The 57,671-nt window shown below is 69.9% G+C and carries 42 protein-coding genes and 2 pseudogenes (2 of these 44 running past the window's edge); 17 read left to right on the top strand and 27 right to left on the bottom strand.

All coding sequences use genetic code 11. The features are described from left to right. Both IDM45_RS14590 and tkt read right to left on the bottom strand, forming a co-directional pair. Nucleotides 1–803 carry the 5' portion of a TdeIII family type II restriction endonuclease gene (locus tag IDM45_RS14590; RefSeq protein WP_209423495.1) on the bottom strand. 37 nt of this gene lie to the left of the window's left edge, so the window shows 803 of its 840 coding nt (coding positions 1–803); the start codon lies at nucleotides 801–803; its stop codon lies off the left edge, out of view. A gap of 23 nt (nucleotides 804–826) precedes the next feature. Continuing rightward, nucleotides 827–2,890, bottom strand: a complete 2,064-nt coding sequence (tkt, locus tag IDM45_RS14585; protein ID WP_209423494.1) for a transketolase — start codon at nucleotides 2,888–2,890, stop codon at nucleotides 827–829. A gap of 133 nt (nucleotides 2,891–3,023) precedes the next feature. On the opposite strand from tkt, the gene IDM45_RS14580 reads away from it, so the two are divergent. Continuing rightward, on the top strand, nucleotides 3,024–3,824 hold the full coding sequence (locus tag IDM45_RS14580; RefSeq protein WP_209423493.1) for a nucleotidyltransferase family protein: 801 nt from the start codon (nucleotides 3,024–3,026) through the stop codon (nucleotides 3,822–3,824). Nucleotides 3,825–3,875: 51 nt separating this feature from the next. Beyond that, the gene (locus IDM45_RS14575; RefSeq protein WP_209423492.1) at nucleotides 3,876–5,255 is read left to right on the top strand and encodes an aminopeptidase P N-terminal domain-containing protein; all 1,380 of its coding nucleotides are present in this window, start codon (nucleotides 3,876–3,878) and stop codon (nucleotides 5,253–5,255) included. Between the two features lie 123 nt (nucleotides 5,256–5,378). On the opposite strand, the gene IDM45_RS14570 is transcribed toward IDM45_RS14575, so the two are convergent. Both IDM45_RS14570 and IDM45_RS14565 read right to left on the bottom strand, forming a co-directional pair. Beyond that, the gene (locus IDM45_RS14570; protein ID WP_209423491.1) at nucleotides 5,379–7,262 is read right to left on the bottom strand and encodes a hybrid sensor histidine kinase/response regulator; all 1,884 of its coding nucleotides are present in this window, start codon (nucleotides 7,260–7,262) and stop codon (nucleotides 5,379–5,381) included. Beyond that, entirely contained in the window at nucleotides 7,246–7,929 is a 684-nt protein-coding gene (locus tag IDM45_RS14565; RefSeq protein ID WP_209423490.1) for a response regulator, read from the bottom strand. The genes IDM45_RS14570 and IDM45_RS14565 overlap by 17 nt, the downstream gene beginning before the upstream one ends. A 172-nt stretch (nucleotides 7,930–8,101) precedes the next feature. Between IDM45_RS14565 and IDM45_RS14560 the strand changes: the two genes are divergently transcribed. From IDM45_RS14560 to IDM45_RS14540, 5 genes are all read left to right on the top strand, one after another. Further along, nucleotides 8,102–8,665, top strand: coding sequence for a hypothetical protein (locus tag IDM45_RS14560; protein ID WP_209423489.1), 564 nt, complete (start codon nucleotides 8,102–8,104; stop codon nucleotides 8,663–8,665). 79 nt (nucleotides 8,666–8,744) lie between these two features. After that, a complete protein-coding gene (locus IDM45_RS14555; RefSeq protein WP_209423488.1) occupies nucleotides 8,745–9,857 on the top strand; it encodes an Lcl C-terminal domain-containing protein in 1,113 nt (370 codons plus the stop codon). Between the two features lie 85 nt (nucleotides 9,858–9,942). After that, complete coding sequence (locus IDM45_RS14550; RefSeq protein WP_209423487.1) at nucleotides 9,943–12,816, top strand: Lcl C-terminal domain-containing protein; 2,874 nt, start codon at nucleotides 9,943–9,945, stop codon at nucleotides 12,814–12,816. Nucleotides 12,817–13,191: 375 nt separating this feature from the next. After that, nucleotides 13,192–13,740, top strand: coding sequence for an iron transporter (locus IDM45_RS14545; RefSeq protein WP_209423486.1), 549 nt, complete (start codon nucleotides 13,192–13,194; stop codon nucleotides 13,738–13,740). Next, nucleotides 13,697–15,205, top strand: coding sequence for a 4Fe-4S binding protein (locus tag IDM45_RS14540; RefSeq protein WP_209423485.1), 1,509 nt, complete (start codon nucleotides 13,697–13,699; stop codon nucleotides 15,203–15,205). Before IDM45_RS14545 ends, IDM45_RS14540 begins: the two co-directional genes overlap by 44 nt. Nucleotides 15,206–15,272: 67 nt before the next feature. Here the strand turns inward: IDM45_RS14540 and IDM45_RS14535 are convergent, their stop codons facing one another. After that, entirely contained in the window at nucleotides 15,273–15,476 is a 204-nt protein-coding gene (locus IDM45_RS14535) for a hypothetical protein (RefSeq protein WP_209423484.1), read from the bottom strand. Nucleotides 15,477–15,814: 338 nt separating this feature from the next. Here IDM45_RS14535 and pyk point away from each other — a divergent pair, with 338 nt between their 5' ends. The 6 genes from pyk (at nucleotide 15,815) to IDM45_RS14505 (ending at nucleotide 24,477) form a co-directional block, all read left to right on the top strand. Beyond that, the gene (pyk, locus tag IDM45_RS14530; protein WP_209424147.1) at nucleotides 15,815–17,251 is read left to right on the top strand and encodes a pyruvate kinase; all 1,437 of its coding nucleotides are present in this window, start codon (nucleotides 15,815–15,817) and stop codon (nucleotides 17,249–17,251) included. A 115-nt stretch (nucleotides 17,252–17,366) separates the two neighbouring features. Then, the gene (fba, locus tag IDM45_RS14525; RefSeq protein ID WP_209423483.1) at nucleotides 17,367–18,431 is read left to right on the top strand and encodes a class II fructose-bisphosphate aldolase; all 1,065 of its coding nucleotides are present in this window, start codon (nucleotides 17,367–17,369) and stop codon (nucleotides 18,429–18,431) included. Between the two features lie 276 nt (nucleotides 18,432–18,707). After that, nucleotides 18,708–20,267, top strand: a complete 1,560-nt coding sequence (locus tag IDM45_RS14520) for a Re/Si-specific NAD(P)(+) transhydrogenase subunit alpha (protein ID WP_209424146.1) — start codon at nucleotides 18,708–18,710, stop codon at nucleotides 20,265–20,267. Between the two features lie 42 nt (nucleotides 20,268–20,309). Next, a complete protein-coding gene (pntB, locus tag IDM45_RS14515) occupies nucleotides 20,310–21,722 on the top strand; it encodes a Re/Si-specific NAD(P)(+) transhydrogenase subunit beta (RefSeq protein WP_209423482.1) in 1,413 nt (470 codons plus the stop codon). Between the two features lie 156 nt (nucleotides 21,723–21,878). After that, on the top strand, nucleotides 21,879–23,564 hold the full coding sequence (locus IDM45_RS14510) for a long-chain-fatty-acid--CoA ligase (protein ID WP_209423481.1): 1,686 nt from the start codon (nucleotides 21,879–21,881) through the stop codon (nucleotides 23,562–23,564). Between the two features lie 157 nt (nucleotides 23,565–23,721). After that, on the top strand, nucleotides 23,722–24,477 hold the full coding sequence (locus IDM45_RS14505; protein ID WP_209423480.1) for a 5'-methylthioadenosine/adenosylhomocysteine nucleosidase: 756 nt from the start codon (nucleotides 23,722–23,724) through the stop codon (nucleotides 24,475–24,477). A 306-nt stretch (nucleotides 24,478–24,783) separates the two neighbouring features. Here IDM45_RS14505 and IDM45_RS17780 read toward each other — a convergent pair whose 3' ends face one another. From IDM45_RS17780 to IDM45_RS14445, 13 genes are all read right to left on the bottom strand, one after another. Next, nucleotides 24,784–26,292: a cellulose synthase subunit BcsC-related outer membrane protein gene (locus IDM45_RS17780; protein ID WP_325168986.1), complete on the bottom strand. Its 1,509-nt coding sequence runs from the start codon at nucleotides 26,290–26,292 to the stop codon at nucleotides 24,784–24,786. Next, complete coding sequence (locus IDM45_RS14500; protein WP_233457509.1) at nucleotides 26,244–29,255, bottom strand: tetratricopeptide repeat protein; 3,012 nt, start codon at nucleotides 29,253–29,255, stop codon at nucleotides 26,244–26,246. Before IDM45_RS14500 ends, IDM45_RS17780 begins: the two co-directional genes overlap by 49 nt. Next, nucleotides 29,216–30,457, bottom strand: coding sequence for a cellulose synthase complex periplasmic endoglucanase BcsZ (gene bcsZ, locus IDM45_RS14495; RefSeq protein ID WP_209423479.1), 1,242 nt, complete (start codon nucleotides 30,455–30,457; stop codon nucleotides 29,216–29,218). The genes IDM45_RS14500 and bcsZ overlap by 40 nt, the downstream gene beginning before the upstream one ends. Before the next feature lie 125 nt (nucleotides 30,458–30,582). Continuing rightward, entirely contained in the window at nucleotides 30,583–32,946 is a 2,364-nt protein-coding gene (gene bcsB / locus IDM45_RS14490; protein WP_209423478.1) for a cellulose biosynthesis cyclic di-GMP-binding regulatory protein BcsB, read from the bottom strand. A 56-nt stretch (nucleotides 32,947–33,002) separates the two neighbouring features. Then, a complete protein-coding gene (gene bcsA, locus IDM45_RS14485) occupies nucleotides 33,003–35,225 on the bottom strand; it encodes a UDP-forming cellulose synthase catalytic subunit (RefSeq protein ID WP_209423477.1) in 2,223 nt (740 codons plus the stop codon). Between the two features lie 5 nt (nucleotides 35,226–35,230). Further along, the gene (gene bcsQ / locus IDM45_RS14480) at nucleotides 35,231–36,016 is read right to left on the bottom strand and encodes a cellulose biosynthesis protein BcsQ (protein ID WP_209423476.1); all 786 of its coding nucleotides are present in this window, start codon (nucleotides 36,014–36,016) and stop codon (nucleotides 35,231–35,233) included. After that, a complete protein-coding gene (gene bcsP, locus IDM45_RS17975; protein WP_209423475.1) occupies nucleotides 36,013–36,942 on the bottom strand; it encodes a cellulose biosynthesis protein BcsP in 930 nt (309 codons plus the stop codon). Before bcsP ends, bcsQ begins: the two co-directional genes overlap by 4 nt. A gap of 46 nt (nucleotides 36,943–36,988) precedes the next feature. Further along, the gene (gene bcsD / locus IDM45_RS14470) at nucleotides 36,989–37,471 is read right to left on the bottom strand and encodes a cellulose biosynthesis protein BcsD (protein ID WP_232653836.1); all 483 of its coding nucleotides are present in this window, start codon (nucleotides 37,469–37,471) and stop codon (nucleotides 36,989–36,991) included. Between the two features lie 109 nt (nucleotides 37,472–37,580). Then, on the bottom strand, nucleotides 37,581–38,738 hold the full coding sequence (gene mnmA, locus IDM45_RS14465) for a tRNA 2-thiouridine(34) synthase MnmA (RefSeq protein ID WP_209423473.1): 1,158 nt from the start codon (nucleotides 38,736–38,738) through the stop codon (nucleotides 37,581–37,583). Further along, a complete protein-coding gene (locus IDM45_RS14460; protein WP_325168985.1) occupies nucleotides 38,663–39,793 on the bottom strand; it encodes a PDDEXK nuclease domain-containing protein in 1,131 nt (376 codons plus the stop codon). Before IDM45_RS14460 ends, mnmA begins: the two co-directional genes overlap by 76 nt. 11 nt (nucleotides 39,794–39,804) lie before the next feature. Then, nucleotides 39,805–40,308: an NUDIX hydrolase gene (locus tag IDM45_RS14455; protein ID WP_209423472.1), complete on the bottom strand. Its 504-nt coding sequence runs from the start codon at nucleotides 40,306–40,308 to the stop codon at nucleotides 39,805–39,807. A gap of 89 nt (nucleotides 40,309–40,397) precedes the next feature. After that, complete coding sequence (locus IDM45_RS14450; RefSeq protein ID WP_209423471.1) at nucleotides 40,398–40,946, bottom strand: GNAT family N-acetyltransferase; 549 nt, start codon at nucleotides 40,944–40,946, stop codon at nucleotides 40,398–40,400. Next, nucleotides 40,943–41,656 (bottom strand): riboflavin synthase subunit alpha, encoded by a 714-nt coding sequence (locus IDM45_RS14445; protein ID WP_209423470.1) that lies wholly within the window; start codon nucleotides 41,654–41,656, stop codon nucleotides 40,943–40,945. The genes IDM45_RS14450 and IDM45_RS14445 overlap by 4 nt, the downstream gene beginning before the upstream one ends. A 143-nt stretch (nucleotides 41,657–41,799) precedes the next feature. Between IDM45_RS14445 and IDM45_RS14440 the strand changes: the two genes are divergently transcribed. Further along, complete coding sequence (locus IDM45_RS14440) at nucleotides 41,800–42,999, top strand: hypothetical protein (RefSeq protein ID WP_209423469.1); 1,200 nt, start codon at nucleotides 41,800–41,802, stop codon at nucleotides 42,997–42,999. Nucleotides 43,000–43,412: 413 nt separating this feature from the next. On the opposite strand, the gene IDM45_RS14435 is transcribed toward IDM45_RS14440, so the two are convergent. Genes IDM45_RS14435 through IDM45_RS14425 form a run of 3 tightly spaced genes read right to left on the bottom strand, consistent with a single transcriptional unit; the run spans nucleotide 43,413 to nucleotide 45,864 of the window. Then, nucleotides 43,413–44,795 carry a sensor histidine kinase gene (locus tag IDM45_RS14435; protein ID WP_209423468.1) on the bottom strand — a complete coding sequence of 461 codons (1,383 nt, stop codon included), beginning with the start codon at nucleotides 44,793–44,795 and terminating at the stop codon, nucleotides 43,413–43,415. Further along, on the bottom strand, nucleotides 44,792–45,475 hold the full coding sequence (locus tag IDM45_RS14430; RefSeq protein ID WP_209423467.1) for a response regulator transcription factor: 684 nt from the start codon (nucleotides 45,473–45,475) through the stop codon (nucleotides 44,792–44,794). The genes IDM45_RS14435 and IDM45_RS14430 overlap by 4 nt, the downstream gene beginning before the upstream one ends. A gap of 26 nt (nucleotides 45,476–45,501) precedes the next feature. Then, nucleotides 45,502–45,864: a PepSY domain-containing protein gene (locus IDM45_RS14425; protein WP_209423466.1), complete on the bottom strand. Its 363-nt coding sequence runs from the start codon at nucleotides 45,862–45,864 to the stop codon at nucleotides 45,502–45,504. A gap of 151 nt (nucleotides 45,865–46,015) precedes the next feature. Here IDM45_RS14425 and IDM45_RS14420 point away from each other — a divergent pair, with 151 nt between their 5' ends. The 3 genes from IDM45_RS14420 to IDM45_RS14410 all read left to right on the top strand — a co-directional run bounded on the left by IDM45_RS14420 (nucleotide 46,016) and on the right by IDM45_RS14410 (nucleotide 48,835). After that, nucleotides 46,016–46,390 (top strand): PepSY domain-containing protein, encoded by a 375-nt coding sequence (locus IDM45_RS14420; protein ID WP_209423465.1) that lies wholly within the window; start codon nucleotides 46,016–46,018, stop codon nucleotides 46,388–46,390. A 134-nt stretch (nucleotides 46,391–46,524) separates the two neighbouring features. After that, the gene (locus IDM45_RS14415) at nucleotides 46,525–47,886 is read left to right on the top strand and encodes a ferredoxin reductase family protein (RefSeq protein ID WP_209423464.1); all 1,362 of its coding nucleotides are present in this window, start codon (nucleotides 46,525–46,527) and stop codon (nucleotides 47,884–47,886) included. Between the two features lie 154 nt (nucleotides 47,887–48,040). Beyond that, nucleotides 48,041–48,835, top strand: coding sequence for an alpha/beta fold hydrolase (locus tag IDM45_RS14410; RefSeq protein ID WP_209423463.1), 795 nt, complete (start codon nucleotides 48,041–48,043; stop codon nucleotides 48,833–48,835). 1 nt (nucleotide 48,836) lies between these two features. Here the strand turns inward: IDM45_RS14410 and IDM45_RS14405 are convergent. The 6 genes and pseudogenes from IDM45_RS14405 to IDM45_RS14385 all read right to left on the bottom strand — a co-directional run. Then, a pseudogene (locus tag IDM45_RS14405) lies at nucleotides 48,837–50,521 on the bottom strand (FAD-dependent oxidoreductase). A 14-nt stretch (nucleotides 50,522–50,535) separates the two neighbouring features. Further along, nucleotides 50,536–51,528, bottom strand: a complete 993-nt coding sequence (locus tag IDM45_RS14400; protein ID WP_209423461.1) for an HD domain-containing phosphohydrolase — start codon at nucleotides 51,526–51,528, stop codon at nucleotides 50,536–50,538. Next, nucleotides 51,525–52,040 (bottom strand): Hpt domain-containing protein, encoded by a 516-nt coding sequence (locus IDM45_RS17775; protein ID WP_325169010.1) that lies wholly within the window; start codon nucleotides 52,038–52,040, stop codon nucleotides 51,525–51,527. The genes IDM45_RS14400 and IDM45_RS17775 overlap by 4 nt, the downstream gene beginning before the upstream one ends. Nucleotides 52,041–52,342: 302 nt before the next feature. Continuing rightward, nucleotides 52,343–55,102 (bottom strand): annotated as a pseudogene (locus IDM45_RS14395) (PAS domain S-box protein); the annotation flags it as partial. A 323-nt stretch (nucleotides 55,103–55,425) separates the two neighbouring features. Continuing rightward, nucleotides 55,426–56,976 carry a polyamine aminopropyltransferase gene (locus tag IDM45_RS14390; protein WP_209423460.1) on the bottom strand — a complete coding sequence of 517 codons (1,551 nt, stop codon included), beginning with the start codon at nucleotides 56,974–56,976 and terminating at the stop codon, nucleotides 55,426–55,428. Between the two features lie 241 nt (nucleotides 56,977–57,217). After that, on the bottom strand, nucleotides 57,218–57,671 hold the end of the coding sequence (locus IDM45_RS14385; protein ID WP_209423459.1) for a Wadjet anti-phage system protein JetD domain-containing protein. 731 nt of this gene lie beyond the right edge of the window; the window shows 454 of its 1,185 coding nt (coding positions 732–1,185); its start codon lies beyond the right edge, outside the window — the gene reads right to left on this strand; it ends in the stop codon at nucleotides 57,218–57,220.

Raw genomic sequence — 57,671 nt, 5'->3', positions numbered from 1 at the left:
TCAATACCGAGGTACTCCTGATAGATACGATGCCGATATGCCTTGCCTATCTTGTTAATTTCCCGAATGAAACTGGCGTATGTTCCGGAGCCACCTATGAGATCCCAAAACTCATTGCCGATCAGCACGCAGGGATCTGCCGCCATGTCAAACCAGCGTTTGGGAAAAATCCACAAATAATCTGCCCGATGCGCTCCATAGGGGTTGTACGGCAAGGCATAAAAGGCAGCATCCACCACGGCTGGTTCCATGGCCAGGAGCTTGAACATTTTTTCCTTGCTGACTTTGGTCTGATCGCTGTTGGGCAAGGGGGCTTTCAATTCAAATGCCAGCTTTTTTCCAGTGATGCGACTATCGATGAAGATGTCGCACACCACGCTGACGGGTATGGGGCGGCCACGCCCTTGCAGGATGTAATCCAGTTCTGCCTGCCAATTGGGCTGCTGGCGCACAGAGCCCGAGGCGCTGTGCTCCAGCTTGTTGAGCACCTCCTGAATGCGCCTGAGCCGTTCCTCGGCAACACTACCGTGGATGGCGAAGCCTTTTTGGCAATGTCCATGGGCCTGTTCGGCAGCCACAACCGCCAATTTTTCCCAGACGCCACCAAAAGGCGTGACGAATCGGCGCTCGAAGTGCGAGCCCTTGAAAATCTCATCCGGCACCAAGGCAGCATACAAAGGCTTGTTGGCCCGGTGTGACTCCTCAATGAACGGGTCTTCCACCAAAACGCGCTGCAATACGCGATCCATCATGGCAGTGACAACTTCCTGGATGGCTTGGGCGGCGGTTTTGCTGGAAGACATTGAAGCTGCGGCCTTCGCTGGCGTTATTTGCCGCGCTTCTTCAGTGCTGCCCGCACGGTGGCGGCGACGTTCTCGGGCGTGAAGCCGAAGTGCTCGAACAGCACCGGCGCCGGGGCCGATTCGCCGAAGGTGTCGATGCCGACCACGGCCGCGCAGCCGTACTTCCACCAGAAATCCGTCACCCCCGCCTCGACGGCGATGCGCGGCAGACCCTCGGGCAGCACCAGGCGCTTGTACTTCACGCCCTCGCGGTCGAACGTGGTGGTGCTGGGCATGGAGACCACGCGCACGGCGATCTTCTTTTCGGCCAGCAGCTTTTGCGCGGCCATGGCCAACTGCACCTCGGAGCCGGTGGCGATGATGACCGCCTGCGCCGCCTTCTTCAGGCCCACGTCCTGCGGCTCGGACAGGATGTAGGCGCCGCGCGAGATGTCGCCCAGGTCGCGCTTTTGCAGGTGCTGCAGGTTCTGGCGCGACAGCAAGAGCGCCGTGGGCCGGTCGCGATTCGACAGCGCCACGCTCCAGGCCACCGCCGTTTCCACCGCGTCCGCCGGGCGCCACACGTCCAGGCGCGGGATCAGGCGCAGGCTGGCGGCGTGCTCGATGCTCTGGTGCGTGGGGCCGTCCTCGCCCAGGCCGATGGAGTCGTGCGTGAAGACGTGGATCACGCGCTGCTTCATCAGCGCGGCCATGCGAATGGCGTTGCGGCTGTAGTCGCTGAATGTGAGGAAGGTGCCGCCATAGGGGATGAAGCCGCCGTGCAGCGCCAGACCGTTCATCACGGCGGCCATGCCGAACTCACGCACGCCGTAGTTGATGTGGCGCCCGCCGACGTGTACGGTCTGCTCGCCCACCGCCACTTCCACCTGCAGCACGTCGCCGGTCTGCGGATCCATGCGCAGCGCCGGCGTGCTCTTGGTGTTGGTGAGGTTGGAGCCGGTGAGGTCGGCGCTGCCGCCCAGCAGCTCGGGCAGTTGCGCAGTCAGCACTTCCAGCGCCATCTGGCTGGCCTTGCGGCTGGCCACGGTCTGCGCGGCAGCCTGCGAGCCGACGACCAGATCGACGGCGGCCTGGGCAAAGTGCCTGGGCAGGTCGCCGGCCATGCGGCGGGCGAACTCGGCGGCGAGCTGCGGATGGGCGGCGGCGTAGGCGTCGAAGCGCTTTTGCCAGTCGGCCTCGTCCTTGCCACCCTGCTGCTTGCCGTCCCAGGCGGCATAGACCTTGGCCGGGATATCGAAGGGCTGGTGGCTCCAGCCGATGGCATTGCGCGTCAGCGTGATCTCGTCGGCTCCCAGGGGTTCGCCGTGCGCCTTGGCGGTATTGGCCCGGTTGGGCGAGCCCTGGCCGATGGCCGTCTTGCAGACGATGAAGGTGGGCTTGTCAGTGCTGCTCCTGGCCAGCGCAATGGCGTCGGCCACGGCATCCACGTCATGGCCATCGACCGGGCCGATGACGTTCCAGCCGCAGGCGCGCAAGCGCGCCGGCGTGTCGTCGATGAACCAGGGGGCGACCTGGCCGTCGATGCTGATGCCGTTGTCGTCGTACAGGGCGATCAGCTTGTTCAGCTTCCAGGCGCCGGCCAGCGACAGCGCCTCCTGGCTGATGCCCTCCATCAGGCAGCCATCGCCCAGGAAGGCGTAGGTGTGGTGATCGACGATCCGGTGGCCATCGCGGTTGAACTCGCGCGCCAGCAGCTTCTCGGCCAGCGCAAAGCCCACGGCGTTGGTGATGCCCTGGCCCAGCGGGCCGGTAGTCGTCTCCACGCCGGGGGTGATGCCGTGCTCGGGGTGGCCGGCGGTCTTGCTGTGCAGCTTGCGGAAGTTCTTCAGCTCCTGCAGCGGCAGGTCGTAGCCCGTCAGGTGCAGCAGTGCATACAGCAGCATGGAGGCGTGGCCGTTGGACAGCACGAAGCGGTCGCGATCCGGCCACTGGGGGTTGGCGGGGTTGTGCTTCAGATGCCGGCCCCACAGCGCGACGGCCATGTCGGCCATGCCCATCGGGGCGCCAGGGTGGCCGGAGTTGGCCTGTTGAACGGCATCCATTGCGAGTGCGCGGATCGCATTCGCCATCTGTTGAGAATTGGCCATGTCGGCAGCCCCAGGCGGGCGGTTTGTTGGTGCAAACCCGTGATTTTACTGGGCCGGGGCCGGCACACGCCTGCCAGCCAGCCGCGCACGCCATGCGGTTTTGGCCTGCAGCGATGCCCTACAGTGTGCAGCTATGCCTACGCCCCACTCTCCTGCCCCGGTCGCTAGCGCCTGCGCAGCCGTCTTCACCCAGCCCCCGGCTTTGCTGCTGGCTGCCGGTCGTGGCGAGCGTATGCGCCCCCTGTCCGACACCACTCCCAAGCCGCTGCTGGCCGTGCGCGGCCAGCCGCTGCTGCAGTGGCACCTGCGCGCACTGGCAGCGGCAGGCGTGCGGCGGGCGGTTATCAACACGGCTTGGCTCGGCTGGCAGATCCGTCAACGGTTTTCCAGTCAATTCAGCCTCCAAGCCTTGTCCAGCAAGCGCGAGGAGCTATCAATTTCATACTCCGACGAAGAGCAGGACTTTGGCCACGCGCTGGAGACTGCCGGCGGCATCGCCCGCGCTTTGCCGCTGCTGCGCGCCCACATTTTCTGGCTGGCGGCAGGCGACGTATTCGCGCCCGGCTTTGCCTTCTCGGCAGCCGCCGCGCAGCGCTTTGCCGCCAGCGATGCCCTGGCGCACCTGTGGCTGGTGCCCAACCCGGCGCACCATCCTGGGGGCGATTTCAGCCTCGATGCCGAGGGGCGCGTGCTGAACCTGCCTGCGGCCAGCACCGCCCCACGCTGGACTTACAGCACCATCGCCCTGCTGCGTGCCGAGCTGTTTGCAGCGCCCTGGTGCGACCTGGCTCCGGGCAATCCGCAGGGTGCGGCGGCACCACTCGCCCCGCTGCTGCGCCGCGCCATGGATGCCGGTCGCGTGAGCGGCGAGCTGTATTCGGGCCAATGGGCGGACGTGGGCACACCCCAGCGGCTGGCTGCACTCAATTGCTGATGCGTGCCCGCCCGCCTGGCGCCGGGCCGGCGGCGCAGTAGCATTGCGCGCATGACCTCCATCCACGCCCAGCGCCGCGCGCGCCTGGCTGCCCAACTGGGCGCCGGCGGCATCGCCATCATCCCCACCGCCCCCGAGCGCCCGCGCAACCGCGACAGCGACTTCCCCTACCGGCACGACAGCTATTTCTATTACCTGACCGGCTTTGCCGAGCCGGGCGCCTGCCTGGTGCTGACCGCCGAGGGCGACAGCCTGCTGTTTTGCCGGCCCAAGGATGTGGAGCGCGAGATCTGGGACGGCTACCGCCTCGGCCCCGAGGCGGCAGTGGCCACGCTGGACGTCGATGCCGCCCTGCCCAGCGACCGGCTGGACACCGAGCTGCCGCGCCTGCTGGAAAACCGCCAGCGCGTGTGGTTTCCGTTCGCTACGCACGAGGGCCTGGCCGCGCGCGTCGAAGGCTGGCTGAACGCCGTGCGCGCGCGCGTGCGCTACGGCGCGCTGTGCCCGGCCGAGCAGGCCGATGTGTGCGCCCTGCTCGACGAGATGCGCCTCGTCAAGGACGCGCACGAGCTGGATACCATGCGCCGCGCCGCCGACATCAGCGCCCGCGCCCACATCCGCGCCATGCAGCGCAGCGCCCGGATGCTGCGCGCCGGCCAGGACGTGCGCGAGTACCACCTGGAGGCCGAGCTGCTGGCGGCCTTTCGCGAAGAAGGCTCGCAATTCCCGGCCTATGGCTCCATCGTCGCCGCCGGGGCCAATGCCTGCGTGCTGCACTACCGCGCCGACACCGCCCCGGTGCGCGCCGGCGAGCTGGTGCTGATCGACGCCGGCTGTGAGCTCGACGGCTACGCCAGCGACATCACGCGCACCTTCCCGGCGGATGGGCGCTTCACCGGCCCGCAGCGCGCCCTGTACGAGCTGGTACTGGCCAGCCAGCAGGCGGCGATTGCCGCCACGCGCGCCGGCGCCCGCTTCAACGATCCGCACGAGGCCACCGTGGCCGTGCTGGCGCAGGGCCTGCTGGATCTGGGGCTGCTCGACGCCGGCAAGGTCGGCAGCGCCCAGGACGTGATCGAGCAGCGCGCCTATTTCCAGTTCTACATGCACCGCACCGGCCACTGGCTGGGCATGGACGTACACGACTGCGGCAGCTATGTCGAGCCTGCCGAGGTCGGCCAGACCAGCGAGCGGCGCGACCCGCTGTCGGGCGAGACCATCCTCAACCGTCCCAGCCGCATCCTGCGCCCCGGCATGGTGCTGACCATCGAGCCGGGCCTGTACGTGCGCCCCGCGCCGGGCGTGCCCGAGCAGTTCCACGGCATCGGCATCCGCATCGAGGACGACGCCATCGTGACCGAGGGCGGCTGCGAGCTGATCACGCGTGGCGTGCCAGTCGAAGCGGACGAGATCGAGGCGTTGATGCACTGATGCGCTGAGCCTCGCTCCGGTACCGCTGGCAAATCCAGCACCGCCCTTGCCCGCTCCCTCTCCCGCGTGCGGCAGAGGGCTGGGGTGAGGGGGCTGAAAAAGGCGTCAGGCAAGCGCTGGCAGCTATGCTTTTTGTATCTCTGAAACCGGCACCGGCGCCAGCACCTGCACCAGCGCCGCGCGCAGCTGTAGCGCCGACACCGGCTTGTGCAGCAGCAGCGCATCGGTGGACTGGGCGTCGCGCAGGCGCTGCGGCGAGGTGTCGCCGGTCATGATGATGGCCGGCACACGCCGGCCCAGATAGGCGCGCACGGCGTCCAGCGCCTGGCGGCCCGTGGCGCCGTGGCGCAGCCGAAAATCCGCCACCACGACATCGGGCGGCGCCATGCCCACCAGGGCCTCCAGCGCCTGGGCCGCCGATTCGGCGCACACGCAGACGCAGCCCCAGCTGTGCAGCAGCGCCTGCATCCCGGCGCGCACCGCCTCGTCGTCGTCGATGACCAGCAGCGACAGCCCGGCCAGCGCACCATCGTCGGCCACGCCATCGCCTGCCGGGCCATCCAGCAGCGCGCCGTGCCAGGCCGGCAGGTACAGGCGAAACACCGAGCCGCGCCCCGGGCGCGAGCGCACCTCGACCTCGCTGCCCATGGCGCGCGCCAGGCGCTGGGCAATCGCCAGGCCCAGGCCCAGGCCACGGCGGCGGTCGCGCTCGGGATTGCCCAGCTGGTGGAATTCGCGAAACACCTCGCCCAGGTGCTCCGGCGCGATGCCGCAGCCGGTATCCCAGACCTCCAGCGCCAGCCGCCCGGCGCGCCGGCGGCAGGCGATCAGCAGGCCGCCGGCGTCGGTGTAGCGCAGCGCGTTGGAGATGAAGTTGTGCATGACCAGATCGGCCAGCGCCCGGTCGGCGTGCGCCGCCGCCGTGGTCTCGCGCGTGCGATAGACCAGCGCGGCGGCGTCGGCCTGCGGGCCGAACTCCTGCTCCAGCGCCGACAACAGGCCCTGCACGGCAAACGGCGCCGGGCGGGCGCGCACCACGCCAGCCTCCAGGCGCGAGTAGTCCAGCAGCGTGGTCAGCATCTCGGCGCCGGCGGCCTGCGCGGCGCGCGCATGGCCCAGCACGCCAGCCTGGGCATCGCTGAGCGGGCTGCGCGCCAGCGTGTCCAGGAACAGGCCCAGCGCGTGCAGCGGCTGGCGCAGGTCGTGGCTGGCGGCGGCCAGAAAGCGCGACTTGTCCTGGTTGGCCTGCTGCGCCACCTGCAACGCGCGCAGGGCGCGCTCGGTCTGCTCGTACAGGCGCTCCAGCAGGCGCTGGTTGTCGAATTTCAGCTCGATGCTGGCCAGCGCCGCCTGCGCCAGATTGCGCGCGTGCAGCGCCGTCAGCACGTAATAGACGCCCAGCAGCGCGCAGCCGGGCAGGGCCATGTCGCCGCCGGCCAGCGTCAGCGCCAGCGCCACGCTGCCCACGGTGCAGCTCAGGTAGAACAGGTAGGCCGGCAGCAGCGGCGCACCCAGGCCCAGCGCACCGGCAGACACCGTGCTGAGCACGCCGATGGCATAGATCACCGCATCCCGGCTGCTGCCCTGCCACAGCGCAACGATGCCCAGCGAGCCCCAGGTCAGGCCCATGGCCACCATGCACAGCAGCAGCCGGTGGGCGTCGGCGCGCGGCCTGGCCGGCGTGCGCGGCAGGGGGCGCAGCGCCAGGTGGACGGCCAGCACCACCGCCAGATGCGAGGCCAGCCAGCCCAGCATGACGCCCAGCGGCACCACCAGCGCCATCAGCCAGACCACGCCGCCAGCCGTCACCGCCGAGGACGCCAGCGTGCGCGGAAAGGCCTGGAGCAGCAGTTGCACCTGCTCGGCCAGCACGGCGTCGCGCTGCCAGTGCAGCGCCTCGCACAGGCCGGCGCGCGGCGGCTGGCGGCGCGCGGCAGCGGCAGTGGCCAGCACCTCGGCGGCCTGCGCCGGGACGCTGTCCGGTTCGGCGTCAGCAGGGGAGGCCATCGGCCAGCGGCCCCTCGGCCAGGCCCAGGCGCTGCGCGGCCAGCAGCGCCGTGCTGCGGCTGTTGACGCCCAGCAGCGCGAAGATGGCCGAGACATGGACGCGCACGGTGTTCTCGCTCAGGCCCAGGTCGCGCGCGATGACCTTGTTGGGCCGGCCCGTACACAGCAGGCGCAGCACCTCGCTCTGGCGCGCGGTGAATACCGGCACCGCCTGGCCGGGCAGGGCTGCAGGCGGGGCAGCGGCAATGCTGGGAAAGCACGGCTGGCCGGTGCGCGCCAAGTCGATGGCAGCCAGGATGTCAGCGCCGCTGGCGCTCTTGGGCAAAAAGCCGTCGGCGCCCCGCGCACGCGCCTCGCGCACGGCGTCCGGCGCGACGCTGGCCGACACCAGCAGCACGCGCGCGCGCGGGTGCGCCTGGCGCAGCGGGCGCAGGCCGTCCAGGCCGTTCATGCCGGGCATCTGGATGTCCAGCAGCACCAGGTCGATGGGCGGGTCACCGGCCAGCGCGCAGGCTTCGGCCACGCTGCCGGCCTCGGCGATGCGGCCCACGGCAGGGTGATCCTGCACGATCAGGCGCAGGCCGGTGCGAAACAGGTTGTGGTCATCCACCAGCAGCAGGTGCAGCGGGCGCAGCAGTTGCGAAGGCAGGGGCTCGGGCGCAGGCATGGGGCGCAAGTATTGCCGAGGACGGCGGCGCCGGCCTTAGTCCATTTGTGTGATGGACGTGCTGGACGCAGCGCTGCATCCTGCCGTGGTCTTGGCCTGTCCCTGCGGCCTGTCTCCTGGCCGGTTGCCTGGCCTACCCCGGCACTCGCCGTTTCCTGCGCGCCCCGCTGCCATGTCCTTTGCCCAACCTGCCCTTGCCTCTGCCCCTGCCCTCGTCCCTGCCGCTGACCGCCCTGCCCAGCCGGCGGCCTCCCGGCCTGCCGCCGCCGGGCTGGCCGGACAGGCGGTGGACGAGCTGCTGGCTGCCTGCGCGTCGCAGCTCGACGTGCGCCTGGGCGTGATCATCGAGCAGCTCGATCTGCAGGCCGGCGTCTGGCAGTACTCGCTGGACGCAGGCGCGCACTGGCGCACCATCCGCACCGACATACTGAACCGACCCGCGCCCATGGGCCTGGCGCTGGCTCCCGAGGCGCGCCTGCGCGTGCAGCCCTTTGCCGGCAGCGCGCACCGGCGGGCGCGCATCGTGCTGCACGCCGCGCAGAGCACCATCCACGCCGCCAGCGGCTGCTACTGCCCCTATGCGCCCGAAGGCCGCAGCGCGGCGGCGCGCAGCATCGTGCTGGAGCTGGCGCTGTCGGCCATCAACGCCACGCCAGCGGCCAGCGCCCCCCGGCCTCGCAACAAGGGCGTGCGCGCCGGGCGCACCCAGGATGCAGCCCGGGCGCCGGGCGATTGAACGAAAACTTTCATATTTTTGGATGATTTTGCCCTCAAACGCTTGCCTGGCAAGCGCTTACAGCTATGAAAACAAGAGCGTGAAGCATTGCCTTGCCGCACTCGTTGCCTTCACCCTATGTGCCGCGCCGCTGCTGGCGCGGGCGCACGACAGCGCCAGCAGCAGTCCAGCCGCTGCGGCAGCAAGCGCCACGCTTACCTTCGCCATCAGCGTGGGCGCCAGCCCGGCGGATGCGGGCCGCGTGGTCTGCGCGCCCAACCCGGTGCCGCACGGCGGCGCTGCCACCTGCCGGGCGCTGTCCAGCGCCCATGCGCTGACCGCCTGGGGCGGCGACTGCGCCGGCCAGAGCGGCCCGCTGTGCAGCCTGGCCAACGTCACCGAGGCCAAGACCGCCACGGCGCAGTTCGACGCCAGCCGGATCACCCCGCGCGCCCTAAACGACACCGGCGTGCTGGCCAGCGGCGCTGCCGGCAGCGGCAATGCCAGCGCCTGCGACCCGGCCCACCCCAGCGGGCAGGACTGCCACTACGGGCGCGACGCCGGCGCGGCCCTGGGCCAGCTGGCCAAGCAGGGCGCCAGTGCCAGCGCAGCCAACGGCTTCGACTACACGAAGATTGCCAACGACGGCAGCGAGCTGCCCGCTGCTGCTGCCCTGGGCAGCGGCAGCGGCGACTGGGCCTGCACGCGCGACAACGTGACCGGCCTGGTCTGGGAGGTCAAGACGGCCAATCCCACCAACCCCGGCGCCGACCTGCGCGATGCGGGCTACCTCTACACCTGGTACGACCCGCACAGCCCGGACGGCGACAGCGGCGCGCAAAACCCTGGCGATGACTGCCAGACCCCGGGCCGCTGCACCACCAGCCAGTTCGTGCAGGACGTGAACGCCGCCGGCCTGTGCGGCGCGCGCGACTGGCGCCTGCCCAGCGTGCAGGAGCTGGAGAGCCTGCTGGATCTGGGCCGCGCCAGCGCCGTGCAACCTCCGGGTTCGGCACCGGCCATCGACCCGGACTACTTCCCGAACACACCGCTGCTGCCGCTGTGGAGCAGCACGCCGCTGGCCGACCCCAGCCTGTTGGATGCACCCAGCGCCTGGTTCGTCGATTTTGACCCGTCGGGCTGCAGTGCTGGAGCCTGCCCAGGCGAGCGCTTCCTGCCCCTGGGCGTGCGCCTGGTGCGCGGCGGGCAGTGACGATTCAAGCATGGAAATGGCCTGAAACCCTTGCCAGACAAGCGCTGACAGCTATTTAAAACAGAGCATCAACAGGAATCCAGCCATGCCCACGATGGTCAACCTCGGCTCCCGCCAGGTGCGCCCCGCCCACACGCCACGCACGCAGCCGCTGCCGCGCACGCCCATCATGGCCGCCGTGCTGCTGGCCGTCACGGCGCAGGCCCAGGCACAGGCGCTGTGCCACAACGGCAATCTGCCCGGCAACCCGGCGGCGATCTACCAGCAGCACGGCGACGGCACCGTCACCGACCAGCGCACCGGCCTGATGTGGAAGCAGTGCGCCGAGGGCCAGGACGCCTCGGGCGGCAGCTGCAGCGGCAGCGCCCAGGCCATGGACTGGGCGCAGGCGCTGGCACACGCCGCCGGCCACGAATTCGCCGGCCACAGCGACTGGCGCGTGCCCAATCTGCGCGAGCTGCGCAGCCTGGTCGAACACTGCCGCACGGCGCCGGCCATCAATACCAAAGTCTTTGCCAACGCTCCCTGGGTGGCCGATGAGATGCAAGGCAGCTGGACGGGCACACCTGATCTGCGCACCGCCGACCACAGCTGGGTCGTGGGCTTCCAGTACGGTCTGCAGGACTCGGTGGCGCGCACGACGGCCCACCATGTGCGCCTGGTGCGCGCCGGGGCCGATGCCAGCTTGCTGCCGCAGTGGCGGGATGTGGCCCTGTCGGGCGCGCCCACGCAGGCCAGCGCCACCATGCAGGCCACCAGCAGCCTGGCCGGCCAGGGCCATTGGCTGGTGGTGACGCGCGGCAGTGCTGCGCCCACGCCGGCGCAGGTCAGGAATGGCGGCGGGGGCGGCTATGTCGGCACCATCGTGGCGCAGGGCGGCGCGCTGATGACAGCCGGCACACCGGCCACGTTCACCGTCCTGGGCGGGCTGGCGCCGGGCGCTGATTACGACTGGTATTTCGCCGTCCAGGCCCAGTCCGGCCACCTCAGCCGCAGGGTGGCCAAGGTGGCGTTCAGCACGACCGCCAGCGCGGCCTGCGGCAGCGCGCACAACGCTGGTGCCGCACCCCTGCTGGCCGAAGCGCCCAGCGCCGATCTGTGCCAGACCGGCACGGCCTCGCCGGTCGTGGGCGGCAACACCATCTGGGGCTGGAGCTGCCGGGTCGGCAGCGATGCGCCGCAGCAATGCCAGGCCCCGCGCGGCTACCGGGTCACGCCCAGCGCCGGCACCGGCGGCAGCATCGCGCCTGCTGCGCTGCAGACCGTGGCCTACGGCGCCCAGCCCGACTTCCAGATCACGGCCAGCAGCGGTTTCAGCGTCGCCGGCGTGGGCGGCAGTTGTGGCGGCAACCTGGTGGGCGCCGTGTTCACGACGCTGGCCATCACCCAGGATTGCACGGTGCAGGCGACGTTCCAGGCAGTGCCGCCACCGCCACCGCCACCACCACCTCCACCCCCGCCCGACCCCCAGGAGCCCCCCGCACCAGCCGAGCTGCACATCACCGCCCCCGGCACCGTGCAGCTCACCGAGCCGTCACGGCCCATCGTCATCGCCCCGGGTGCAGAGGGCGCCACGCTGGTGCTGCCGGGCGCGGGCAGCACGCCGGTGGCGCTGGCGCTGACCCTCAACGGCCAGGCGCTGGCCGTGCGCGTCCTGCCGGGCGCGCAGCTGCAGGTGGCGCTGCACCAGGGCGAGGCGCTTTTGGTGCTGCGCGTGCTGCAGGGCTGGGCCGAGTTGACGGCCAGCCGCGCCGGCCAGCCGCTGGTGCTGGCCGGCGCTGTGCTGCTGCGCGCCGCCAGCGCCGGCACGCGCGTCGAGGGCGTGCCGCTGGCCAGCGGCGTGCTGGCGGGTGCGCTGCTGGCGCCGCCGGGCCAGCTGCCCCAGCTGGACGCGCGCGGCCTGCTGGCCGGCGAGCGCCTGCGCATCGACGGCCAGGGCCGGGTCAGCGCCATCGAGCTGGGCACGGTCGGCGCTGCTGGAGGCGGTGCCGGCCCATCTGGCGCTACGGATGTGCCGCCGGGCGATGCGCTGGCGCTGCCCGAGCTGGGCGCGCAGGTGCGCTTTGCCGCTGCCCCGGTGCAGCTGCAGGGTGCGGTGGCGCGGTTGGCAGCAGGTGCGGCAGGTGCGCAGCCGCCAGCCCAGGCCCGCGAGGCCGGCAATGTCCCGGCCAGCGCTGCCGGCTGGCCCGCCGTGCTGCAGCAGCACGCCCGCGCCCTGGCCCAGGCGCTGGCGCTGGCGCCGGGGGCCGCCGCCAGCGTGCAGTTCGACCGCCACGGCCTGATGCTGTGGCGCCTGGGGCCATGGACGGCGGCGCTGGCCCCGCTGGCTGCCGTGCAGATCGACGTGCGCCGGCCCGATGGCCTGGGCTATACGCCCGAGGGCCTGGTGCAGATCGCCCACTCGGGCCTGGTGCTGACGCTGGCGCCCAGCGTGGCCGACTGGCCGGGCCTGGTGCAGGCGCTGGCCGCTGCCGCGCCCCAGGCCAGCGTGCAGCTCACGCCCGAGGGGGTGCTGGTGTTGCGCCTGGACGGTGCGCGCTGGGTGCTGCGCCCGGCGCTGCTGGCGCAATCGGGCGCGCCGCAGCCCGGCGCTTCAGCCGCGCCGGCTTGGCTCGATGCCGACGCCGACGGCACGCTGGTGCTGCAAGGCCCGCACGCGCAGCGCCTGCCCTGGGCGCTGGCCGACTACGCCCGCGCCCGCGCCGTGCTGCACGAGCTCCTGCCCGGCGCGCAGGTGCAAGCCGGCCTGGCGCCCGAGGGGGCGCTGCAGGTGCAGTTGCCAGAGGGCGCAGGCGCCTGGGCGCTGCTGCCCCAGCCGCAGTTGCGCAGCACTTGGCTGGAGCCTGGGCTGGCGGCGCTGTTTGCCGATGGCCAGCGCTGGGCCGTGGATGGCAGCGGCCAGTTGCTGCTGCGCCTGCCTACCGGCGTGCAGGCGCTGGCCATCGTGCCGCTGCCGTGAGGCCCTGCAATGCCCCAGTGCAGCGCGCAGAAGCTGCCCATCGGCATCCAGAGGCGCGCACCCAGTCGCCGCGCCGTGAAGAACACTGGCACTGCCCCTTGCCGGCTCCCTCTCCCAAGGGGGAAGGAGCCAAGACAGCGCACGCCTGCATCGGGCGCAGCGCACTGCATCACACCGCCTGCATCAGCCCCTCAAAACTCCTGTTTTAATAGCTGCTATCGCTTGCCCAACAAGGCTTTTGAGCCTATTTCATTGATTTTTCAGCTTTGTTGATCCGCATCAGTCCCGGCGCATGATGCCGGCGCTGTATCTGCCGAGACCCTTTCTACAATTGTTATTGAGAACATTTCTCATTAACGTTTCTGGAGGATAGAGATGGGCAGACGATGGAAATCGCAATGGCTGGGCGCCTTGCTGCTGGCGGGCGCTCTGGGCGGCATTCAGGCGGCGGAGGTGCCGATCGGCAAGGCTCAGGTGATCGCCGGCATGGAGGTTGGCGCGGTCTATCTGCAGCCCATCGCCATGGAGCCCGCCGGCATGATGCGCGAGGCTCGGCTGTCCGACATCCACCTGGAGGCCGATATTCGCGCCGCCAAGGGCAATGTCAACGGTTTTGCCGAGGGCGACTGGGTGCCGCATCTGGTGGTGCGCTACCGGCTGGCCAAAGCCGGCGAGGCCCAGGTGCTCGAAGGCGAGCTGATGCCCATGGTGGCCAGCGACGGGCCGCACTACGGCGACAACGTCAAGCTGATGGGGCCGGGCAAGTACACCCTGACGCTCAGCGTGCAGCCGCCGGGCAGTGGCCAGGGCGCGCATTTCGGCCGCCATGTGGACAAGGAAACCGGCGTCGGCCCGTGGTTCAAGCCCTTCGAGGCACGCTATGAATTCACCTACGCCGGCATTGGCAAGAAGGGCGGCTACTGAGCCGTGGGCGCAGCGCGCGCTGGCCGCTGCCGGCGAGTGGCTGCGCACCCATGCCCATGTGGTGCGGCGCCTGCAGTGGGCGGTGGTACTGGCCTATGCCGTGCTGCTCGTCGTGCCGGCGCTGCTGCCGCTGCCAGGCCCCACGGCGCGCGCCTGGAACCATCTGACGGTGCTGGCCGAGTTCGCCTTCTGGGGCATCTGGTGGCCCTTCGTGCTGGTCAGCATGGTGCTGTTCGGGCGCCTGTGGTGCGGCGTGCTCTGCCCCGAGGGCACGCTGACCGAGTGGGCGGCGCGCCGTGGCCGTGGCCTGGGCGTGCCACGCTGGATGCGCTGGGGCGGCTGGCCCTTCGTGGCCTTCGTCGGCACTACGGTCTATGGGCAGATGGTCAGCGTCTATCAGTATCCGAAGGCAGCGCTGCTGGTGCTGGGCGGCAGCACCGTGGCGGCGCTGGCCGTGGGGTACCTGTACACGCGCGGCAAGCGCGCCTGGTGCCGCTACCTGTGCCCGGTCAACGGCGTGTTCGCGCTGCTGTCCAAGCTGGCGCCCATGCACTACCGGGTGGACGACCAGGCCTGGCGGCGTTCGCTGCAGACCGGGGCCGGGACGGCAGCGGGCGCACCGCAGTCCATCCGCATCGTGCGCCGCGCCGGCGTACCCGCCGTGGATTGCGCGCCCATGCAGCCGCTGCGCCACATGCAGGGCGCCAGCGGCTGCCACATGTGCGGGCGCTGCAGCGGGCACCGGGGAGCAATCGCGCTGCAGTGGCGCTCGCCCACGCAGGAGGTGGTGCGCGTCGGCGCCACCGAGGCCACGCACTGGCAGACCTGGCTGATCGTCTTCGGCCTGCTGGGCGTGGCCATAGGCGCCTTCCACTGGAGCGCCAGCCCCTGGTTCGTCGCCGCCCGGCAGGCGGTGGCCACCTGGCTGGTCGAGCGCGACATCTACTGGCCGCTGGCGGACAACGCGCCCTGGTGGTTGCTCACGCACTACCCGGAGCACAACGACGTTCTCACCTGGCTGGATGGCGCGCTGCTGCTGGCCTACATCGGCGCCAGCGCGCTGGTCTGGGGCGGGGTGACGCTGGCGCTGCTGGCGCTGGCCGTGCGCCTGGCCGGGCCGTGGCGCAGCCAGCGGCTGCACCACCTGGCGCAGGCGCTGATCCCGCTGGCCGGACTGGGCGTGTTCCTGGGTCTGAGCGCCATCACGCTGACGCTGCTGCGCGGCGAGGGTGTCTTCGTGCCCTGGGCCAATGCGGCGCGCCTGGCGTTGCTGGCCGCCGCCAATGCCTGGTCGCTGTGGCTGGCCGTGGCCATCGTGCGCCATTGGCAGGGGCTGGGACTGGAGCAGGGACAGGGGCAGGCAGCCGCCCCAGGGCCAGCCCGGGCCGCCCTCGCCCTGCTGCCCTTCGTGCTGGCGCTGGCCTGGGTGGACAGCGCCTGGGGCTGGCTGTTCTGGTGGTGGTGAGGCATCGGGTGCGTGGCGTTGTGCGCTGAGGGCGTCGCCAGGATCGTGGACACCCTCTGGAACAGCCTTACCAGCGCACCGTCAGACCGGCGCCCAGGGTATGCACCGCCGGGCTGGCGCCGAAGCTGCGCCGCCAGCCCAGGCTGGCATCCACGTCCTCGCCCACATGCCAGATGGCGCCCAGCAGGCCGAATCTGTCCGTGCGGCTCTCGCGGTCGGCGGCGCGGCTGGCGCCGATGTCGGCCACCAGGCTCAACTGCGGCGCTGGCACGCTGCCAGGGCAGGTTGACGGCCACGTCCAGGTCGTCCGTCAGGCCTGCGGCACGCTCGCGCGCCCGGCTGTGGTCGGTGCTGGCTTCGAGTTGCCAGCGCCCGGTGCCCTGGGTGCCGGTGTCGTCCCGATCAGCCGATGCTGCGGCCTTCCAACCCCGCTCGGGACAGCGCCGCGCCGCCTTCGGCACGGCGGCATGATCATGATGCGAATGACAACTATTCTCAATTGATGAGATTTGATCCAGTGCAAGCATGGGCCGAAGAGTTCGGCGACGCGCATCTGTAACGCATCCCATGCAAGAATCGAAACTCGATTACATCCAGGAGCTGTTTCCCATGCGCATCCGCCGTGCCACCAAGATCGTCGCCACCCTCGGCCCCGCCTCCAGTGACCCGCAACTGCTCGAACGCATGATTGCGGAGGGCGTGAACGTGGTGCGGCTGAACTTCAGCCACGGCAAGGTCGAAGACCACGTGCAGCGCGCCGCCATGGTGCGCGAGGCGGCGCAGCGCGCCGGGCGCGAGGTGGCCATCATGGCCGACCTGCAGGGACCGAAGATCCGCGTGGGCCGCTTTGCCGAAGGCCGCGTGCTGCTGCAGCCGGGCCAGGTCTTCGTGCTGGACGCCGAGCGCAGCGAGCCCGGCGACGAGGCCGGCGTCGGCCTGGACTACAAGGAGCTGCCGCGCGACGTGAAGCCAGGCGACGTGCTGCTGCTCAACGACGGCCTGATCGAGCTGGTGGTGGATGCGGTGCGCGGCGAGCAGGTCTGCACCACGGTGCGCATCGGCGGCGAGCTGTCCAACAACAAGGGCATCAACAAGCAAGGCGGCGGCCTCACGGCTCCGGCGCTCACCGCCAAGGACATGGAGGACATCAAGACCGCGATGAGCTTCCAGGCCGACTATGTGGCAGTGAGTTTTCCCAAGAACGCCACCGACATGGAGATGGCGCGCCAGCTGTGCAACGTGGCGGCGGCGCCGCATCGCCACAAGCCCGGGCTGATCGCCAAGATGGAGCGCGCCGAGGCCGTGCCGCTGCTGGCGGAGATCCTGCGCGTGTCCGACGGCATCATGGTGGCGCGCGGCGACCTGGCCGTGGAGGTGGGCAACGCCGCCGTGCCGGCGCTGCAAAAAAAGATGATCCGCATGGCGCGCGACATGGACAAGGTGGTCATCACCGCCACGCAGATGATGGAGAGCATGATCACCAACCCGGTGCCCACGCGCGCCGAGGTCAGCGACGTGGCCAATGCGGTGCTCGACGGCACCGACGCGGTCATGCTGTCCGCCGAGACTGCCGCCGGCAAGTACCCGCTGGAGACGGTGCTGGAGATGGCCAAGATCTGCGCCGCCGCCGAGGCTGCCGAAGACCCCGAGCACGACGGCGACCTGACGGGCCAGACCCTGGGGCGCATCGACCAGTCGATCGCCATGGGGGCGCTGTTCACGGCGCACCACCTGGGCGCCAAGGCCATTGTGGCCATGACCGACAGCGGCTCCACGGCGCTGTGGATGAGCCGCCACCGCATCCACATCCCCATCTACGCGCTGACGCCGAAGGTGGCCACGCAGCGGCGCATGGCCCTGTATCGCAACGTGCGCCCGCTGCTCATGGACACCAGCTGCGACCGCGACACCGCACTGGAGCAGGCCGAGAGCCATCTGAAGATGCGCGGCATCGTGCAGCAGGGCGACCTGTACGCCATCACCTGCGGCGAGCCCATGGGCCAGCCGGGCGGCACCAACATGCTCAAGATCTGCCGCGTGCGCTGAAGCCCCTGGCTGTCGGTCGGTGGGGCGGGGCTGGCTAGAATTGCCGGTTACCAAGCGGTTACCAACCGCCTCTCTCTCCCCTTCCCGCCTTCCAACCTTCGAACGGATCCACACCATGCCTCTCGTCTCGATGCGCGAACTGCTCGACCATGCCGCCGACCACGGCTATGGCATCCCCGCCTTCAACGTCAACAACCTGGAGCAGGTGCAGGCCGTGATGGCCGCCGCCGACGAGGTGGGCGCGCCCGTGATCCTGCAGGCCAGCGCCGGCGCGCGCAAATACGCAGGCGAGAGCTTCATCAAGCACCTGATCGCCGCCGCCGCCGAGGCCTATCCGCATATCCCGCTGGTCATGCACCAGGATCACGGCACGTCGCCGGCCATCTGCCAGGGTGCGCTCGACCTGGGCTTTGGCTCGGTCATGATGGACGGCTCGCTGCTGGAAGACGGCAAGACCCCTTCCGACTTCGACTACAACGTGCGCGTGACGCAGGAAGTGGTGGCCATGGCGCACCGCATCGGTGCCACCGTCGAGGGCGAACTCGGCTGCCTGGGCTCGCTGGAGACCGGCGAGGCCGGCGAGGAAGACGGCGTGGGTGCCGTGGGCAAGCTCAGCCACGACCAGCTCCTGACCGACCCCGAGGAGGCGGCGCAGTTCGTCCAGGCCACGCAGCTCGATGCCCTGGCCATTGCGATCGGCACCAGCCACGGCGCCTATAAGTTCTCGCGCCCGCCCACGGGCGACGTGCTGTCGATTGCGCGCGTCAAGGAGATCCACGCACGCATTCCCAACACGCACCTGGTCATGCACGGCAGCTCCAGCGTGCCGCAGGAGCTTCTGGCCATCATCAACCAGTACGGCGGCAAGATGAAGGAAACCTACGGCGTGCCGGTGGCCGAGATCCAGGAGGCCATCAAGCACGGCGTGCGCAAGATCAACATCGACACCGACATCCGCCTGGCCATGACCGGCGCGGTGCGCAAGTTCCAGGCCGAGAACCCGGACAAGTTCGACATGCGCGAGTGGATGAAGCCGGCGCGCGAGGCCGCCCGGGTCATCTGCAAGCAGCGCTACCTGGAGTTCGGCTGCGAAGGCCAGGCCAGCAAGATCAAGGGCTACTCGCTGGCCGAGATGGCCAGGAAATACGCCGCCGGCGAACTGGCTCAGGTCGTGCGCTGATTTTCCCGCGTCCGCAGCCCTGCGGCGCCCATGTACTACGGCAGTCTTCGGGCTGCCTTTTTTTTTGCTCCCTGCCGGCAGGCCGGGCGTAGCGACAGGCAACTGAAATTTCTTCATGTAAGCTAAGGTTCAGTCAAACCGTGTAGTCGCGGAGCCTTTCATCCTGGTGCCTGGATCTCCAGAGCACGCAAGTCTTTGCGCGCCGGTCAAGGAATTCCCAACCTCCAGGAGATAGTGCATGCAGACCCCCAACGGCCCCTAGCGCAGCGCATCGGCATACCCAGGGAAGTCTTCCCCGGCGAAAAGCGTGTGGCCAGCGTACCCGACGTGGTGGAAAAACTCATCAAGCTGGGTTTTGTCGTTGCTATCGAGACGGGCGCCGGCGAGGCTGCCAACTTCGACGATGAGGCCTACCGCGCCGCCGGCGCCGAGGTGCTGCCGGACGCCGCCGCCCTGTGGGCAGCGTCGGACATCGTCTTCAAGGTGCGCCCGCCCACGCCCGAGGAAGTGGCGCTGATGCGCCCGGGAGGCATCCTGGTCGGCTTCATCTGGCCGGCGCAAAACCCCGAGCTGATGCAGCAGCTGGCCGCCAGGGGCGCCACCGTGCTGGCCATCGACAGCCTGCCGCGCACCCTCTCGCGCGCGCAGAAGATGGACGCGCTGACCTCCACCGCCGGCGTCTCGGGCTACCGCGCCGTGATCGAGGCGGCCAACGCCTTTGGCCGCTACTTCAACGGCCAGATCACGGCCGCCGGCAAGGTGCCGCCGGCCAAGGTCTTCATCGCCGGCGCCGGCGTGGCCGGTCTGGCGGCCATCGGCACGGCAGCGAATCTAGGCGCCGTCGTGCGCGCCAACGACACGCGCGCCGAAGTGGCCGATCAGGTCAAGTCGCTGGGCGGCGAGTTCGTCAAGGTGGACTACGAAGAAGACGGCTCGGGCGGCGGCGGCTATGCCAAGGTCATGAGCGAAGGCTTCCAGGCGGCGCAGCGCCAGATGTACGCCGAGCAGGCCAAGGATGCCGACATCATCATCACCACCGCCCTGATCCCGGGCAAGCCGGCGCCCAAGCTCATCACCGCCGAGATGGTGCGCAGCATGAAGCCGGGCAGCGTCATCGTGGACATGGCCGCCGAGCAGGGCGGCAACTGCGAACTCACCGTGCCCGGCGAGGCGGTGGTGCGCCACGGCGTGACCATCATCGGCTACACCGACCTGCCCTCGCGCCTGGCCAAGCAGTCCTCCACGCTATACGCCACCAACCTGCTGCGCCTGGCCGAGGAGCTGTGCAAGGCCAAGGACGGCGTGGCCGTGGTCAACATGGAAGACGACGCCATCCGTGGCCTGACGGTGACCAAGGACGGCACCATCACCTGGCCGCCCCCGCCGCTGGCCGCGCCGCCCGCCCCGGCGCCCAAGGCGGCTGCGCCGGTGGTCGAGAAGAAATCTGCCCACGGCCCGGGCGAGCCCATGTCGGCCAAGGCGCTGTCCATCGTCTTTGCCGTGCTGGCGGTGCTGTTCTGGGCCATCGGCGCCCATGCCCCCGAGGCTTTCCTGGCGCACTTCACGGTCTTCGTGCTGGCCTGCTTCATCGGCTACATGGTGGTCTGGAACGTGACGCCGGCGCTGCACACGCCGCTCATGAGCGTCACCAACGCCATCTCCAGCATCATCGCCATCGGTGCGCTGGTGCAGATCGCCCCGCCCGCCATGGGCGCTGCAGGACGCCCGGACGGCCTGATCACCTGGCTGGCCTTTGCCGCGCTGGTGCTCACTGCCGTCAACATGTTCGGCGGCTTTGCCGTCACGCGCCGCATGTTGGCCATGTTCCGCAAATAAGAACGCAATGCAAGCAACAGGAACAAGGAAGCTCTGAACATGATGTCCTCAAGTCTCGCCACGGTGGCCTATCTGGGCGCCGCCATTCTTTTCATCCTCAGCCTGGGTGGACTGTCCAACCCCGAAACCTCGCGCCGGGGCAACCTGTTCGGCATCATCGGCATGACGCTGGCTGTGGTGGCCACGGTGCTGGGCCCGCGCGTGTCGCCCGCCGGCCTGGGCTGGATCGCCGGCGCCCTGGTCATCGGCGGCGCCATCGGCCTGTACGCCGCGCGCGTGGTCAAGATGACGCAGATGCCCGAGCTGGTCGCGCTGATGCACAGCCTGGTCGGCTTGGCCGCCTGCCTGGTCGGCTTTGCCAGCTACGTCGATACTTCCATCGTGCTCACCGGCGCAGAAAAAACCATCCACGAGGTGGAGATCTACGTCGGCATCCTGATCGGTGCCGTGACGTTTTCCGGCTCGTTGATCGCCTTCGGCAAGCTCAACGGCAAGATCGGCGGCAAGCCGCTGCTGCTGCCGGCACGCCACTGGCTGAACCTGGTGGCGCTGCTGGTGGTGATCTGGTTCGGTGGCCAGTTCCTGGCCGCGCCGGATGTGCAATCGGGCATGTTGCCGCTGATCGTCATGACGGTGATTGCGCTGCTGTTCGGCATCCACATGGTCATGGCCATCGGCGGCGCCGACATGCCGGTGGTGGTGTCCATGCTCAACAGCTATTCGGGCTGGGCGGCGGCGGCCACCGGCTTCATGCTGTCCAACGACCTGTTGATCGTGACCGGCGCGCTGGTGGGCTCCAGTGGTGCCATCCTGAGCTACATCATGTGCAACGCCATGAACCGCAACTTCATCAGCGTGATCGCCGGCGGCTTCGGCTCAGGCGGCGGCGCCCCGGCGAAAAAGGGCGGCGCTGCCGAGCCCCAGGGCGAAGTGGTGCCGGTGAGCGCCGGCGAGACCGCCGAGCTGCTGCGCGAGGCCAAGAGCGTCATTATCATCCCCGGCTATGGCATGGCGGTGGCGCAGGCGCAGCACACCGTCAACGACATCGTGCGCACCTTGCGCGAGCGTGGCGTGGCAGTGCGCTTTGCCATCCACCCGGTGGCCGGTCGTATGCCTGGGCATATGAACGTGCTGCTGGCCGAGGCCAAGGTGCCGTATGACATCGTCATGGAGATGGACGAGATCAACGAGGACTTCCCCGACACCGACGTGGCCATCGTGATCGGTGCCAACGACATCGTGAACCCGGCAGCGCAGGACGACCCGGACAGCCCGATCGCCGGTATGCCAGTGCTGGAAGTGTGGAAGGCGCACACCTCCATCGTCATGAAGCGCTCCATGGCCTCGGGCTACGCCGGCGTGGACAACCCGCTGTTCTACAAGGACAACAACCGCATGTTGTTTGGCGATGCCAAGAAAATGCTGGATGAAGTCTTGAGCGCGCTCAAGGGCTGAGCTCCCTGCCGCCGCTGCACCCGCGCCACGCCCTCTTGCCGGAAGGCATAATCCGCGAAAAATGCACGACCGTGCTTTTTCGCGGTGCAGTGCCCGCCCGGCCCCGGTTCACCCAGTACGCAACCTCAGCAACAAGCACAACAGGAGACTTTGACAATGACCGACCGTCCATGGCTTGCCGCCTACCCGCAGGGCGTGCCCACCGACATTGATCCAAGCCAGTACACCTCGCTGGTGCAGCTGATGGAGCAGGCCTTTCGCGACTACGCCGACCGCACGGCCTACAGCTTCATGGGGCAGGACATCAGCTACGCCGAGACCGACCATCTCAGCCGCCAGTTCGCCGCCTATCTGCAAAGCCTGGGCCTGGCGCGTGGCGACCGCGTGGCGCTGATGATGCCCAACGTGCCGCAATACCCGGTGGCCGTGGCCGCTGTGCTGCGCGCCGGCTACGTGGTGGTCAACGTCAACCCGCTGTACACGCCGCGCGAACTGGAGCACCAGCTCAAGGATTCGGGAGCGCGCGCCATCATCATCATCGAGAACTTCGCCGCCACGCTGCAGGCCTGCATCGCCAGCACGCAGGTCAAGCACGTGGTGCTGTGCGCCATGGGCGACCAGCTCGGCTGGCTCAAGGGCAAGCTGGTCAACTACGTAGTGCGCAACGTCAAGAAGCTGGTGCCGCCCTACGAGCTGCCCGGCGCCGTGCGCTTTGCCGATGCCATGAGCAAGGGCGCCAGCGCGCCCTTCAAAGCGCCCGATCTCAAGCCCGACGACATCGCCCTGCTGCAGTACACCGGCGGCACCACCGGCGTGTCCAAGGGCGCGGTGCTGCTGCACCGCAACATCATCGCCAACGTGCTGCAGTCCGAGGCCTGGAACTCGCCTGCCATGGGCCGCATCCCGGCGGGCGAGCAGCCCACCGCCGTGTGCGCGCTGCCGCTCTATCACATCTTCGCCTTCACGGTGAACATGATGCTGTCCATGAGGACGGGCGGCAAGACCATCCTGATCCCCAACCCGCGCGATCTGCCTGCCGTGCTCAAGGAGCTGTCCAAGCACACTTTCCACAGCTTCCCGGCCGTCAACACGCTGTTCAACGGCTTGGCCAACCATCCCGATTTCGGCACCGTCAACTGGCGCAACCTCAAAGTCTCGCTGGGCGGCGGCATGGCAGTGCAGGCCGCCGTGGCCAAGCTGTGGCTGGACAAGACCGGCTGCCCGATCTGCGAGGGCTACGGCCTGTCCGAGACCAGCCCCTCGGCCAGTTGCAATCCGGTCACGGCCAAGGAGTTCTCGGGCACCATCGGCGTGCCCATCCCCAGCACCTACCTGCGCATCCTGGACGACGATGGCAACGACATCTCGGCCACGGGCCGCGCCGGCGAGATCGCCATCAAGGGGCCGCAGGTCATGGCCGGCTACTGGCAGCGCCCGGACGAGACAGCCAAGGTCATGACCGAGGACGGCTATTTCAAGAGCGGCGACATCGGCACCATGGACGAGCGCGGCTACTTCAAGGTGGTCGATCGCAAGAAGGACATGGTGCTGGTCAGCGGCTTCAACGTCTATCCCAACGAGGTCGAGGACGTGGTGGCGCTGATGCCGGGCGTGCTGGAGTGCGCCGTGGTCGGAGTGCCCGACGAGAAGACCGGCGAGGCCGTCAAGCTGGTCATCGTGCGCAAAGACCCGCACCTGACCGAGGATGACGTACGCCAGTTCTGCCGCAACAACCTCACCGGCTACAAGCAGCCGCGCGTGATCGAGTTCCGCGACGAGCTGCCCAAGACGCCGGTGGGCAAGATCCTGCGCCGCGAGCTGCGCGACGCACGCAAGGGCTGACGCACCGCACCTCTGCCGGCCTCGCCCCGCACCGGGCCGGGCCGCACGCAGCCGCCGCAAGCCGGGATAATCCCGGCTTTTTTGTGTCTGCAAATTGCCTGCCTGCGACTGCCTGCGACTGTCGGCAATGGCACGCCACTGTCTGTAGTTCCTCGCCATGACCACTGCCATCCTCAGCGCCCTGCCCGAAGAGCAGGGCAGCCTGGTTTCCGCCTTGCAGGCGCCCGAGCGCATCGAGCACGCCGCCCGCACCTTCTGGCGTGGCCGGCTGCACGGACATGATGTGGTGTTGGCGCTGTCGGGCATCGGCAAGGTGGCGGCAGCCACCACCGCCGCTGCCCTGGCCGAGCGCTTTGCCGTGCGGCGCATGGTCTTCACCGGCGTGGCCGGCGGCATCGGCGACGGTGTGCAAGTGGGCGATGTGGTCGTGGCGCGCGACTATCTGCAGCACGACATGGACGCCTCGCCCATCTTCGAGCGCTGGCTGGTGCCCGGCCACGCAGGCGTGTGCATGGCCTGCGACGCCCCCTTGACTGCTATTCTTTTGGAAGCTTGCAGCGCTTGCCTGGCGGGCTTTTCAGCCGGTTTTGACCATGAATCCGAGTCGGCACCCCAGGCGGCCAGACTGCACCACGGGCTGATGGTCAGCGGCGACCGCTTCGTCAGCACCGCCGCCGAATCGCAGCGCCTGCGCGCCGAGCTGCTGGCCGCCGGCCACGACGCGCTGGCCGTGGAAATGGAGGGCGCCGCCGTGGCCCAGGTCTGCCGCGACTACGGCCTGCCGTTTGCCGCCGTGCGCACCATCTCCGACCGCGCCGACGACAGCGCGCATGTGGACTTCCCGCATTTCGTGCGCCACGTGGCCGGCCCGCGCGCCGATGCCATCATCCACAGGCTACTGCAATTACTATGAATAAAGTAGCTGCCAGCGCTTGTCTGGCAAGGGTTTCAGCCACTTTTCATACAAATTTGCGTTGTGCGTTGTGCGTTGTGCGGAGTGTTCAGGCAAAACGCCCAAGGCCAGATGCACAACCATCCAACCGCCCCGCGCCCTCTCAGAGCGTGTTTACGATCTCCACGCGCAGGGGCGCGGGTGCGGATCGGGATGGGCTGCCAGGCGCAAACCGCAGCGATAGCCCGTGCTATCGCGAGGATTTGCAACGCCGCAGACCGCCCGAGGCCGCGCTCGCGCACCCGCGCGGGGATCGTAAACACGCTCTCAGAAAGCGTAGGGCGACTTGAGCGGCGCCACGGGCAGGCTCTGGCGCCCGGCATAGGGCTGCAGGGCATAGCGCACGTACAGGCCGCCGGTGAACTGGCGGTAGTTGCGCGCATTGTCCAGCGCCAGGTGGCTGCCGACGAACAGCTGCGGGTGCAGCTGGTATTCCATGGCCAAGCCCAGGTTGTAGCCCAGGCCGGTCTTGCTCTGGCCGGGGTAGATGGCGGTGGCGCTGGTGCCGACCTCGCCGAAGGCCTCGGCATCGCTGGCCGCCTGCGCCGCTGCCGCCTGGCGCGCACGGCTGGTCGGGAAGTAGGGTGCGGCGTCTTCCTTGAAGTACTGCACGCCCAGGGCGCCCTTGATCTGGTAGCTCAGCCGACCGCTGCGCTGCGCCCAGTCGAAGGGCACGGCCATGGCCAGGAACTGCTGCGGGCTGAAGTAGCCGCCGTGGCCGTAGGTGAAGTAGCGCAGGTTCTTGTTGTAGGCCATGCCGGTCACGTTCAGGCCGGCAGTGAAGATGGAATCGGTGGTGCGGTGGACGCGCCAGTACATGCCGCCGCCCAGCTCGACGCGCGAGTTGGACTGCACGTTACGGCCCTGCAGGCCATGCAGGCTGCCCACGGCATAGGCGCCGAACTCGCCATCGTCCCAGGTCAGATCCAGGCGCGCGCCATTGGATGAGACGGCGCCCCATTTCTCGCCAGTGCGCGCGTCGCGGGCGCCGGCAAAGGACAGCACGCTGTCCGTGACCGGGCGGCGCGAGAGCTCGCCCGTCAGGCTGATCTGCTCGGAAAAATCCATGCGGTAGCGCACCCCGCCCATGACATCGTTCTGGCGAAAGCCCAGCGGCAGCGTGCCGACGTCAACCGCCAGCTTGGCGGTTTCGTAGGCAAGGCCCAGGCCGACGCCGCCGTCGTTTTGCGAGCCGGGCGAGCGCGTGGGCATGTCCAGCGCCGTGGCCGGCCCGGCGCCGAAGCGGCTGAGCGTGCCGTAGCTGGTCTCGGGCGAACCGGCGCCGACGCCGGTGGGCGTCACGCGCACGGCCATCATGCCGTCGCCGGCGGGGAACTTCATCTCCACCGGCGCCTGCATGTCGGTCAGCTGGCTCATGCCGCTCTCGCCCTGGCGGCCACGCCCGACCACACCGACCGACAGCATGGAGGTGCGCCCTTCCTGCAGTTCGGCCAGGTCGTCCAGCGCACTGCGCGGACGCGCCGGTGTGCCGGGCAGCGCGGCAGCGCCGGAGGCCAGCAGGGGCGCTGTGGCCCAGGCCGAGGGCGTAGTGCCGACCGGCAGCGCCACCGGTGCTGCACCGCCGTAGCCGGCAGGGCTGGCAGAGGCTGCATAAGCCGGCTGGGCTGCGGCGTAGCCGACCGGTTGCTGCTGGTAGGCGGGCGCCTGCAGGGCGCGCGCCGCTGCCGGCGTCATCAGCGCTGTGCTGGCGGTGGCGGGCACCGAGGTCACCGGCGCCGGGATGCCGCCATCACCGCTGCTGCGGGATGCGGGCACTGCGGCAGGGGGCTGTTGGTTGCAGCGGTGGGCTGGAGGTTGCTGCCCCTGGAGCGCGCCGCCGCCGCGTTGCTGCCGGAGCTGTTGGCGTTGCTGGCGCCGGCACCAGTGCGGCGTGCGCTGGCGCCCGATGTGCGGGGCGACGGGGACGCGGCTGCTGCAGGCTCGGCCCCATTGCCGTAATAGCTGGCCGGGGTGGCCGGCGGCGGTGGTGGCGGCGCCGGAAAGCGCGCCACGCCGGCAGGCTGCGGGATGAAGGCCGGCGCCGCAGCGGGCAGGGCCGTCGGCGCTGCCGCTGCCGTGTAGCTGGCGGGCGTGTAGGCGCCGGGAGCCGACACGCCGGCCATGCCGGCGACGGGCGCGCGCGGCGCGCCCCACAGCGGCTGGGCCACGGTGCGGCGAAACGGGTTGCCGCCCGGCGCTCCCGGTGCGGCATAGGTGCCGCCGCCCTGGCCGGTGGCCGCCATCAGTTGCGCGCGCTGGCGCGTCTCGGCCTCGATGGCAGCGGCGAAATACTGCCCGGCCTTGCTGGCCTGGCCCCTGGCGCGATAGACGCGGCCCGCCGCCGTCAGCACTTCCGGATCCTGCGGCGCCAGCTGCAGCGCCACCTGGACGGTGGACTCGGCATAGCCATAGTCCTTGGCGCCGACGGCGGTGTTGGTGGCAGCCAGCAGCAGCTTGACGTTGCGCGGATCGCGCTCTAGCAGGCGGTGGTACAGACCCATGGCCTGGGCGTTGTCGCCATGGTCGGCATACATGCGCGCCAGCGCGCCGATGACTTCGGTGTCGTTTGGACGCTCGGCCAGCAGCGGCGCCAGGGTGTCGTAGGCCCCGGCCAGATCGCCGGCGGCGCGCAGGGCGTCGGCCTGGCGCAGGATGTAGCCCACGCGGATGTCCTCGAAGCCCTGGCGATCCTGCGCCGACATGGGCGTGTCCTGCAGCTGGCGCAGGATGCCGGCCAACTCCACGTCCTGCTGCGTCTTGAGCAGCGTGGCGGCGTACTGCAGGCGCAGGCCGACATCGGGGCGCGGCGTGCGCGCCAGCATGTCGCGCACCATGGCCAGGGCGCGGTTGGGGTCGCCCGCGTCGGCCCAGGCCAGCGCCAGCGCGCCCAGCAGCTCGGGATCCTGGCCGACGAAGGGCTCGGCCTGCACCAGCATCTGCTGCGCCTGGATGGTGCGGCCCTCGCGGCCCAGCAGCGAGGCGGCATCGGCCTGCACATGCACCCAGACGCGCTTTTGCAAGGCGGCGATGTCGCGCGTGCGGTTCTGTTCGGGGATGCGCTCCAGCGTGGCCAGCGCGCCAGCCCAGTCACGTGATTCGGAGGCCAGCAGGGCGCTGGCGTACAGCGCCTCGGGCATATTCGGGTTGGACACCAGCAGGCCGTCCATGACGCCGCGCGCCTCGCTGATGGCGCCCATCTTCAGGTACAGCCGCGCCAGATCCAGGCGCACCCAGGGGTTGGCCGGGTCGTTGAGCAGCGCATCCTCCAGCGCCAGGCGCGCGCCGTTGTCGTCGCCGCGCGCCGCCGCCGCCTTGGCCAGGCCCATGGCCTGGGTGGCGCGCAGGCGGCCCAGGGCGCCCACTTTTTCCTGCTGGCTGGGCGTCAGGCGCTCGACCAGCTGCAGCGCCTCATTGGCCTTGCCGGTCTGCGCCAGCACGCCGACCAGGCCGCGGATGGCGTCCGGGTTGTCGGCCTGGCGCGCCAGCACGCGGCGGTAGCCGGCCTCGGCGGCTTCGAGCTGGCCCAGCTCGGCCAGCACGTCGGCCAGGTCGTTTTGCGCCGTGATCTCCTGCGGGTCGGTGCGCACGGCCTGCTCCAGGATGGGGCGCGCGGCCTCGGCCTGGCCGGCATCGCGCGCGGCGCGTGCCTCCTCGACCAGCGTCCAGTAGGTGGCGCTGGTCAGGGCCTGCTTCCAGCGCGCGGGCGAGCCCTGGCGGCTGGCGCGCTCCAGATAGCCGCGCGCCTGGGCGAACTCTTCCTGGCGCAGGCGCAGCACGCCCATGCCGCCCAGTGCATCGCCATCCTGCGGACGTGCCTGCAACACGCTGCGGAATTCGGCCTCGGCGGCCTCCAGGTCGCCGTCTTCCAGCGCCTTGAAGCCTTCGCTGCTGCGCTCGCGCAGCGGATCGCGCGTGACCACGGCCTGGGTACGGGCGCTGCGCTGCGCGGCCTCGACCTCGCGCAGGCGGGCCGTGACGGCAGCGTCGCCCGGGTGGGCGCGCAAGAAATTCTGGTACAGCGGAATGTCCGAGGTGCGCGTGCCCGTCCAGGCCAGCGCCTTGCGCCAGGCCTCGGTGGCGGCCTTGCCCAGCTCCGGGTCGCTGCTCAGGCGCGCCAGCTGGGCGATGCCCTCGCGGCGCGTGGCCTCGCGGTAGGTCAGGTGCTGGGCCAGCGCCAGGGAGATCTTGGTGTCGTTGGGAGACTCTCGCGCCAGCCGCTCCAGGCCGCGCCGGGCGGCATCCCAGCCGCCCGAGGTGCCGCCCAGGGTCTGGTAGTACTCCAGCGCCAGCGGGCCGGTGGGTTCGGCATCGCCCAGCGCCTCGCGGTAGCTGCTCATGGCCTGCTCGGCCTGGCCTGAGCGCGCCAGGGTGCGCGCCTGCTGCACCTGCGCGGCGTTGCGCTGCACGTTGATTTCCTGCTGCAGCCGCTCGACCAGTCGGTGCTCGGGGTGGGCGCGGCGCAGTTGCTCCAGGTAGCGCTGCGCCTCCTCGGTGCGCTGCGACTGCGCCAGCGCCCGGGCCATGCCGTACAGGGCATCGGGCTGGTTGGGGCTGGCACGCAGCAGCTTTTCCCAGGCCTCGATGGCGCGCTGCGAATCGCCACGCGACTGCCAGTACTGGCCCTGCTCGATCAGCGTGCGTGTGGCGGCGTCCTGGGCCTGGGCCAGCGGTGCGGCCAGGGCAGCGGCCAGTCCCAGAATCAGCGTGTGGTGGTGGCGCTTCGGCCTTTTTGCGGACATGCCTTTTCCCAGCGTAGTTGCAGCCTGCCGCTTGGCAGGAATTGGTAGCGTTGTTCCATGTAGCCGGTGCCGAACAGGCCCAGCACCTGGTCGTAGTAGCGCGCTGGCGCATCCTTGGGCGCTTCCAGCAGTTCGCGGCGCACGCGCTCTTGCTGGGTCTTCAGCGCTGCCGGGGCGCCTGCGGCCTGCAGATAGGGCAGCAGCGCGGCGGAAAAACCCACCGGCCCCTTGCCGTCCGGGTGGCCGACCTCGACGTGGACTTGCTCGGGCGGCGCACCGGCGCCGGCCTTGAGCAGGCCAGCCATGCCGCCCAGGCGCTTTTGCAGCAGCGGCGCCAGCGGGTCGGAGCGCGGCGTCATGCCGGCCCAGAGATAGGTGCGGATGGCGTCATAGCTGCCCACGTCGCTTTTTTCCGGGTCGGTGATGAAGGCGCCGGCGCCGCCACCCTCGGGCACCTGCCAGGCCACCCAGTCGGCGACGAAGCCCTTGGGCGTGATGTCGGCCAACATGCGCGCGTAGCTGTCGATGACCGCTTTCCAGGGGCCTTGCGGGTCGAACTGCTGCAGGCCGCGCGCCAACGGCACGGGCAGGTAGCTGGGGTTGAGGCGCCAGGTGCGTGGCCCGATCATGAAGCCCTGCGTGGCCGGCAGCAGCGTCGGCCCCAAGCCTGGCAGATCGGCCACCTCGTGCCTGGCGACCAGCGCCAGCAGGGCGCGCGCCTGCTCGGCGTAGCGCGGCTCGCCCCAGACGCGGGCGGCCTCGATCAGAGCGTAGGCAAACCACAGGTTGGCATCGGAAGCGGCATTGGCATCGACCACGCCCCAGGAGCCGTCGTCCTTGCGCCCCCATTGCCAGGCGGGCAGCTGCGCCGTGATGTCGCCGCCGGCCAGGTTGGCGATGCTCCAGTTCCACAGCTTGTCGAAGCGCGCCCGGTCGCGCGCCACCAGCGCAAAGAACATGGCATAGGACTGGCCTTCGGAGGTCGAATGCTGCTGCGCCACGCTGAAGTCGATCACCCGTCCATCGGCCTGCATGAAGCGCTCGGCGAATTGCTGCCACAGCGGCCACGAGGCGGCTGCACAGTCGTCTGCCGCCTGGGCCGGCAGGCCGCCCAGCAGCCACAGCGCCGAGGCGGCGGCCAGGGTGCGCACCAGGCGCCGGGACACAAGAGGCAGACGTTCGTGGGGATGTGCAATGGACATGATCAAGCTATCGATTCGAGAGCTGTCCGCGCTTGACTGGCGCCGGTTTTCATGGAAAACCATGCAAATCCGGCGCCCGTTGCGCAAGCCCCCGCTGAAACCCTGGCGGGCACGCGCCCAGGCCCTCAGGACTTTTGCTGGCGCAGGCGCCGGCGCGCCCGGGCGCGCAGCGCAATGTAAAGCATGAAGGCTACCAGCGCCGCCGCCACGACTCCCAGCACGATGAGTGCCAGCGGGTTGCGCGACAGCCACCACTGCACGCGCGTGACCGGGTTGAGCTGGCCGACGTGGTAGGTCTGCTCGGCCACCAGGCTGTCCACCTGCTTGCCCCGGATCACTGCCGTGCTGCCCTGGATGCGCTTGAGCAGGTCAGGGTCGAGCAGCGCATCGACGCCCTGCTGCAGGCCGCTGGCCTGGTTGCTGACCAGCAGCACCACGCTGCGCCCGCTCCTGAGCGGCGACTCGAAGCCGGCATAGATGGCGTCGCTGCTGGCGCTGGTATAGACGATCTCGCTGCGCCCGGGACGGCTGCGGTCGCGCTGCTCGGGGTCGAACCAGTTGAGCAGGTGCGAGGCGTAGTCGGACAGCCGAAAGCGCTTGGTGCCCTCCTTGAGGCTGAAGGGCAGGTGTTCGGCCCACTGCGCCACTAGCGGCGGGTTGCTGCCGCTGGCAATCACCAGCAAGTCCTTGCGCTCCAGGCCATCGAGCCGCTCGCCGCCCAGCACCACGGTGGCCGAGTGCGCCGGATAGCCGGTCACCGTGCCCATCAGGCCCATCAGCGACAGGTAGGCGCTGTAGTCGCCAGCCTCAGGGCGCGCCGGCAGCACGATGGCCGTCTCCGACAGATCGGCCATGCGCGTGAATGGGAAGCCCGTGTTGGCAAACGCCGCCAGGTCGGGCATGGCGAGGAAGTGCGAAAAGCCCCGGATGTCGATGGTCGAGTCCGGCTCCACGGTGCCGCGCACGTTGTCCAGCAGCACGTCCTTGCACAGACCCTCTTTCTGGATGTCGTGGTAGTAGTGGAACTGCAGCTGGCTGCGCGCGGGCAGCTTGAACAGCGGGATGTCGAACTTGTCCTCGGCAGGCAGCAGGTCGCCCGGCGGCACCGCCTTGTTGAGCCAGCTTTCGATGCGGCTGGGCCGCTCGTGATCCATGGCGCGCAGCGGCAAGGCGCGCAGGAACTGCTCGTTCACGCCGACGTTGAGCGTGGACTTGTCGGCCATTGGGCGCGCGGTGTAGCGGTATTTCAGGTGAACCGGGATGTCCTTCTTGCGCCAGGCGAACAGATCGGGCGGCACCTGGAAGTTCACGCGGATCAGGTCGGGCGAGTAGCCCGAGACCGTCAGCTGGCTTTGATCGACCAGCTCGCCGAATTTCACCGCCCGGTCGCTGGCCAGCCAGTTGGGCGCGTCGTAGGGCTTGCGCGGCGCGATTTCCTTGAGCTCGCCAATGCTGGCGCTGGGGCCGGACAGCGACATGCCGCCCACGGCCAGGGCCGTCGCGGCGCGCTTGAGCTCGACCGCATCGCGCCCGCTGATGATCAGCAGCTTGGAGGTGGGGTCGTTCGGGTGCGTGGCCATGGTGATGGTCGGCCCGCTGGAGGCAGCCGCTGGCACGCCGGCGATGCCCTCGCCGCCGCCCATGCTCAGCACGATGGCGTTGCCGCGTGCCGGCAACTGGCCTACCGAGGCCGGGAAGCTCGCTCCGCGAAAACCGGCCATGCCACCGAACCAGGAGGCGATCGTGCCGGCGGCTTCGAGCTGGCCGGCGTCGGGCACGCGCGCGAACACGATGGGCATGACCAGCTGGCGGGCATCGCGCCGGTCGAAGAACGGCTCGGGCAGGAAGGACAGATCGTTGGGCAGCGCCAGCGGGTTCACGGACAGCTCCAGCACGCTGTCGTTGCCGACGTTGGCCCACAGGCTGGTGTGCGCCGGGTCTTCGCACTCCATGGTGTAGTGGCCGATCAGCTCCAGGTTCAGGCGGTTGAACTCGCCGATCAGCCGGGTCGGGATCTCGATGGTGCGCTGCAGGCTCTCGCCGCCCTGCTCGCGCGGCACGGGGATGGTCTCCACCACCTGCTCGTTGACCAGCACCCGGATGTGCGAGATGTCGGGCAGCAGCGCCGGCGAGTAGGCGTAGTTCAGGTGCAGCCGGGCCTCGGTGACCACCTCGTCGCCGCGCACGCCGAACTGCACGCCGCTGGAGCCCTGCACCCCGCGCAGCTGCAGCGGAAACACGGCGCCCAGCTGGCGCAGCGAGACCTTGTGAGTGCGCCCGGCGCCAGGGGGCTGCGCAAGGGGTGCGACCGGCTCAAGCGGCGCTGCCGCCTGCGCCAGGCGCGGCAGTGGCTGGCGCACTGCCGGCTGCGCCGGCGCCAGGCTGGTGCTGCCCAGTGCTGCCAGCAGCACAGCCAACGGCGCCAGGCGGCTGACCGTGCGCGCACGTCTTCTTTTCTTGCCGATGCGAGGACTCGGTTGGACGTTCATGCACGCTCCTGCTTTATGTGTTGCGTCAATGCCCTGCGGGCGCCTGAGCCGTGGCTTCAACCCTGGGACGGGCGATCACCCAGCAGCACGCGGCGACCGCGCACGATGTTCATCAGGTTGCCCATGACCTGGCCGATGCCGCGCACGCCGATGACCATCACGCTCTTGAGCGAGGACAGCGGTCTGTCGTGCTGGCGGTTGCCCCAGAACTCCAGCCAGACATCGGCGCGGGCAAAGGTCAGGCGCGACAGCGCGGCCTGTTGCTGCAGGCTCAGGCCGTCGAACTGCAGGCCCATGCGCTCCTTGCCGCCGAAGGTGACGACCGCCGGGAAGGTGGCCTCCTCGTCGGAGCGAAACAGCGTCACCTGCACCGGCGTGCCGACGGCCACGCCCGAGCCGGCCTGCACCCGCAGGCCGACGCCGTTTTGCGAGAAGTCGTCGGTCTCGCACATCAGCGTGCGGCCATCGGCGAAGCGCAGCGCTGCCGGCAGCGCCACCGACACGCGCGGCGTGCTGCGGATCTGGCGCGTTTCACTGGCCACGGCCAGGCTGGCACTGATCAGGATGACGTTGTAGGTCGTCCAGACCATGTTGATGATGATGGTCGTGAGCACCACGGTATCGGCAGCCACCGTCAGGCGCCAGATGCCGACGAAAAAGCCCAGGGCGTTCACGATCAGCAGGATCAGGTAGGGCCGGGCGATCGACCAGTCGAAGTACGAGTGCTCGACCATGCCGCCCTTGGCCGTCACGTTGAATTTGCCCAGCTTGGGGTTGATCACCGCCAGCAGCACCGGGCGCATGATGTACCAAGCCAGCACCGACTCATAGACCTCGTTCCAGAACGAGTAGCGAAAGCGCCCCTGGATGCGCGAGTTGGTGATGCTGGCGTGCGCCAGATGCGGCAGGGCGTAGGCGGTGATCATGGCCGCCGTCGCCTGGAACACATGCGCGCCCAGAAACAGGTAGGCCAGCGGCGCCGTCAGGAACACCAGCCGCGGCAGCCCATAGAAGAAGTGCAGCATGGCGTTGAAGTAGCACAGACGCTGGCCCAGCTTCAGGCCCGGCCCCAGCAGCGGATTGTCGATGCGCATGATCTGCGCCATGCCGCGCGCCCAGCGGATGCGCTGGCCGACGTGCGCCGACAGACTCTCGGTGGCCAGGCCTGCGGCCTGCGGCAGCTCCAGGTAGGCAGTGTTGTAGCCCAGGCGGCTGAGTTTCAGCGCCGTGTGCGCGTCCTCGGTCACGGTCTCCACGGCCACGCCACCGACCTCCAGCAGCGGCCCGCGCTTGATGATGGCGCACGAGCCGCAGAAAAACGCCGCGTTCCACAGGTCGTTGCCGTCCTGCACGATGCCGTAGAACAGCTCGCCCTCGTTGGGCATGACGTGGAAGGTGTCCAGGTTTTTCTCGAACGGGTCGGGCGAGAAGAAGTGGTGCGGCGTCTGCAGCATGGCCAGCTTGTCGTCGCGCGCGAACCAGCCCATGCACACCTGCAGGAACGAGCGCGTGGGGATGTGGTCGCAGTCGAAGATGGTGACGTACTCGGAATCGGTGATGGCCAGGGCGGCGTTGATGTTGCCGGCCTTGGCGTGCGCATTGTTGTCGCGCCTCAGATAGCCCACGCCCAGTTCGGCGCAGAAGTCGCGGAATTCATCGCGCCGGCCATCGTCGAGCACATAGACATGCAGCCGGTCGGCTGGCCAGTCCATCTGCATGGCGGAGAACACCGTCTGCTTGACCACCTCCAGCGGCTCGTTGTAGGTCGGGATGAAGACGTCCACGCTGGGCCATTCGTCCATGTTCTCGGGCATGGGCACGGGGCGGCGCTGCAGCGGCCAGGCCGTCTGGAAGAAGCCGATCAGCAGCACCAAGAAGGCGTAGAACTCGGCCAGCAGCAGGCCGAAGCCGAAGAAGCCGTCCAGCCAGTTGGTAAAGCCTATGGTGTCGGTGACGCGCCAGTAGATGTAGCGCGAGGAGGCGGTGATCGACAGCACGATCATGGCCAGCGTGGACAGGCGTCCGGGCGTGCGGTTGAGCAGCAGCGCGCCGGCAAAGCTGCCGGCGGCAAAGACCAGTTGTCCGCCCAGGCTCAAGGGCACGCTGATGACCACGGCCAGCATGACGGCGCCGATGATGACGGCTGCCAGGCGCGCCACCGGATGGTTCCACAGCGGCAGATCGACGATACGGCGTGCCTGGGTGCGCCACTTGGCCTCGAAGCTCTGTGGGTTGCGGTCGGCAACGGTATCGGCGAAGGTTCTGTGGTCGGTGGCCATGGCGGCTACTCCTGCCGGTGGGCTGCGCCCGCGCCCTGCACGCGCGCAGCCAGGCCGGCTGCGCAGTTCATGATGTCATGGCACGCCAGACTCTGGGGCGCATGGTCAAGCACGCTGACGCCCAGGGCCAGCGCCTCGGCCACGGCTTCGTCGCTGTGGATGACGCCCAGGAAATCCTCGCCTGCCGTCTCGCGCATCACGCGCAGGATGTCCTGCGAGAGCTGGCGCGCCGAGTTGACTTGGTTGAGCAGGTACAGCGTTTGCGCAAAGTCGGGGCGCGGCGTGCAATAGGTCTGCATCAGGCGCTCCATCATCGGCAGCGTGGCGTACGAGCCGGCATCGGCCAGCATCACCACCACCACCCATTGCGCCACGCTCAGCGCCTGCTGGCCGTAGAGGGTCGGGCCGGGCGGGGTGTCCAGCAGCACCAGCGCGTCATCGGGCAGCTCCAGCGCCTGCAGATGCGCCGCCAGCCAGTCGGGTCGCGCGGCGATGCCGGCCTCCAGCCGCGTGCGATCCTCCTCGTCCACGACGCCGAAGGGCAGCACGTACAGGCCGGGCTGGCACTCGAAGCAGACATCGCGCCAGTGCCCGCCGGCCAGCGTGGCGCGCGACATGCCGCGCATCTCATAGGGATCCAGGCCCATGTGCAGGGCCAGGGCATTCTGCGGATCCAGATCGACCGCCAACACCATGCGCCCGGTCTGGCGCGACAGCGCTGTCGCGAGGCTCTCGGTCACGGTCGTCTTGCCGACTCCGCCCTTGGCCGAGGCAACCGCAATGACCTTCACGAGGCTTCGCGCCCGAGCAGGCGGGCGAACAGATTCTGCAGACCGGCGCGTGGCGTGGCAGCAGGCTCGGCCGGCTGCTGCGGCCGAGCCAGGCGTGCCAGGGGCGAGGGGCCGGCCAGCGTGAAGGAGGACGCAGGCTGGGATGGCGCCAGGCCGGCCAGCAGGGCCGGCTCCGCAGGGGCCTGGGCGGCAGGAGCGGGCGCTGGCGCTGGCGCTGGCACAGCCGCCTGTGCGCGGCCTCCCCGGGGCGAGCTCCAGGCCGGAGCGCGGGCAACAGCACGCGCCGGAGGGGGTACCGGTGCAGGCTCAAGCGCAGGTTCGTGGGCAGTGCCTGCCGGGGCGGGCTGCTCATGCAGTGCGGCAAACATCCGGGCAACTCCTGGAGCAGGCGTTGCAGTGGCCGCTTCAGGCATGTGCGCCGGTGCTGCGGCAGCAGGCGCCGGGGCCGGGGCCGCATGGAGGGAGGCAAACATGGGAGCCACGGCTGGCTGTGGTGTGGGCGCAGGCGCGGGAGCACTGTTCAGGGGCGCCGCTGGCACCGGCATGGCATTGGCCGGCATGGCGCGGCGGCCCGGCTGGCGCAGCCAGGGCAGCACGGAGCCGGCTGCAGCCGACTCCTGCGCCGGGCCTTGCGGGGGCGCCAGCACGGGCTCCACACGCTCAGCCGCCGGCTGCTCCTGCGGCTGAGGGGGTTGCTGCGCCGGAGAAACCACCGCCAGCCAGCGCAGCGGCTCGGCGCCAGCATCCTCGCCAACGCGCACCGGCGGCACGGCAACACCTGTAGAGAGGTCTTCCACGCGGGAGATCAGCGGCCAGCGGTCACGGGCACGCTCGGCCTCGCGGGTGCGCGTCAGCTCGCGGTAGTTCTGCGGCTTGCCACCGAATTCCTGATACAGATGGGTGATGTCGTCCGTAGCCCGTTGCATGACATGCCTCGCTTTCCTGGCTGCTAGCCGTATGCCCATTCCAAACTCAAGCGGTGACCAGGCGCAGTTGCACGCTGCCCAGCGCATCCGGCGCCCCGGCAGCCTGCACCTTGAGACCACTGGCCCCTGCGGCGTCGAACCATTGCTGGTAGGCGCCTTGCAGAAAGCCCACCGCCCAGCCGCCCGCCGCCTCGCCAAAGGCCGCCACCAGGGGCGAGAAGCGATGGCGGATCTCCATGCCGGCAGAAGACTGGGACAGCTCGACCACGCCCCAATCGAGCGCGTCCCAGACGGCGTTCATGGCCTGCTGCAGACCGGGCAAGGTGTCGCTGGCAGCCAGCGGGTGCTGCGCTGCAAAGCGCATACCAATGCGCGCCATCAGGACGGTCAATTCCTGCGCCGGCAGGGCTTCGGCGAACTCCTGCCCCAGGGCGCTCAGGAAGCCACGCCATTGACGCTGGCATTGCAGGCGCTGGGCATGAGCGGCGTCGAGGCTGGCAGTGCTGGCTTGCGAGAAGGCATGTTGCATGGTCGGCATTTCCTGGGTTGGCTCTTGTGCTGGGTTTGTAACCTTCGGCCTAGTCTTCCGTTCCGTCAACTTTAACTAAAGGAGCCTGGAAGTCCATAGTCTTCTTGCATTAGTCACAATCGTTGACAGTGACTTTGCTGCAGTCGGCCCTGTCGTCCACAGCGGCAATCACGCCGCCGCCCAGGCAGACCTCCCCCTCATATAGCACGGCTGACTGTCCCGGCGTGACAGCCCATTGCCCGTCGGCAAACTCCAGCGTGAAATCCGTGCCACTTGCCTGCACCACGCGGCACGCCGCATCGCTCTGCCGGTAGCGCGTCTTGGCCGCGCACGGGCCGGGCGCGGGCGGGGCGCCGGCAATCCAGCTCGCATCCTGCGCCGTGAGGCGCTGCGACAGCAGCCAGGGGTGGTCGTGGCCCTGCACCACGTGCAAGGTGTTGGTGGCCAGCTCCTTGCGTGCGACGAACCAGGGCGCGTGCTCGCCACTGCCGCGCGCAGCACCTTTTTCCTTGACCCCACCTATGCCCAGGCCCTGGCGCTGGCCCAGGGTGTAGAAGCTCAGGCCGACATGGCGGCCCAGCCGGCGCCCGCGCTCGTCCACGATGGGGCCGGGCGCATGGCTGATATAGCGGTTCAGGAATTCGCGAAAGGGCCGCTCGCCGATAAAGCAGATGCCGGTGGAGTCCTTCTTCTTCGCATTGGGCAGTTTGATCTCGGCGGCGATGCGGCGCACCTCGGACTTGTGCAGCTCACCCACCGGAAACAGCGTGCGCGCCAGCTGCACCTGGCTCAAGCGGTGCAGGAAGTAGCTCTGATCCTTGGACGCATCCACGCCCTTGAGCAGCTCGAACAGGCCGCTGGCCGGGTTGTGGCGCACGCGCGCGTAATGGCCGGTGGCGATGCGCTCGGCGCCCAGCGCAAAAGCGTGATCCAGGAAGGCCTTGAACTTGATCTCGGCGTTGCACAGCACGTCCGGATTGGGCGTGCGCCCGGCCTGGTACTCGCGCAGGAACTCGGCAAAGACCCGATCCTTGTACTCGGCGGCAAAGTTGACGTGCTCGATCTCGATGCCCAGCACGTCGGCCACGCTGGCGGCATCCAGGAAATCCTGGCGCGACGAGCAGTGCTCGCTGTCGTCGTCATCCTCCCAGTTCTTCATGAAGATGCCGACCACCTCGTGGCCCTGGGCTTTCAAAAGATGCGCCGTGACGGCGGAATCCACTCCGCCGGACAGGCCGACGACGATGCGCTGCTTCTTGCTGGACATAGGAGGGCGATTATCCCGGCGCGGCTATGCCCTGTCCTGGCGCGCCCTGGGCCAGTTCTGCCTCCAGCCGTTCGATGCTGGGCAGTTGCCCGCGCAGCGCCTCGGGCAGGGAGTGCGACAGCTCGGAGCTGGCCAGCCCCAGCGGCTTGTGGATATCCGACCAGCGCGTATTCGGCGACCAGCCGATCCCGGCTCTTGCACAGCAGCAGGCCAATGGTGGGCGCGTCGTGCGGGCCGCGCATCTGAGCGTTCACCGCTTTCAGGTAGAAGTTGAGCTTGCCGGCAAACTCTGGCTCGAAGTCCACAGTCTTGAGTTCCACCACCACGTAGCAATGCAGGCGTGCATGGTAGAAGAGCAAGTCCAGAAAGAACTCGCGCTCGCCCACCCGCAGCGGCACCTGCCGCCCCATATAGGCAAAACCCGCGCCCAGTTCCAGCAGGAACTGGGTGATGTGCTCGGTCAACGCTATCTCCAGCTCACGCTCGGTGTGCTCGGGCGTCAGGCTCAGAAAATCGAACACATAAGGGTCTTTGAGCAGCTGTCCGGCCAGCTCGGATTGCGGCGCAGGCAGGGTCTGGGCGAAGTTGTTCAGTGCCCGTCCCTGGCGCTGCCACAGCCCGCCCTCGATCTGGTGCGTCAGTACCGCGCGGCTCCAGCTGTGGAGCTGGGTCTGCTGCACGTAGAACAATGCCTGGGCGGGGTCGGGACACTTGCGGATGTACTTGAGGTTGCGCAGTGAAAAACCCTTCACCTGCGGAAACTCACGCATCAAATCCTGACTGAGTTGCGCCAGAAAGCCGCTGCCCCACGGCACCTGGGCCTGCTGCGCGGCAATGTCCGCGCCCAGCGCCCAGTAGAACTGCAGCAACTCGGTGTTGACGGCCACCGCCGCCTTGATCTGCACCTGGCGAAAGCGCGTCTTGAGCTGTGCCAGCCATTGGGCATAGGCAGGATGGATGGGGCCGCTGGCTTCAGTTATGCGGCAGGCTCCTGGGTCAAACGGACATTGGACATCGCTGCACAGGATGCCGACGCCCCCCCCCGACAGGCGCAACCCGCAACCGCTCAGAAAGCCTGCGCGGCCACCGCCCCGACCTGCAGCACCGAAGCATCGGTCTGCACCAGCGTCAGCGGGTGGCGTTGGCCGGCCAGGTAGTCCTCCAGCGAGCGCAGCAGCAGCGGGCTGCGGTGGCGCTCGGGGCAGGCGCGGATTTCATCGGCCGTCAGCCACACCGTGCGCACGATGCCCGCATCCAGACTGCGCCAGCCGTGGTGCGCGCCCAGCCGGCCCGCAAAGGCAAAGCGCATGTAGGTCAGATCATCGCCGGTGCGCGTCTTGATGAAGCGGTTCAGGTACACGCCGACCAGCGCCTGCGGCTCGAAGTCGTGCGCCGTCTCCTCCAGCACCTCGCGCACGCAGGCCTGCTGGGGCGACTCGCCCGGGTCAAGGTGGCCCGCCGGGTTGTTCAGCTTCAGGCCGTCGGTGGTGTGCTCTTCGACCAGCAGGAAGCGGCCCCCCTGCTCGATGATGGCGGCCACGGTGACATTGGGTTTCCAGCGATGGGGCATGGTGCGGATTATGGCGGTCGGCCCGATATTGCCATAATTTTAGTCAAATCGACCTCAAAGCCTTATGCAGCAAGCGTTGGCAGCTATCTTTACAGGAGTGATTTGCACAGATAGACCGCTGCCTCGCCATAGCTGGACAGGTGCGCCTGCTGCAGCGCCGGCAGTTGCGGGCGGGGCGCATAGCCATGGCGCTGCCACCAGTGCTGCGCGCCCTGCACGGCCACCAGGGCCGAATGCGTCAGGCCGGCGCGGCGCGCCTGCGTCCAGGCCGGGGCCAGCAGTCGCACCGCCAGGCCGCGCCCGGCCCAGGCGGGCGCCACGGCCAGGTCGTGCAGGTACAGGGTGTCGGGCTGCGCCGTGACCCCGAAGTCGCCATGCAGCGGCGTGATGCAGCCCAGGCGCGAGCGATAGGCCGCTAGATAGGCGCAGACCTCGCCCTGGGCCGTGGTCAGCACCAGCGAACAGTTGGCCGGGCTGGCCAGGCGGCGGACAAAGACCTCGGCAGCCTCGACGAATTCCTCGCCATAGCAGGCGCGCTGCACGGCCAGCAGGCCGGGCACATCCGCCGCCGCCAGCGCGCGCAGCGTCCAGGGGGTATTCGCCGCCGCGTCCACCACCACGCCGGCCACCGCGCTCATGGCGACGATCGCGGCGCCCCGGGCCGGGGCAGGTAGTCGTCCAGCGCCAGGCCTTTTTCTGCCAGCAGCGCCTCCAGCACCGGCGCCAGGCGGCCCAGGCTGTCGTGTACGGCTTCGCGCACCGTGTCCACCACGATCTGGGTGCTGCGCTCGATCTCGATGTTCAGTGCGTCACCGGCGCGCTTGCCCTCGAACACCGTGGCGCGGCGCGTCTCGGGGATCAGCCAGACCTCGAACCAGCCCGCGCGCCGATCGACCTCGGCCACCGTCAGGCTGGCGCCGTGGATGGCGATGTAGCCCTTGGCGAAGACGTAGCGCAAGTAGCGCTCGGGCACGGCCACGCGCCAGACCAGGTTGTTGTCAAACTCGCGCACGCTCTCCAGCCGCGCCGTGAAGTCCACGTGGCCCGACAGCGGGTGGCCGCCGATCTCGGCGCCCTCCCTGGCGGCGCGCTCGACGTTCACCCGATCGCCTTGCGCATAGCTGCCCAGCGTGGTGATGTTCAGGCTTTGCTGCATGACATCGAAGCGCGCGGCGGTGGACGAGGCGATTTGCGTCACCGTCAGGCACACGCCATCGACGGCCACGCTGGCGCCGATCTCCAGGCCCGCGCAAAACCCTGCGGGGAACTCGATGGTGAAGGTGCGCAGACCGGGGCGGTCTTCGATGGCGGCGAGGTGGGCGACGGCCTGGACGATGCCTGTGAACATGGGCTTGAACGCAAGGGTGGACAGGGCCGGCGATTGTGCCAGCCGGCCCTGCTGCCGCGCCGGCCCGGCCTTGGCCCGGTGCGGCAGCGGACAATGCTGGCCCGTCGCCTCTGCCAGTGGCTCGCCACCGCCCCACCCGTCCCATGACCACCGACCAGCCCACCCCGCCGCCAGCCCCGCCGTCGGCCGCCGAGGCACCACCTGCCGACGCCGTGGCACGCCTGAAGGTCGCCGCCACCGGGCAGTGCGCCCTGAACCCGGCGCAGCGCAAGTTCAACCGCCTGCTGGCGCGGGTCAACAACCTGGAGCGTCTGCTGGAGGGTCTGCAGCACAGCGCCGACGCGCTGCGCGCCCCGCACCTGCAGCGCATGGACGCCCTGCAGCAGCGCATCGCCCAGGCGCAGCGCGCCATGGCGCTGCACCTGCACCAGCGCCTGCAGGGCGCAGGGCTGACGGCGCCCCAGCAGCGCTCCATGCGCCAATTACTGCGCGACCTGGTGCCGGCTGCTCCCCTGCCGCATGACGAGGCTGGGCGCCGCGCCTGGCAGCCCCTGCTGGATGCCTACCTGCCGCCGCCGGTCACCGATGAGGAACGGCGGGCCGGTCTGCACGACATGCTGCAGCAGCTCCAGGAACTGACTGGCCAGAGTCTGGAGGTGCCCGACCTGGATCAGATCGAATCGCCCGAGCAGTTGCTCCAGGCCCTGCTGCGCCAGGAGCAGGAGCGCCGCCAGGCCGCCGCCGAGCGCCGCGCCGAGCGCCGCGCCAGGCGCAAGCCCACGGCGCGCCAGCAGCTGGCACAGGCGCAGCAGCAGGACGCACGCAGCGCCCTGCGCGGCATCTACCGCCAGCTGGCCAGCGCCCTGCACCCCGATCGCGAGGGCGACCCCGCCGAGCGCGAGCGCAAGCAGGCGCTGATGAGCCAGGTCAATGCGGCCAACGAGCGCGGCGACCTGCTGGCGCTCTTGCGCCTGCAGTTGGCCGTGGAGCAGGTGGACGAGGCGTCGATCGCCCGGCTGGGCGAGGCGCGGCTGGCATCGCTGTCGCTGCTGCTGCAGCGCCAGGTCGGCGTGCTGGACAAGGAGCTGGCCGAGCTGCAGGCGCGCCTGTCGCACGAGCTGGGCGTGCGTGTGCTGGCGCGCGACAACCCCCAGCGCCTGGCCGACGATCTGCAGCAACTGCAGGCGCAGATGGAGCAGGTGGCGCAGGGCATGGAGGACGATCTGCAGCGCGTGCAGGAGAGCGACGCCGCCCTCAGGCGCTGGCTGCGCGAGCAGGCGAGGCTGGCCAGGGAGCACGCCCGGGTGCTGGATGAGTTCGATCCCTCATCCAACTGGGATTGAGACTGAAAACCCTTCAAACCCTTATCCAGCAAGCGGTACTAGCTATCAAAAATGCAGTATTCCCAGGCGCTGCGCCCGAACCGCCCCCTCACCCCAACCCTCTCCCCCAAGGGGCGAGGGAGCGGGGAGGCGCCACAGGTGAGCGCGAGACTTTCGCCCCAGCCATCTTCACCAAGAGGACGGGGAGCTGGGAGGCCATTTCGCAGGGAGCAGGGAGGCCGCTCCGCCTGCACGCTGATGCTCCCCGCCTGCCATGCAGGCAAGCGCTGACCGCAAACTCCCTCTCCCGCGTGCGGGAGAGGGTGGGGGTGAGGGTGCCATCAATGGGCGCTGCGCCCGCCCCCACCCCACCCTCTCCCCCAAGAGGCGAGGGCGCCCAAACCCTTGCCCAGCAAGCGGCAGCAGCTATCGCTTCAGGAGCTTTCACTGATCGGCAGGTACAGCAGCAGCCGCGCCCCACCCAGCACCGAGGCCTGCGCCTGCACGCTGCCGCCGTAGGTCTCGACCAGCGCGCGCACGATGTCCAGCCCCAGGCCGGAGCCGGGCTGGCCCTCATCGAGCCGCGTGCCGCGCTCGAACATGCGCGCGCGCTCGGCCTCGGGGATGCCAGGGCCGTCGTCATCGACGCTGATGCACGCCAGCGCCCCGGCGCGCTGCACATCGACCAGCACGCGCGCGCACGCCCACTTGCCAGCGTTGTCCAGCAGATTGCCCAGCAGCTCGTACAAGTCCTGCGCCTCGCCGCGAAACGGCAGATCCTGCGCGCCCTGTGCCAGCGTGAACGCGATGCCGCGCGCCGCGTGCAGCCGGCCCATGGTGCGCAGGAGCGCCCGGATCGGCTCCAGCACCGGCGTCGCCAGGCCGGTGGCGCGCACGGCGGCGGCAGCGCGGGCGCGCGCCAGGTGCCAGTCCACCTGCCGGCGCGCGCTGGCCACCTGCTCGGCGACCAGCTGCGCCAGCGGGCCGGATTCCTGCCCAGCGGCATTGGCCAGCACGGCCAGCGGCGTGTGTACGGCGTGCGCCAGGTTGCCGGCCTGGGTGCGGGCGCGCTGCACCATGTCGGCGTTCTCGGCCAGCACATGATTGAACTCATCGACCAGCGGCGTCAGCTCCTGCGGGAATCGCCCCTGCAGCCGCTCGGCGCGGCCCAGGCGCACATCCGCCAGCCGCTGGCGCAGCACGGCCAGCGGGCGCAGCGCCAGGTGCAATTGCAGCGCCACAGCCAGCGCCAGGCCCAGCGCCAGCATGGACAGCGCCAGCAGCAACATGCGCGTGAAGCGCTGCAGCGGCTCGGCCAGCAGCGCCTCGTCGCCGGCCACGGCCAGGCGCAGCAGCGGCGCCTCGTCCTCGGGCAGCTCCAGCGTGCGCGCCACAGCCAGCAGCTGCTGGCCCTGCGGGCCGGCCAGGCGCAGCACGCGGTGGCCGCGCGCGGGGTATTCCCCCGGCACGGCAGGTAGCTGCAGCACCTGATCCCACAGCGAACGCGAGCGCGCCAGCGCCACCTGCGGCGCGCTGCCCAGGCGGTCGATCTGCCAGTACAGGCCCGACAGCGGCTGCCCTAGCCGGGCATCGGACAGCAGGGCCACGCGCGGCTGCTGCGCCGCATCGTCCCAATCGACATTGCCGCTCAGGGCGTCGAGCTGCAGCACCAACTGCGCCTGCAATTGCTGGGCGATGTGCTCGCGAAACAGCGCGCGCAGGCCCCAGCCGGCCAGCGCCACGGTCAGCAGCACCCAGGCCAGCGTGCCGGCCAGCAGGCGCAGACGCAGCGAGCCGGTCGCGGCGCTGCCCTTCATGCGCTGGCGTCGCCGCTCTGCCCGGGCGCCACCAGCCGGTAGCCCAGGCCGCGCACGGTCTCGATGCAGCCTGCGGGCAGCTTGCGGCGCAGCCGGCCAATGAAGACCTCGATGGTGTTGGAGTCGCGCTCGCTGCCGCCCGGGTACAGGTGCTCGGACAGCTCGGTGCGCGTGAGCACCTCGCCCTGGCGCTGCATGAGCTGGGCCAGCAGCATGAATTCGTGGCTGGTCAGCTGCAGCGGCTGGCCGGCCACCAGGGCGCGCGCGGCGCGCGTGTCCAGCCATAGGGGGCCGCATTGCCATTGCGCGCTGGCGTGCTGGCTGTCGCGGCGCAGCAGGGCGCGCAGGCGGGCCAGCAGTTCTTCCATGTGAAAGGGCTTGGCCAGGTAGTCGTCGGCGCCGGCGTCGATGCCGGCGACCTTTTCCTGCCAGGTGCCGCGCGCCGTGAGGATCAGCACCGGCATGGTGCGCCCGGCAGCGCGCCAGCGGCGCAGCACCGACAGGCCATCAAGCCGGGGCAGGCCCAGGTCGAGCACCACGGCGTCGAAGGTTTCGACCTCGCCCAGCCAGTGCGCCTGCTCGCCGTCGGCGGCCTCCTCGGCGATGTGGCCGGCGGCCGCGATGGCCTGCACCAGCTGGGCGCGCAGGCGGGGTTCGTCTTCGACGATCAGAATACGCATGGGCGGGGGGCCTCCCAGGGACGGTTTCAGGGATGCTTGCGCTTGATGGACAGCACGCGGCCATCGACTGCATCGACCTTGAGCTTGGCAACCCGGCCATCGGGCTGCAGCAGGCGGATTTTGTACAGATAGCGCCCGTCGTCGCGCTCGAACTCGATTTTCAGCACTTGGCCTTGCTGCGTGCGCTCGACCTGCTCCAGCACGGCGCGCAGCGGCAGCACCTCGCCGCGCTCCAGCGCCCGGCGGGCGCGCTCGTGGTCATCGCCGCCAGCGTGCAGCCCGGTCGATGCCGCCGCCGCCAGCGCCAGGGCCAGCAGCAGGCGGCCTGCCGGGCGGCGCCAGCGGGGCCAGGAAAGGGGGACAGAGAGGGGAAAAAACCGGCGTGCCATGCCCCGTGGTTGTAGCGCGGCGCGGATGAACGGGCGATGAACAAAGCCTTCAGATCAGGTTCAGCACCGGTTTTCCATACTGGCGGCACGCCGGCTGGCAAGGCTGGCAGAGCACCCGCCCATCCCGTCGTTTCTTTGTCTGGAGCACACCATGAACACCACCTCGTCCATCCGCCAGCGCGCCCTGCTGATCCTGGCCACGACTGCCGCCCTGGCGCTGCCCGCAGCCCATGCGCAAACCCCGGCGCAGTCTTCGGCGCAGACCCCAGCGCAAAGTGCCGCGCCGGCTGCTGCCACCAGCGCCCCGGTTGCCGCCCCGGCCAGCGCTGCCCCGGCAGCGACCGCCCGCCTGAGCATCCGCGACATCTACGACCGCGCCAGCGCCGCCGGCTACCGTGACCTGTACGAGATCGAGCTCGACCACGGTCGCTACAAGGTCAAGGGCTACGACGCCCAGGGCGCGCGCGCCAAGGTCTATTTCAACGCCAGCACCGGCGCCGTCGAGGATGGGCGCAAGCACCGTTGATGGCGCTCCCGCTTCCGTTCCCCGCCCCCTCTCCCGCGTGCGGGAGAGGGAGCGAAAACCCTTGCCCAGCAAGCGCTGTCAGCTATCAAAAACAAAGCTGACTCATCCCGCCCACCCCCTGAAAGGAGCACCCCATGCGCGCCCGCAGCGCCCTCGCCCTGACCCTGTTGATCCTGACCCTGGCCTGGCTGGCGGTCGCACCCGCCATCGGCCCGCTGGTTGATGCCCAGGGCGTGGCCAGCGGCGTCTGGGAGCTGCGTCGCCAACTGCTGTACCTGAGCGGCCTGCTGTCCATCGGCCTGATGGCGCTGACCCTGCTGCTGGCGCTGCGCCTGCCGCTGGCCGAGTGGCTGCTGGGCGGCATGGATCAGGCCTACCGCCTGCACAAGTGGGCCGGCATCGGCGCGGCGCTGGCCGCGCTGGCGCACTGGGGCGTCAAGGAATCGTCGGGCTGGATGACGGCGCTGTGGGGCCGCGCCGGCAAGCCGGCACGCGATGCCGTCCTGCCCTGGCTGGCGGACAGCCGCGGCCTGGCCAAGGACGTGGGTGAATGGGCCTTTTATCTGCTGCTGGCCGCCGTGGCGCTGACGCTGCTGACCCGGCTGCTGGCCTACCGGCCCTGGCGCGTGCTGCACCGCGCCATGCCGCTGCTGTTCCTGGCGCTGGCGCTGCACAGCGTGGCGCTGACGCCGCTGGCCTGGTGGAGCCAGCCAGCCGGCCTGCTGATGGGTGTGCTGCTGGCTCTGGGCAGTGCGGCGGCGCTGTGGTCGCTGGCCGGCCTGGTTGGGCTGCCGCGCCGCCACGCCGCGCGCATCGAGTCCGTGCAGGCGCTGGGCGAGGGGGCCGATGCGCCGCTGCAGGTGCTGTGCGCCGTGGCCCCGTCCTGGCCGGGGCACCGCGCCGGGCAGTTCGCCTTCGTGCGCTTCGAGCGCAGCGAGGGCGCCCACCCCTTCACCATCGCCAGCGCCCCGGCCAGCCTGGGCCGCGCGGCTGACGGGCAGGAGCTGCTGCGCCTGGTCATCAAGCCGCTGGGCGACTACACCCGCAGCTTGCGCCAGCGGCTGCGCGCCGGGCAGGCGCTGGACATCGAAGGGCCGTATGGCCGCTTCGACGGCGTGGGCGCCGGGCAGCGCCAGCAGGTCTGGGTGGCCGCCGGCGTCGGCATCACGCCCTTCCTGGCCCTGCTGGAAGCGCGCCAGGGCGACGCGGCCCCGGCGGGCGCCCAGCCGGCGCAGCTGCACTACTGCACGCGCGACGCCGCAGCCGATGTGCTGCTGCCGACCCTGCAGGCCCTGTGCGCCCAGGCCAGCCCGCCGGTGCGGCTCACGGTGCATGACGCCGCGCGCGGCCAGCGCCTTGCGCCCGCCGATCTGGCGGCCACGCCCGGCGCGCTGGACATCTGGTTCTGCGGCCCGCCGGGCCTGGGCGATGCGCTGGCCGGGCAAGCGCGGCAGCGGCCCTGGCGGCTGCACCGCGAATCATTCGCCATGCGCTGAAGCCGGGGCCGGGTGCTTGCCAGGCAGGCCAGGGCATCCGGGTGGCCCCTGGCACGTCCCCGGCATGTCCCCTGCGCGACTGCACGCCGGCGCCGGCAGCCCAAGCATGGCGCCCTGCAGCTTTTTCAACCACCGACAACGACAGGAGACACACATGCCCCACGCCCAGGTCAACGGCCAGCGTCTGTACTACGAGGACACCGGCGGCGACGGCCCGGCCATCCTTTTCTCGCACGGCCTGCTGATGGACAGCAGCATGTTCGCGCCGCAGGTGCAGGCGCTGGCCAATCTCGGCTGGCGCTGCATCTGCTGGGACGAGCGCGCCCACGGCCAGACGGCCACCGGCGAATGCGCGCCCTTCAGCTACTACGACTCAGCGGATGACGCCGTGGCCCTGCTGGCACACCTGGGCGTGCAGCGCGCGGTGTTTGCCGGCATGTCGCAGGGCGGCTATCTGTCGCTGCGCGCGGCGCTGCGCCACCCGGATGCCGTGCGCGCCCTGGTGCTGATCGACACCCAGGCCTTGCCCGAGGAGGAGCACAAGATGGCCGGCCACCAGATGATCGTGCAGGAGTGGCTGCAGTCCGGCCTGTCCGACGAGCGCGCCGTGGGCATCGAGCACATCATCCTGGGCCAGGGCTGGGAGGGCGCTGCCGCCTGGCGCGCCAAGTGGCAGCAAATGCAGCCCGGCGACCTGCTGGCAGCCTTCACCACGCTGGCCTCGCGCGACGACATCAGCGGCGAGATCGCCCGCATCCAGGCGCCGGCGCTGGTCATCCACGGCGATGCCGACCAGGCCATCGACATCGAGCGCGCCCGCGCCATGGCGGCCAGCCTGCCCGATGCGCGCATGGTGGTCATCCCGGGCGCCGGCCACGCGCCCAACCTGACGCATCCGCAGCCGGTCAACGCGGCGCTGCTGGATTTCCTGCGTCAGTTGCCGCGCTGACCTACGCCGCCGCCAGCCCCGCCGCATGGCCGCGCGTGAAGGCTTCCTCGAACACCGAATAGCCCGACCAGTCGGCGTGGGCGAACAGCAGCCGGGCGCTGCGCGGCGTCGGCAGGGTTCTGGTTCGCTCTCCGTTTGATAGCTGGAAGCGCTTGTCTGGCATGGGCAAAGTGCCGATTTGACTCAAAAATTGCTGCAATCCAGGCGTCGGGATGGACATGGCGTGGCCGTAGCGCGTGAGCTGCGCGTGCGTGACGCGCCCGGGCAGATCCGGATGCGCGCCGGCCAGCGAGGCCAGCACCGGCTGCACCCAGTGCTGCCAGTCCTGCTGCAGCAGCCGCTGGCGTGCATCGGGCGCATCGCCCAGCGCCTGGTAATAGGTCAGCACCACCGGGCCGGTCAGCAGCGCACCGCCAGCCAGGCGCTGGTGGCCGGCATCGACGTAGCCCAGGCCGCCGGGCACGGTGTCGGCGTGGAGCACGTTGTCCCAGGCTGGCGCGGCGCCGGGCACGTCGGTCAGCGGGCTGTCCAGGCGCAGGTTGGCCACCAGCCAGGGCGCCCAAGACAGGCGCCGCGCCGCCTCGGGCAGAAAGGCCGGCGCGCCCTCGGCCACGACGCGCGCGGCGACGAACACCGGCAGCGCGACGATGCAGCGCGCCGCCTGCCAGCGCTCGACCTGGCCGCTGGCGTGTACCAGGCAGTCCACCTCGACGCCATGCCGGCCCTCGGCGATGCGCAGCACGCTGCGCCCGGCGTGCAACTGCCCCTGTGCCAGCAGCGGCGCAGCCAGGCGCTGCGTCAGCCAGCCGTTGCCCTCGGGCCAGGTCAGCACGCCATGCTCCTCGCCGGCGTCCTCGCCGGGCGCGGCAAAGCCGTGCCGGCTGGCGAAATAGTGGATGCCGGCCCAGGCCGAGACGCGGGCCGCGCCGGCGCCGTAGTCGTCGCGGCAGCAGTAGTCCAGGTACCAGCGCAGATAGGCATCGTCCAGGCCCTCGCGGCCCAGCCAATCCGCAAAAAACATAGCATCCAGCGCTTGATGGACGGGGCTTTGCGGCTGATTTTGCTTCCAGCCGCGCAGGGCCGGCATGGCAAACGGCGCGGCCTGCGCCAACTCGCGCACGCGCGCGGCAAAGCGCCGGTACTGCGCCAGCGTGGCGCGGCCCACGCCGGCGAGTGGCAGCAGGCCCTCCTGCCAGTGGCCGTGCAGGTACAGGCGCTCCTGCGGGCTATGCACCAGGTGCCGGCCTGCCGGGCCGCCGTAGTGCCAGCGCCCGGCGATGCGCTGGCGCAGGCCGAGTTCTTCCAGCAGATCCTGCACTTCGGGCGCGTGCTCGCCCGGCACTGGCAGGTAGTGCGCGCCCATCGGGCAGGGCAGGCCTTGCACGCTGGCGGCGCGGCTGTTGCCGCCAGCGCTGTCCTCCAGCTCCAGCACGGCACAGTCCGGCGCACCGGCCAGGCGCAGCGCGCGCGCCGCCGCCAGGCCGGCCACGCCAGCGCCGGCGATCAGCACGCCGGTGCGCCGCTGCACGTCGGGCAGCACCGCCAGACCCTGCGCCAGACGCTCGCGCAGCGCATGGCCGCGCGCCATGTCCATGCCTTGCCAGCCCCCGCCAGGGGTGCGCGTGCCGGCTGGCAGCCGGCCAGGGCCAGCAGCGGGGCAGCCGCCAGAAGGACGCGCCGGCGCACGGGCAGCCTGCCGCTCAGTCGGCCCAGCGCTGGCGCACTTGCAGCAACTGCGGCAGCAGCGGAACGAACAGCGCCACCAGCGCCGGGTCGAAGTGCTGGCCGGCCTGCTCGGTGATCAGGGCCATGGCCTGCTCGACCGGCCAGGCGGCCTTGTAGGGCCGCTCGCTGGTCAGCGCGTCGAACACGTCGGCCAGCGCCACGATGCGCGCCTCCAGGCTGATGGCCTCGCCGGCCAGGCCGGCCGGGTAGCCGCTGCCGTCCCATTTCTCGTGGTGTTCCAGGGCCAGCGAGCGCGCCAGGCGCAGCACGCCCGAAGGGTGCTCGCCGATGATCTGGGCGCCCACCTCGGGGTGGGTGCGCATGACCGCCCACTCCTCGCTGGTCAGCTTGCCGGGCTTTTGCAGGATGGCGTCGGGGATGCCGATCTTGCCCACGTCGTGCATGGGCGCAGCGTGCATCAGGTCGTCGGCCCACTGGGCATCGCAGCCGGCGGCCAGCGCCAGTAGCCGCGCGAAGTGGCTCATGCGGATGACGTGCATCCCGGTTTCGTTGTCCTTGTACTCGGCGGCGCGGCCCAGGCGCTGGATGACCTGCATCCGGCTCTCGCGCAGCTCGTCCATGCGCACCAGCGACAGGTGGGTGCGCACGCGCGCGCGCACCACCGGGGCGCTGACGGGCTTGCTGATGTAGTCCACGCAGCCGACATCGAAGCCGCGCGCCTCATCCAGGCTGTCGGACAGCGCGGTCACGAAGATGACCGGGATGGCGGCGCTGACAGCCTCGGCCTTGAGCGCCTGGCACACGGCCAGGCCGTCCATGCCCGGCATCATCACGTCCAGCAGGATCAAATCGGGCTGCTGCGCCCGGGCCAGCTCCAGCGCGCGGGCGCCGTCGGTGGCAAACAGCAGCCGGTAGTCCTGCTGCAGGATCTGGCGCAGCACCTGCAGGTTGGTCGGCTCGTCATCGACGAGCAGCAATCGCGGGCGGCGATCGACGGGGGCGGTCATGCGGTTTCCTTTTCCATCAGCTCTCGCAGCCCGTCCAACTGCAGACGGGCGGCATCAAAATCAAAGGCATCCAGCGCGTCCTGCAGGAGCTGCAGCCGCGCTGGCGGCAGCAGCTCCTGCAAGGTCTGCAGCGCTGCTTCGTGCAACTCGCCGCCAGCCAGTGCCGCCGAGGCAGCGGCCACGGCCTGCTGCACGCGCGTGCGTGCCGCTGCATCCAGCGTGTGCTCCTGCCCAGGCGGCGGCGCGGCAGCGGCCTCAGGCGGCAAATCCGGCTGGTGCCCAGCCAGCTCCTGGCGCACCTGCTGCAACGCCTGCTGCACGGCATCGAGCAGCGGCTGGCGCTGCGCGGCGTCGCCAGCTGCGGCCTCCAGGCGCTGCACGGCAGCCTGCAGCGCCACCAGCCCCAGATTGGCCGCCGCCCCGCGCAGGCGGTGCGCGCCAGCCGCCAGTGCCAGGGCATCGCCTGACTGGGCAGCGGCCTGCAGATCGGCCAGGCCAGCGCCGCCCTGCACCAGCCGGTCGATGGCCGCCAGCAGCGCCGGCTGCGAGCCCCACAGCGACAGGCCGCGCTGCCAATCGATGGCCGGTGCGATGAACTCAGCAGCGGCTGCGGCAGCAGGCGCGGCACTGTTGGCGCTGCCCCCGGCAGGAGCGGCTGCAGGAGCGGATGCGGATGCGGATGCGGATGCGGATGCGGATGCGGCTGAGCGGACGCGGGCGCCGGCACGGGCTGCAGATCCAGGCAGCGCGCCATCTCGGCCAGCAGCCGCGCCGGCTCCAGCGGCTTGTCGGCAAAGCCGTCCATGCCGCTGGCGAGCGCGTCGCGCTTGTCCTGGTCGAGCACGCTGGCCGACAGGGCGATGATGGGCGTGCGCGGGCGGCCCTGGCTGCGCTCCCAGGCGCGCATGTGCCGCGCCGCCTGCATCCCGTCCATGACCGGCATGTGCAAATCCATCAGCACGATGTCGAAGCGCTCGCGCCCGAACAGTGCCAGCGCCTGCGCGCCGTCCTCGGCACGCACCAGCCCATGGCCCATGCGCTGCATGACGATCTCCAGCAGCTCCAGGTTGGAGGCCACGTCATCGACCCCCAGCACGCGCAGCGGCGGCAGTTGCGGCAGGCTTTGCGCCTGCTCCTGCACGCTTGGCATCTGCTGGGGCTGCGCCACCGGCAGCGGCAGGTGGACGGTAAAGCAACTGCCCTGGCCGACTTCGCTGCGCACTTCGATGCGCCCGTTCATCAGCTCCACCAGCTGGCGCGCGATGCTGGTGCCCAGGCCGGTGCCGCCATAGCGCCGCGTGGTCGAGGCGTCGGCCTGCGAGAAGCGGTCGAACAGGCGCGCCAGCGCCGCCTCATCCATGCCGATGCCGCTGTCTTGCACCTGCAGCCGCACGCCGCTGCCCGAGCGGGACACGCTCAGCTGCACCTGCCCCTGGTGAGTGAACTTGACGGCGTTGCCCAGCAGGTTCAGCAGCACCTGCTGCACGCGCAGGCTGTCGCCCTGCCAGTGCCGGGGCACGTCCTGCGGGTACTCCAGCTGCAGCGCCAGGCTCTTGGCACGCGCCTGGATGTGCAGCGTGGCCAGCGTCTGCTCGCACAGCTCGCGCAGGTCGAACGGGCGCAGCTCCAGCTGCACCGCGCCCTTGTCCAGCTTGGCGGCATCCAGGATTTCGTTGAGCAGGCGCAAGAGCGAGCGCGCCGACTGGTGCACGGTGCGCAGCTGGCGCTGCTGCGCTGGCTGCAGGGGCGAGTCCAGCAGTGCCTCGGTGAAGCCGAGGATGGCGTTCATCGGCGTGCGGATCTCGTGGCTCATGTTGGCCAGGAAACTGGCCTGCGCGGCAGCCGCCGCCTCGGCGCGCTCCTTGGCGGCGCGCAAGTCCTGCTCCATGGCGCGGCGCTGGCTCAGGTCGGTGGCGTACTGGATGATCTTGTCGACCCGGCCTTCGGCATCCAGGATGGGGTTGTAGGTGGCGTGCAGCCAGACCTCGCGCCCGTCCTTGCCCACGCGCTGGTATTCGCCGGACTGGAAGTTGCCGGCCAGCAGCTCCTGCCAGAACGGCCCGTGGCTGTCGCTGGCCGCATCCTGCGGCAGGCACAAGTCGCTGTGTGGCCGGGCGATGGCCTCATCGAACGTGTAGCCCATGAGGGCCAGGTAGTTGTCGTTGGCGTGCAGCAGATAGCCGTCGGTGCTGAACTCGGCGCTGGCCTTGGAGCGGTTGATGGCCGCCACCGTGCCCTCGAACTCGGCGGCGCGCGCCTTGACGTCGGTGATGTCCAGGATCACCCCGTCGAGCCAGCGCACCACGCCGCTCTCGTCGGCAGCTCCGCGCCCGTGCTCGGACAGCCAGCGCGTGCAGCCAGCGCGCGTGATGATGCGGTAGCTCACCCGGTAGGGCTGGCCGCGCCGCAGGGCGTGTTCGACCTCCTCGTCGGTGCTCTCGAGATCCTGCGGGTGGATGATGCGGGCGAAGTCGATCGTGCCCTGCAGGAAATCCTGCGCGCCCCAGCCGGTCAGCGCCAGCACTGCCTCGCTGATGAATTCCATCGGCCAGCCGGCCTGGCGGCGGCAGCGAAAGGCCACGCCGGGCAGGTTGTCCACCAGCGCCTTGAGCTGCTGCGCGCCCAGCAGGCGCTGGCGCTCCAGCGCTTGGCGCTCGGTCAGGTCGGTCAGGAAGCCGACGAACAGCGGCTTGCCCGGCTGCTGCACCCGGCCCACGGCCAGGCGCATGGGCACCAGCGTGCCGTCCTTGCGCTGCGCCTGCACGTCGCGCCCGGTGCCGATGATGGAGGCGTGGCCAGTGGCCAGGTGGCGCTGCAGGTAGCCATCGTGCGCTGAGCGGTGCGGCTCGGGCATGAGCATCGTGACGTTGCGCCCGAGCACCTCGTCGGCGCGCCAGCCCAGCAGCCGCTCGGCAGCCGGATTGAAGGATTGCACGATGCCGCCGCCGTCGATCAGGATCACGCCATCGACGGCGGTATCCAGGATGGCGCGCTGGCGCGACTCGCTGGCGCGCGCCTCGCGCAGCAGCCGGCGCGCGCGCAGGTTCACATTGACGCTGGTCGTGCCCAGGGCCACCACCAGCGCCAGCAGGGCGATGGCCACGGCCATGTAGGTCGGCTCGCGGTCGGCCACCACAGGCGCCAGGGTGGCGGGCGAGTTGACCACGCGCAGCGCGGCGATGGCGATGTAGTGCATCCCGGCAATGGCCAGGCCCATGACGATGCCGCCGATGGTGGTGGCCATGCGGCGCGACAGGCTGGCCACGCGCTCCAGCCGAAAGCGCAGCCACAGCGCCGTGCAGGCCACGGCCACGGCGAACCCGATGGAAAAGGCAAAGCCGCCCACGTCGTAGCGCATCAGCGAGGCAAACTGCGAGGCCTCCATGCCCATGTAGTGCATCAGCCCGATGCCCGCGCCCAGCAGCAGCCCGCCCAGCAGCAGCGACGCCGTAGTCACCCGCTCGCGTGCCAGCACCGTCAGCGCCGCCCAGGCGGCCAGCACGCTGGGCAGCACCGACACTGCCGTGACCCAAGGGTCGAAGCGCCCGGAGGCGCACAAGTCCAGCGCCAACATGCCCACGAAGTGCATGGCCCAGACACCGGCGCCCTGCGCCAGCGCGCCGGTGGCGATGACGATGCGGCGGCTGCCCGCGTCCGGCGTGCTCAGCGCCAGCCCGGCCAGGTTCATGGCCATGATGGACAGGAAGATCGCCAGCAGCACCGACAGTGCCACCAGCCAGGGGTCGTGGCTGAAAAAGACGCTGTAGGCGTTGGCGCTGGGGTCGAGCAGAAAAAACGAGGACAGCGGCTGCAGCATGCAGTTCACGGTAGGAAGGACAGGACGTATCCAATTGTCACGAATCCGCTTACCAGGCAGTGGCCTATGGCCAATGCCGCTCAATGCCCGACCCGGCCCCATTCCTGCTCGTAGCTGTGGACCAGCGCCTGGTTGGACAGGCGGTTGACCGGCGCCGGCACGCGCGCCATGTCGCGCGGGAAGTCCAGCAGCAGGGGCAGCGTGGCCGCGTCCAGAAAGCGCAGGCCGGCGGGCAGCTCGCGCGGCGCGCGCCAGGGCCGCTGGCTGGCGATGACGTAGCCCCATTCGCCAAAGCTGGGCACGTGGGCGTGGTAGGGCACGGCCTGCAGGCCGGCAGCCTCGATGGTCGTCACCACCGTCCAGAAACTCTGGCGCGCCACCAGCGGCGAGGTGGTCTGCACCACCGCATGGCCGCTGGCCGCCAGGTGCTGGCGCAGCAGGGCGTAAAAACTGTCGGTGTAGAGCTTGCCGATGGCGAAGTTGGTCGGGTCGGGAAAGTCCACCACGATGACATCGAAGTGGCCCAGATCGGGCTGCTGCAGCCACTGGAAGGCATCCTGGTTGACCACCTGCACGCGCGCGTCGTGCAGCGCGCCGCCGTTGAGGCGTGCCAGCTGCGGGTTGTCGGCAAACAGCCGCGTCATGGCCGGGTCGAGCTCGACCAGCGTGACCGACTGCACCGAGGGGTAGCGCAGGATCTCGCGCACCGCCATGCCGTCGCCCCCGCCCAGCACGGCCACGCGGCGCGGCCCGCCGTGCGCCGCCATGGCCGGATGCACCAGCGCCTCGTGGTAGCGGTACTCGTCGCTCTCGGCGAACTGCAGGTTGCCGTTCAAGTACAGGCGCAGGCCCTGGCGGCCCTGGGTCAGCACGATGCGCTGGTAGGGCGTGGCCTGGCTGAAGATGATGCGATCCTGGTAGAACTTGTCCTCGGCAAAGCGCGTGAGCTGCTCGGCGCCGAGCAGCCCGGCAGCCAACGCGGCCAGCACGGCGGCGCAGGCCAGCGCATGGGCGCGGAACTGGCGCAGCTCATGGCGAAACAGCCACAGCGCCCACACCGCCACGGCCGCGTTCATGAAGCCGAACAGAAAGCCCGTGCGCACCAGCCCCAGCTGCGGCACCAGCAGCAGCGGAAAGGCCAGCGACACCGCCAGCGCCCCGAGGTAGTCGAACGTCAGCACCTGGCTGACCAGCTCCTGCAGCCGCACGTTGCGCTTGAGGATGCGCATGACCAGCGGGATCTCCAGCCCGACCAGCGTGCCCACCAGCAGCACCAGGGTGTACAGCAGCACCCGGAAGGCCCCCGGCACATGTGCGTTCACTATGAAAAGAATAGCTGGCAGCGCACCACCCACAAGGGCTACCAGCAGTTCTATGCGTAGAAAATGCGCCGGCAGCTGGCGCTCGAAATAGCGCGACAGCCACGAGCCCACGCCCATGGCAAACAAATAGGTGCCGATGATGGTGGAGAACTGCAGCACCGAGTCGCCCAGCAGGTACGACGCCAGCGCGCCGGCGGCCAGCTCGTACAGCAGGCCGCAGGCGGCGATGACGAAGACGCTGGCCAGCAGCGCCACGTCGGTGGCGCGCGGGGTGGAGGAGCTGGCGGGCGCGGCGGCGGGTGCGGTCATGCCAGCGCTGCTCCCGCTGGCTGCGCCAAGTGGCCAACCGTCAGCCAGCCGGGCATGGCGCGTTATCCAGGTTGCGCATCCAGGGGCGCACCCGCGCGGGGCAAGCCGTGCGCTGCACGCGTTTACTCGACCGGGCTGGGCGATGGCTTGGTGGGTTCACGGTACGGAGGACGGTTTCAGTTGCGCAGTGCGCGCGCCAGCGGGACTGCGGGGTGGGTGCGGCGAGCCTTTCATTTTCCGTTCAGCCACCCAGCGCCCAACCCTCGACCGCAGCCCGCACCCATTCGCCGTCCAGAAACTCCTGCTCCAGCCGGCCCCGCGCCAGCCCCTGCAGGTGCTCGAACAAAGTCTGCTGCGGCGCCGGCAGCAGGCCGCCCTGCGGCGGCGGGGCAGTGACCGGCTCGGCCACGGCGCGCTCGGCGTGGCGCTCGAAGGTGGCCGCGTCCATCAGCAGCGGCTGCAGCGCCGGCAAATGCTCGCGGGCGCGCGCCAGCATGGCCAGGCCCCAGGTGTCGATGTCGCCCCAGTAGGCGATGCGGCGCTGCTGCAGCCAGGGCGCACACAGCCAGGCCAGATTCAGCCCGGCCCCCAGCACCGCCACCGTGCCGGCCAGCGGGCGCGGCAGCAGGTGCAGGCAGCGTTCGTTTTCCACCAGCAGGATGCGCCCGGCCTGCACCGGCAGGGCGCGCTGGCGC

The sequence above is a fragment of the Melaminivora jejuensis genome, from assembly GCF_017811175.1.
GTDB classification, from domain to species: Bacteria; Pseudomonadota; Gammaproteobacteria; order Burkholderiales; family Burkholderiaceae_C; genus Melaminivora; species Melaminivora jejuensis.
Note: the sequence above shows the minus strand (reverse complement) of the source record. Positions and strands in the feature narration are given on the sequence as shown.

What these genes read in the sequence shown, in the direction of transcription:
- pntB (WP_209423482.1), top strand. Translation starts at nt 20,310, where the DNA reads ATGTCCTCAAGTCTCGCCACGGTGGCCTATCTGGGCGCCGCCATTCTT.
- IDM45_RS14570 (WP_209423491.1), bottom strand. Translation starts at nt 7,262, where the DNA reads ATGGCCTCCCCTGCTGACGCCGAACCGGACAGCGTCCCGGCGCAGGCC.
- bcsB (WP_209423478.1), bottom strand. Translation starts at nt 32,946, where the DNA reads ATGAACGTCCAACCGAGTCCTCGCATCGGCAAGAAAAGAAGACGTGCG.
- mnmA (WP_209423473.1), bottom strand. Translation starts at nt 38,738, where the DNA reads ATGTCCAGCAAGAAGCAGCGCATCGTCGTCGGCCTGTCCGGCGGAGTG.
- IDM45_RS14540 (WP_209423485.1), top strand. Translation starts at nt 13,697, where the DNA reads ATGAATTCACCTACGCCGGCATTGGCAAGAAGGGCGGCTACTGAGCCG.
- IDM45_RS14440 (WP_209423469.1), top strand. Translation starts at nt 41,800, where the DNA reads ATGACCACCGACCAGCCCACCCCGCCGCCAGCCCCGCCGTCGGCCGCC.
- IDM45_RS14560 (WP_209423489.1), top strand. Translation starts at nt 8,102, where the DNA reads ATGTCCTTTGCCCAACCTGCCCTTGCCTCTGCCCCTGCCCTCGTCCCT.
- IDM45_RS14455 (WP_209423472.1), bottom strand. Translation starts at nt 40,308, where the DNA reads ATGCCCCATCGCTGGAAACCCAATGTCACCGTGGCCGCCATCATCGAG.
- bcsD (WP_232653836.1), bottom strand. Translation starts at nt 37,471, where the DNA reads ATGCAACATGCCTTCTCGCAAGCCAGCACTGCCAGCCTCGACGCCGCT.
- bcsA (WP_209423477.1), bottom strand. Translation starts at nt 35,225, where the DNA reads ATGGCCACCGACCACAGAACCTTCGCCGATACCGTTGCCGACCGCAAC.
- IDM45_RS14550 (WP_209423487.1), top strand. Translation starts at nt 9,943, where the DNA reads ATGCCCACGATGGTCAACCTCGGCTCCCGCCAGGTGCGCCCCGCCCAC.
- pyk (WP_209424147.1), top strand. Translation starts at nt 15,815, where the DNA reads ATGCGCATCCGCCGTGCCACCAAGATCGTCGCCACCCTCGGCCCCGCC.
- bcsZ (WP_209423479.1), bottom strand. Translation starts at nt 30,457, where the DNA reads ATGTCCATTGCACATCCCCACGAACGTCTGCCTCTTGTGTCCCGGCGC.
- IDM45_RS14580 (WP_209423493.1), top strand. Translation starts at nt 3,024, where the DNA reads ATGCCTACGCCCCACTCTCCTGCCCCGGTCGCTAGCGCCTGCGCAGCC.
- tkt (WP_209423494.1), bottom strand. Translation starts at nt 2,890, where the DNA reads ATGGCCAATTCTCAACAGATGGCGAATGCGATCCGCGCACTCGCAATG.
- fba (WP_209423483.1), top strand. Translation starts at nt 17,367, where the DNA reads ATGCCTCTCGTCTCGATGCGCGAACTGCTCGACCATGCCGCCGACCAC.
- IDM45_RS14430 (WP_209423467.1), bottom strand. Translation starts at nt 45,475, where the DNA reads ATGCGTATTCTGATCGTCGAAGACGAACCCCGCCTGCGCGCCCAGCTG.
- IDM45_RS14510 (WP_209423481.1), top strand. Translation starts at nt 21,879, where the DNA reads ATGACCGACCGTCCATGGCTTGCCGCCTACCCGCAGGGCGTGCCCACC.
- IDM45_RS14505 (WP_209423480.1), top strand. Translation starts at nt 23,722, where the DNA reads ATGACCACTGCCATCCTCAGCGCCCTGCCCGAAGAGCAGGGCAGCCTG.
- IDM45_RS14575 (WP_209423492.1), top strand. Translation starts at nt 3,876, where the DNA reads ATGACCTCCATCCACGCCCAGCGCCGCGCGCGCCTGGCTGCCCAACTG.
- bcsP (WP_209423475.1), bottom strand. Translation starts at nt 36,942, where the DNA reads ATGCAACGGGCTACGGACGACATCACCCATCTGTATCAGGAATTCGGT.
- IDM45_RS14400 (WP_209423461.1), bottom strand. Translation starts at nt 51,528, where the DNA reads ATGACCGCCCCCGTCGATCGCCGCCCGCGATTGCTGCTCGTCGATGAC.
- IDM45_RS14425 (WP_209423466.1), bottom strand. Translation starts at nt 45,864, where the DNA reads ATGGCACGCCGGTTTTTTCCCCTCTCTGTCCCCCTTTCCTGGCCCCGC.
- IDM45_RS14390 (WP_209423460.1), bottom strand. Translation starts at nt 56,976, where the DNA reads ATGACCGCACCCGCCGCCGCGCCCGCCAGCTCCTCCACCCCGCGCGCC.
- IDM45_RS14420 (WP_209423465.1), top strand. Translation starts at nt 46,016, where the DNA reads ATGAACACCACCTCGTCCATCCGCCAGCGCGCCCTGCTGATCCTGGCC.
- IDM45_RS14545 (WP_209423486.1), top strand. Translation starts at nt 13,192, where the DNA reads ATGGGCAGACGATGGAAATCGCAATGGCTGGGCGCCTTGCTGCTGGCG.
- IDM45_RS14450 (WP_209423471.1), bottom strand. Translation starts at nt 40,946, where the DNA reads ATGAGCGCGGTGGCCGGCGTGGTGGTGGACGCGGCGGCGAATACCCCC.
- IDM45_RS14500 (WP_233457509.1), bottom strand. Translation starts at nt 29,255, where the DNA reads ATGTCCGCAAAAAGGCCGAAGCGCCACCACCACACGCTGATTCTGGGA.
- IDM45_RS14415 (WP_209423464.1), top strand. Translation starts at nt 46,525, where the DNA reads ATGCGCGCCCGCAGCGCCCTCGCCCTGACCCTGTTGATCCTGACCCTG.
- IDM45_RS14410 (WP_209423463.1), top strand. Translation starts at nt 48,041, where the DNA reads ATGCCCCACGCCCAGGTCAACGGCCAGCGTCTGTACTACGAGGACACC.
- IDM45_RS14565 (WP_209423490.1), bottom strand. Translation starts at nt 7,929, where the DNA reads ATGCCTGCGCCCGAGCCCCTGCCTTCGCAACTGCTGCGCCCGCTGCAC.
- IDM45_RS14435 (WP_209423468.1), bottom strand. Translation starts at nt 44,795, where the DNA reads ATGAAGGGCAGCGCCGCGACCGGCTCGCTGCGTCTGCGCCTGCTGGCC.
- IDM45_RS14445 (WP_209423470.1), bottom strand. Translation starts at nt 41,656, where the DNA reads ATGTTCACAGGCATCGTCCAGGCCGTCGCCCACCTCGCCGCCATCGAA.